Source organism: Demequina soli, assembly GCF_000971195.1.
GTDB lineage: Bacteria > Actinomycetota > Actinomycetes > Actinomycetales > Demequinaceae > Demequina > Demequina soli.
The window spans coordinates 111,660-169,330 of the sequence record NZ_BBLZ01000001.1; the positions used below are offsets into that span (position 1 = coordinate 111,660).

The window sequence follows — 57,671 nt, forward strand, 5'->3', positions numbered from 1 at the left end:
AGACGAGGCCCCACCGGTGGCCGGGGCGGGTGGGTCGCCTCAGCGCGACCGACCCTGCCCCGGCGGACCGGCGTCCGACGGCGAACACGAGTGCGAGGATCAGCGCCGCGGCGCCGTTCTTCGCGGTCGTGTAGGCCGTGGCGTCGCCGAAGGCGGCGACGCCGAAGCCGTTGACGTAGACGGCCACCCCGCTGATCAGCGCGGTGACGCCTGCCAGCGCGAGGCCGCGGGTGCGGGTGGCGTTCATGTCGTCGGCTCGCTTCCTGAGTCACGGATGGCGAGCGCATCGCGCGCCTCCGCCTCGGAGATGCGCTCGAGCGCGAAGCCCGACTGCACCACCACCCAGTCGCCGACCGTGATGTCGTCGTCGGAGACCGTCATCTCGAGCACGAGCTGGCGCCGGCCGTGGTCTTCCACGACCGCACGACCGTCCTTGTGCACCTCGACGACCTTGGCGATGGTTCCTACGCACATGACTGGACTTCCTCTCTCAGCGCGATGAGCTCGGCGGTCGCGGTGGCCACCGCGGCGTCGAGCCCTTCCTGTATCTCCGGGGACATCGGACCGAAGCCGAAGCTCTTGGCCTCGACCCCGACGACCGTGACGTGCGCGGGCAGCGTGCCCAGCGTGCGGGCGAGCTCGACCGCGCCGGCAAGCCCGAAGGCGTGGCTGCCCCCGCGGCCGGCGGCGGTGAACGCGCTGGTGGGAAGCGGCTCGCCAGAGTCGCCCACCTCGCGGATGTGGAGCCGTCCCGGCGGGTTGCCGGACGCGACGGCGTCGATGATGAGGGCCGCGCCGTGGTCGGCCCACAGCTGGACCAGCGCGGTCGGGTCCTCGCGGGTGACGACGTCGACGGCGTCGAGGTCGAGGCGGGCGAGGCGCTCGGCGACCACCGAGCCGACCGCATCGTCCCCCCGGTCGGGGCTGCCCAGCCCGACCACCAGCACCCGGTTCGCGCTCATGATCGCTTCACCCTGAGGTCGAGGAAGTGGGTCGCGCACGAGATGCAGGGGTCGTAGTTGCGGATGGCCTCCTCGCAGCGGTGGGTGAGCATGTGGTCGTCGAGGTCGGTCCACTGCTCGGCCGCGCGGCGGAGGTCTTGTTCGATGCTGGCCTGGTTCTGGGAGGTCGGGGGCACGATCTGCGCGTCCTCGATGATGCCGTCCGCGTCGATGCGGTAGCGGTGCCAGATGAGGCCTCGCGGGGCCTCGGAGGCGCCGATGCCCTCGCCCGGTCGCGCGTCCACCTGGACGGAGGGCGCGTGGCCGTCCTGCCAGTGGTCGATGATGCGCAGCGCCTCCTCGAAGGCGTAGGCGAGCTCGACCGTGCGCACGATGATCGACTTGAAGGGGTTGCGGCATTCCTCTGTGAGGCCGGCGCGGAACGCGGCGTCCTGCGTCGACGGGCTCAGCTGGTCGAAGTTGAGGGTGTAGCGCGCGAGGGGGCCGACGAGGTAGGGGTGGCCGTCGAAGCGCGCGTGGAGAGCATTGCTGTGCTCGACGTGGAACTCTTCAACATGTTGAGCGATCTCGGAGACAGGGAACCGGACCCCGCTGGTCGCGACCACCTCCGTGCCGCGCTCGAGCGGGTAGCGGTCCGGGTGGCGCAGCGCGACGTAGGTGTAGTCCTGCTCGAAGTCGGGGAAGTCGAAGCCGGCCACGAGCGCGACGGCCTCCAGCGCATCGTCCCTTCCTCGGGCCAGCGCGGGCCGGAGCCTGGCCACCTCCGCGACCGTGGGCATGCGGTAGAAGCCGCCGACCTTCACGTTGACCGGGTGGATGGCGCGGCCGCCGACCGCGGTCATGAGGTCGTTGCCGGCCTTCTTGAGCCGCAGCGCCGTCTGGACCACCTCGGGGTGGTCCTTGGCCATCTCGAGGACGCTGTCGTAGCCGAGGAAGTCGGGCGCGTGGAGCATGAAGATGTGAAGCGAGTGGGACTCGATCCACTCGCCGCAGTAGAGCAGCCGCCGCATGTCCTGGATGGCGTCGGTGGTGGTCGCGCCGCAGATGGTCTCCATCGCCTCGGTGGACGCCGACTGGTACGCGACCGGGCAGATGCCGCAGATACGTGCGGTGATGTCGGGCGGCTCGGTGAACCTGCGGCCGCGGAGGAAGCCCTCGTAGAAGCGGGGCGGCTCGAAGATGTTGAGGTGGACGGTCTCGACCTTCCCGTCCTTGAAAGCGATGTGCATGCCGCCCTCGCCCTCGACGCGCGCGAGCATGCCGACCTGCATCACCTGGCCGCCGTCCTTGAGCTGGTGGGTCATCGCGCGCCTCCCGCCTCGACCCGGTCGGAGGCCGCCGCGAACTCGGGCGCCCCGGCGTTGAAGGTGCGGTAGACGCGGACGATGTCGGCGTTGGACATGCCCAGCTCGGCGAGCTGGCGCGTCATGGCCTCGGTGTTGGCGGAGTCCTGCGGGCCGAAGCAGCCGTAGCAGCCGCGCCCGTACGAGGGGCAGAGGGCGCCGCATCCGGCCTGGGTCACCGGGCCCAGACACGGGGTGCCGGTCGCGACCGGGACGCAGACGTTGCCCTTGAGCTTGCACTCGACGCAGACCGAGTAGGTGGGGATGCGGGGCCTGCGGCCGTTGAGGAAGGCGGCGAGGACCTCGACCAGCTGGACCTTGTCGACGGGGCAGCCGCGCAGCTCGTAGTCGACGTCGACGTGGCTGGCGATGGGGGTGCTCGTATCGAGGGTCTTGAGGTACTCGGGGTGGGCGTAGACGATCGAGCGGAACTCGTCGACGTCGGCCCAGTTGCGCAGCGCCTGGATCCCGCCGGCGGTCGCGCAGGCGCCGATGGTGACGAGCGTCGAGGACTGGGCGCGGATCTCGTGGATGCGCGCGACGTCGTCGGGGGTGGTGATCGAGCCCTCCACGAGGGAGAGGTCGTAGGGGCCGGCGACGATTGCGCGCGTGGCCTCGGGGAAGTAGGCGATGTGGATGGATTCTGCGATCTGAAGGAGCTCGTCCTCGCAGTTGAGGAGGCTCAGCTGGCAGCCGTCGCACGACGCGAACTTCCACACCGCGAGCTTGGGGCGGGCGTCCAGGGACGATGCCGCGGGCGCCTCGTGCGTGTGGGCGTGGGTGTGCTCGTGGTCGGTCATCTCAGAGCTCCCGCACGTTCATGAGCGGCTCGAGGCGTGCGTAGTCCAGCACCGGACCGTCGACGCAGACGAAGGTCTCGCGCAGCTGGCAGTGCCCGCACAGGCCCACGCCGCACTTCATCGAGCGCTCCATGGAGAGGCGGATCTTGTCCTTCGGGACGCCGCGGGCGTTGAGCGCGTTGGCGGCGGAGCGCATCATCACCTCGGGCCCGCACGCGAAGGCGAAGGCGTGGCGGGGGTCGAAGCCGGCGCGGCTCACGAGCTCGGTGACGAACCCGACCCGGCCCTTGTAGCCGTAGGGCGCGTTGTCGACGGTCATCTGCACGTTGACGTCGTTGAGGTCGGCCCAGCGGTGCATCTCGTTGCCGTAAAGGATGTCGTCGGGGGTGCGCGAGCCGTAGAGCAGGAGGACCTTGCCGTAGGCGCCGCGGTCGGCGAGCACGTCGAGGATCGCCGGGCGGAGCGGGGCCAGGCCGATGCCGCCGGTGACGAAGACGACGTCGTGGCCGCGCGCATCGTCCACCGCCCAGGACGTGCCGAAGGGGCCGCGGACGCCGATCTCGGTGCCGGGCGTGGCCTCGACGAGGGCGCGGGTGACGGCGCCGACGTTGCGGATCGTGTGCTCGAGCGGCGCGGGGTGGGCCGGGTCGCCGGAGATGCTGATGGGGACCTCGCCGACGCCGAACGCGTGGAGCATCGTGAACTGGCCGGCACTGAAGTCGAGGGGCGGCTGGCCGTCGGCGGGGTCGAGCAGGAGCGTGAAGGTGTCGCGGGTGTCCTGGCGCACGCGGGTGACCACGTAGCGGCGCGGGACCATGGGGTCGTTGTCGAGGACCTCGACGGAGGCCGCATTCGAGCCCGGCGCGACCTGCGCGGCGGAGCCGGGGGGCTCGGGAATGCGGATGTCGTCCATGACATGCCTCCTCTAGCGACGCTAGGCCGCTGAGAGGATGGCGCGAGGGACCTTGGTCCGGGTGAGCGCGCGAGCATGTGGATTGCCGAACCTCGCGCTTGACGGCGCATAGCCTGGCGCCATGGATCCGAGCATTTGGCCGGTCGCCGCGCTATCTGACAGGCCCGGCACCCTCAATGAGCTGAAGCGCCTGGGCAACGCGATCCGCGACGCCGACGCGGCCGCGATCTCATCGCTTCACTACGACGAGCTCTGGTCCTGGTACAACGACCTCGTCGCAGCGGTGCTCGAGGAACTGGAGCTCCTTGACCTCTCGAGCGTTTGCGGCGCGCCTGTGCTTCTGACTGGGCGCGCAAAAGTCCGCGAGACCGTCCGGGAGAAGCTGACTCGGCGGCCAAGCGACAAACTGCCGTCGATACAGGACCTTGCGGGGATCCGCATCGAAGGGGACATGACGCTCGGCGCACAAGACTTGCTCGCCGCGGCGCTCGTCGACCACTTCGGAAAGTCGGCAGCCAAGGTCAAAGACCTTCGCGTCGAGGACCACTCGGGTTATCGCGCCGTTCACGTCTGGGTCCGCCTTGACCGCCCGAAGGGCGCGTGGTTCGAGATTCAGATCCGCACGGAGCTCCAAGGCGAGTGGGCCAATACGTACGAGGCGCTGGCGGATCTCGCGGGCCGCTCCATCCGGTACGGGGAGCTCCCTCCTGACGCCGACCAACGCCAAGCGGTCGAGCTCCTGCAGGACCTCTCGCGGAACTCCATCGCGCGTGCGGAGTCGATCGAGGATCTTCTCGCTCGCTGCAACGCTGGAACGATGCCCGATACGCAGCTCGCTCCGGCGCTTGCCGCCATGGGCATCACGGGTGCGGAACGTGCCGCGCAAGCGATTCTGGGCGATTCGGATGTGGCTGCGGTGACGTTGACACTCCTCCGAGACACGCATGCCCAGGTGCTCGACATGCTGCGATCGGCCCAACGCGAGATACGATCGCAATCACGCGAAGGGAGGTGACCATCATGGCCGGCTACGTGATCTCGTACCACCGCAAGAGCGGGATCAGCGAGGTGCACTCGTTCGAGGGACCTGACGGGCACCGGGCGGCACTTGCCGAGCGGCTTCGCCTCGAGAAGACGAATGAGGACCCCGACCTCGAGGTGGTGAGCCTCGTGGGCTCGTCGCTCGAGGCGATCAAGCGCACGCACTCGCGCTACTTCGCGCGCAATTGATCGCGAGGTAGCCGAGACGGCCGGGAAGCGAGATGACGCCCGCGTCGCTTCCTCGCTGGCGCCCGTGGCATCCGAGACAAGTCCGCGCGAGCACGGCGACGCTCTTGTCGCAGCACGGCGCAACGTCAAGCGGCTCGAAGCAGAGCTCGCTCTGGCGCGGACCGAGCTCGCTCGACTTGAACGCGAGCAGCGAGGACCCGTCCGGTCGTCGAGACTTGAGACGCCAGAGACGGCGCTCGGCTCAGTGAACGCGGATTCTTCGCCGGCCGCCAAGTTGGCGCTCTTTCGACAACGGTTCGCCGGACGTGAGGACGTCTATGCGCTCCGCTGGACGAGTCGACGTACCGGCAAGTCTGGATGGAGCCCTGCCGTTCGCGGCGGTTTCTACACCGATCAGATGACCGATGCAGATCTCCTACCGCTCACTGACGCCGTGATCGGTCACCATCTCAGCGGGGACCCGGAGCGCGACGACGAGTTCCATGTCGGCCTCTACCCCATGATGCGTGGCGACCGCTGCCGGCTGCTGGTGTGCGACTTCGACGACGGTCCGTGGCGGCTGGAGGCCGCCGCCTACGCGCGAGCGTGTCGAGACTCGGGCTTCGACGCACTCGCGGAGATCTCGCGGTCGGGCGACGGCGCGCACGTCTGGCTGTTCTTCGACGAACCCGTCCCCGCCTCGGCTGCACGCGCACTCGGCGCGACGCTCCTTCGCAAGGCGATGGCCACGCGCGCATCCATCTCGCTCACAAGTTACGACCGATTCTTCCCGTCGCAAGACACCTTGCCCGAGCGCTCTACGGGCCGCATGCGCCTTGGGAATCTCATCGCGCTCCCGCTCCAGGGAGACTGCCGTCGACGCGGCACGTCGGTGTTCGCGGACCCCGACTCGTGGGAGCCGTTGCCGGACCAGTTCGCCGCGCTCGCAGCGGTGCGCCGGATTCCTACGTCGGCTCTCGAGGAGGCGCCCCCCACTGCGCCGAGGCTGCGTTCGGGCCCACTTGATGACCTCCGGTCACGTCCGCGGAGGACTGACATCCGCTCCGTCGCGCGCGAAATCGACGGGCGGGCGATCACGATTCGGCGCGACGCTACCGTGCACGTTCCCGTGGTTGGAGTCCCCGCAATCGTGATCGCGGAGCTCAAGCACGCGGCGTCGGTGGCCAACCCCGAGTTCTACCGCAGACAGGCCCAGCGCTTCTCGACGTTCGGCGTCCCGCGCCTCGTAACTTGTTTCGAGCACGACGAAAACGAGCTCAGACTGCCCCGCGGACTGTTCGACCAGACACGCGACGTCCTCGCCGAAGCAGGCTTCAACCTCGAGGTTGCTGAGAACCCGGTCAGCAGCCCACGCATCCAGATCGACTTCTCAGGCGCACTCCGCGATGACCAGCGAGCCGCTGTCGATGCCGTGCTCGCGCACGATCTCGGGGTACTCGTCGCCCCACCCGGCGCTGGGAAGACCGTCATGGCGTGCGCGCTGATCGCGGAACGATCAGTGGCGACCGCGATCCTTGTGAACCGCGCGGAGCTGCTTCAGCAATGGCGGGCACGCCTTACCCAGTTCCTGTCCATCGAGGACAAGCAGATCGGACAGCTCGGCGGCGGCCGGCGAAAGCGCCGCGGCATGATCGACCTCATCATGATGCAATCCATCGCGCACCGGTCCGGCGATCCGCGCATCCTTGAGGAGTACGGCCAGGTCATTGTTGACGAATGCCACGCGATCGCCGCGCCCGCGGTGGAAGCTGCGATCAGATCGGTCAACGTCATCCATTGGACTGGACTCACTGCGACTCCGTACCGAGCGGACCAGATGGACGGCCTCATCACGATGCAGGTGGGCCCCATTCGCCACACGATCGCGGCTGCGCCGACTTCGGCACGACTACTCGTCGTCCACGAGACCGCGTTCAGCACCGAGGAGTCCGGCGCAGACGGGCCTTCTATCCAAGCCATCTACTCGGAGCTCTCGGTCGACACGGCGCGCAACGCGCTGATCATTGGGGAGGTCACGCGCGCAGCTAAGAACGGCGGCCGCTGCCTCGTGCTCACGAACAGGCTCGACCACCTCGAGACCCTCACGTCGGCGTTGGCGGCAGCGTTGAGCGTGCCGGTGATAGGTCTGCATGGCCGCCTGAAGCCGGCCGATCGTCGTGCACTTCGCGCGCGGATCTCAGAACTTGGTGCTGGCGACGAACCGTTCGTCCTGGTCGCGATGGACAAGATTGCTGGCGAAGGTATCGATCTACCCTCGCTCGACACGCTCTTCCTCGCGGTTCCTGTGTCGTTCAAGGGACGCATCATCCAACAGGTGGGCCGCGTCACACGCTCGGCAGACACGGCCGCCACCGTCCACGATTTCAGGGACTCCTCAGTGCCGCTACTTGAGCGCATGCATGGCAGGCGCCGTCGCGTCCTCGCGAAGGAGGGTTTCGCGGTCGACCGTTCCGCATAGTTGGCTTAGATGCGTCTACGCCGGGCACCGGTCGGCCCACGGGGGAGCGCGTCAACACACCTCGCGGGGGTGCCCGTGCTCGAATCCCTCGAACACCTACGTTGGGTCTGGATCGAGGTCGTGGAGCGGGCGCCGACGCCGCAAGCGTGGAGCAGCTCCTTGCGTCGTCGTGTCATGCCGCCACCTGACCAGTCCACGCGGCCCGGCGGAAGAGCCGCCCCCGCAGTCGTGGAACTGACCCAGGGGCGACGTGGGTCGGGGACAACGGCCTCGCCAGTCGTCAATCTGGACGGCAACGGGTCGTCAATCTGTAGGCCCGATCATCACGGGCCAGGCGTCTCCGCGAACGCGATTCCCGCGGGTCGAACTGATCGCCATGAACGGCCGCTCCAGGCGCACGCCCCTGACAGCGGGGTGCGCCGCGCCTCAGATCGCGTAGCCGAGCTCGTCGGCGACCTCGGAGAGCAGCCGGACGGCGGAGGGGTCGTCGGCGCGATGGATGAGGGTCGCCCGCCGGCCCACCTTCGCGCCGCCGGCGGCGAACAGCACCACGTCGACGCCGGTGCGCGCGGACGGGACGAGCAGCCCCTCCATCGCGGGATCGGCGGTGAGGACGGCACCAGCCAGCCGGCGACAGGCCGCGCGAGGTCCGCCGACCATCCCCGCGTCGAAGCCGTTGCGGACGAGGAACCTGCCGCGCGAGGTGAGATCGAGGAGCCTCAGCGGCTGCGGAGTGAAGGACACGATGACGGGGTCGCCGCTGCGGACGTCGATGCGCCGGGTCGCGTGCCAGGCCTCGGCGGCGGCTCCGACGATGTCGCTCGCCGCGTAGAGCACGGCGCGTCCCGGCTGGTCGCGTGGCGGCGGCAGCTGCGGGTCCCAGCGCATCGTGCGCAACGGCCCGTACGAGCGAGGCTCCCACCACGGGCGCACGTGGTCGCCCGAGGTGCGGACGATGCGCCACAACGGCCCGTCCCACCTCGTGAAGTCGGTCGGGCGGAACGTGGGTTCCGGTGCCGGCCGTCCATTCACCACAGACGCAGGCCCTCGACCAACTCGACCACGGGTGCCGGGTCGCGGCCGGCGGTCAGCCATCGCAGGGGCGTGTCGCCGTCGAGGTCCTCGTCGGGGGTCACCATGAACGCCTCGACGGTGCGCAGGTCGATGTCGTCGAGGCGGGTCGCTACCTGACCCCACCCCGCGAGCTGCCCCGCCTGGGTGAACTGCCAGGCAGGAAGGCGGAGGCGGCCGCGAGTGTCGCGCATCGCGAGGAGCTCGCCGCGCTCGTGGCGCCGCGTGATGGTCGACACGGACACCCCGACGCGCGCGGCGGCCTCCTGCGCGGACAAGGCGCCGGCGAGCGCGGCGCTCGCGGCCAGGGCATCGGCGAGCGTCGCCTGCGTCGCGATCGCGGGGGCGTTGTGGGCGGCGCGGACCCGCTCCTGCGCGTCCGCGGGCAGCCCGGAGCCCGCGAGCATGGCGTCGAGGTCGGAGTCCGAGATCGCCGAGTAGACCACGCCGCGCCGCACGGCCGCGTCGACCGAGGCCTGGATCTCCTCGACGGTGATCGCGCCGGCGTCGACCTCGTCGGCGAGCGGGACCGGCAGCTCGATGAAGTGGGTCACGGCTTCACGCTACGTCCGCACGCATCGTGACGCAATGCTTTGCGCAACGATGCACAAGGGGCGTCATGGGCCGGGCGGATCGACCAGCAGCGGGCGTGTCAGCGGCGGGAGCAGCCGCGGGTCCCCCACGGAGATGCGGGTTATGAACTCGAGCACGTCGGCGTGCCTGCCGGCGCGGATGGTCGCGAGGACGCGCGGGTCCCTGGCGGCCAGCGTCTGCACGCGGGCAAGCCTCGCCGGATCGGTGATGCCGAGGCGCGACCACGCGGGATCCTCGGCTGCCCAGTAGCCGCTGTCGCCCGCCGGCACGAGCGGGCGGGGACGGAAATCGAGGTCGATGTACTCGCCGATCACGATGCGGCGGCCGAGGTGATCGAGCCTCTCCACGACCTCCCAGCCGTCCGGCCAGTCGCGTGCGATGAGATCCGTCACGAGATGGGGCGGCGTCGCGCCGGCCCAGACCTGGAGGAAGCCGTCGCGCGGGCGGTTCACCCAGAAGCCCGCGGCATCGAGCGCCAGCGCGACGGGCCGGACGGCCGCCTCGGAGTCTCGTGGATGCTTGACGCCGAGCAGCAGGCCGTGCGCGAGACCCACGAGCTGCACGACATGGAGCCGGGAGTCCGCTCCCCTCTCGCAACGGACCAGGTCGCCCACCACCAGGGGCGTCATCATGAGGAAGTTCTCGAGGCGGTAGATGCCGCCGCGGTCGTCGGTCTCGAGCGGCGTCGCCCATGGCCACTCCCCCGCGAGCCCCACATCGGGCTTGTACGCGAGATGGATCGTGACCTTGTCGCCGCTTGTCATGTGCGCCTCCTCGAACCCTCGCACCGTAACCACGGCCGGCGGCGCCGCGGCCGTTGTCCACAGGCTCAATTTGATCGACACAAGGCGGCCGTTCCCGGGCTGCGGCGACGGCATGGGACACGCGCTTGCGCTGGGCCAAATGCCCGCGATGCAGGCACCATGGGCGAGGGGGCTCGGCCAAGGGCGGTCGGGACGTGCGGATCGTGCGGCGGGAGGCGACGCATCGTGCATACCGAAGGCGACCGTACGCGCGCCGGCACGCCCCACGAATGGCCCGCCGCATGAGCCCCGCGGAGGCCCGTGCCACCCGGAGCGCGCTCGAGCGCATGCAGCGCACGGTGTACCTGGCCACGGGCATCGCGGCGGCGCTGGTGGCGGCGCTCCCCCGCGGCGCGAACGGCTTCCTCGCGCAGGTCGACCAGCTGCAGCCGCCGTTCTGGGCGTTCACCGTGCTGGTCGGGATCGCGATCCCCGTGGCCTACGCGCCGCTCGCCTTCCTGGTGAGCATGAGGACGATGCGCGTGCTGGTGACGGCGTCCGCGGCGGGGTTCGTGCTGGCACAGGTGCTGTTCGTGCCGGCGATGACGGTGAGCACGCTCAACGATGCCGCGGCGCCGTGGCTGCAGGGCTTCGGCGCGCTGCACGCGACGCTGCTGGCGGTCGCGTGGAACCGGCCGGCCGTGTGGCTGTTCCCGGTCGCACAGCTGCCGCTGGTCGCGACGGTCGAGTACTACGCGAGCGGCGGCATCCTCGAGCAGTCGCTGCTCGACGGCGTGGGCGCGCTCGTGACGTGCCTCATCCTCACCGGCGCGGGTGCCGGCGTGGTGACGGCCGCCGCGCGGCAGGACGTCGAGGCGGCACGCGCCCGCGAGGAGGCGGCGCTCGAGGCGTCGCTGCGCACGGGTGAGCGCGAGCAGGCGCGCATCAACGCGCTCGTCCACGACGAGATCATCTCCGTCCTCCTCGCCGCCGTCCGCACCCCCGCCTCCCCCGCCGTCGCCGAGCGGGCCGAGCGCGCGCTGGGATCGGTCGCCGCGATCCGCGGGTCCGGCCTGCGCTCCCCCACGGCGGCCTACCCGCCTGAGCAGCTGGTGGCGGCGTTGCGCGCCACCGCGAGCGAGATCGACGAGGACGTCCTGGTGACCTCCCGCGTGACGGCGGAGGGCGACATCCCCGCCTCCGTGGTGGCCGCGATGGCGGAGGCGACCGGCGAGGCGTTGCGCAACAGCGTCATCCACGGGGGCGAGCCCGGCGAGACGGTCGCGCGCGTGGTCGCGGTGTCCGTCGCCGACGACGAGGTCCGGGTGTCGGTGCGCGACGACGGCCGCGGGTTCGTGCCGCGCAACGTCTCGTCGCGGCGGCTCGGGCTGCAGGTGAGCATCCACGGGCGCATGGCGGCGCTGCGCGGCGGCGGCTCGCGCGTGGTGTCCGCGCCCGGACAGGGCACCACGGTGGACCTGTGGTGGCGGCCGGAGGCGGTCGCATGAGCGCGCCGGCCCCGGCCGCGCGGCCGGGCGCGACCGACATCAGCCGACTGCTTGGGCTGCACACGCAGGGTGCGCGGCTGATCCTGGGCGTCTACATCGCGTCGAACCTCATGTTCGTGGCGAGCACCGCGGACCTGCTCGACCAGGTGTGGGCGTCCTACCTCGCGGTCGCGCTCGTCACGGCGGGCGGCATCCTGGTGACCCGCCCGCATCCCGACCCGTTCCCGATCCGGCAGACCTGGGTGACGCTCGCGATCGTCGTGGCGTCGACCGCGCTGGTCTGCTACGCGCTGCCTGATGCGGGGAGCCTGGGGCGATCCACCTGGTACCTGGGCGCGAACACGTGGCTGCTGTGGTTCCTCATCCTGCGGCGCCGCGCCGGGTACGCGTGGGCGGGCGGCCTCGCGATGCTCCTGGAGACGATGCTGTGGGCGGCGACGTCGGGACGCGGGGTCCTGTACGGGATCACCTTGGCGAGCGCGCAGGTGCTGCTGCTGCTCATCGCGACGCTGTTCGGCGGAGCGCTGCGGCGGTCGACGGCGCGGATCAACGGGCTCGCGCAGCGCTCGGTGGACGCGGCCGCGGCCGCGAGCGCGTCCGAGGCGGCGCGGGCGGTGCAGGACCAGCGCGCCGACGAGCTCGCGTCGGTGGTGGTGCCGGCGCTGTCGCTGATCGCGTCCGGTGCTGTGTTGACCGACGCCCAGCGGGACGACCTGGTGCGCGTCGAGGCGCAGCTGCGCGACTCGGTGCGCGGGCGGGGGCTGGCGCTGCCGCCGATCGTGGCCGCGGCGACGCGGGCCCGGTCGCGCGGGGTCGCGGTGACCCTGCTGGACGACCGCGGCGCTCCCCTGCCGGAGACGCAGGCCGACGCGATCGTCGACGCCGTCTCGGGGGCGTTGGATGCCGCCTTGGAGGGGACTGTGACGGTGCGGCTGCTGCCGCCGCGGCGCGACGAGGTCCTCACCATCGTGTCGCAGGACGCGACCGACATCCGGCGGGTGGCACTGCCCCGGGGTGTCGATCGGTAGGTGAGGCGCGCATCGTCCCCGGGTCAGGAGGACGATGCGGCGGTCGCCATGCGGCCGAGCGCGGCAGCCTCCTCGGTGATGTCGATGCCGACCGGGCACCAGGCGATGCAGCGGCCGCACCCGACGCAGCCGAGCATCCCGAACTGGTCCTCCCAGCTGGACAGCTTGTGGGTGAGCCATTGGCGGTAGCGGGCCTTGACGTCGCCGCGGAGGGGGCCGCCGTGGATGAAGCTGAAGTTCTCGGAGAAGCAGGAGTCCCAGACGCGGCGACGCTCGGCATTGTCGCCGGCGAGGTCGCTGGTGTCCTGGATGGTGGTGCAGAAGCAGGTCGGGCACACGAGGGTGCAGTTCGTGCAGGCGAGGCACCTGCTCGCCACGTCGTCCCAGCGAGGTGACTCGGCGGAGGCCTGGAGGACGTCGTGGATGGTGGCGGTGTTGATGCTTCTTGTCTGGCGCGCGGCCGCTGCGTCGGCGACCGCTATCGCCTCTTCCTGTGCGTCCGTGCCCGCCTTGGTGGTCGCGATGGCGTCCGCCACTTCCCTGCCCCGGTCGGTGCCTACCTCGAGGACGAAGTGGTGGTCGGGCGTCATGACCTCGGTGAGGAGGAGGTCGTAGGCGGGCTGTTGTGTTTGAGGGTTCGTGGCGGCGGGTCGCGGGCCGGTGCCCATGGAGGCGCAGAAGCAGGTGGCGGCTGGCTCGCCGCAGGCGACGGCGACGGTGAAAGTGCCGTCGCGACGGGCGACGTAGTGGGCGTCGTGGAAGGGCCGGTCGGCGAGGACGGCGTCGTGGATCTGGACGGCGCGGAGGTCGCAGCTGCGCACTCCGAGGAGTGCGATCGGTTGCTGATCTGGGGTGTCGCGCTCGACGGTGAAGTGACCCTCCTCGCGTCGGCCGCGCCAGACGACCTCCTCGGCCGGGAAGAACACCGGCTTGGTGGACTGGGCGGGGTCGGCGAAGCCGAAGTAGGCGTCGTCGGCGCGCTTTCGGAGTCTGTAGGCGCCCGGTTCCTGGCTGTCGCCGACGCCCTGCGGCAGGTCGGAGGCCGCGTGGAGGTCGCCGGTGACGATCGCGTCGCCCCGGACGGTCGGCCCGACGACGCGGTAGCCGCGGCGGCGCAACTCTGAGATGAGTGCGTCGAGGCCCCGGGGCTCGAGGATTCGGATGTCGTCCATGACACGCCTCCTCTTGCGACGGTAGGCGCGCTGCCACGGATCTTTAGGGACCTTGGTCCGGGGGCTCCGACGTGTGGGAGATCACAGCCGCGAACACAGGTTCGCCCAATGTCTAATTACGCACTCGTGAGACAATAACCGGGTTCTGGAGCGGCACGGCGGGCATGTCCGAGGGATCCGATACGGTCGCACCTGCGCGCAGCGCATCACCATCCGTACTCGACGTATCGCGCGATGGGCCCCACAGGCCCCTTCGCACTGGGGGCACCACATGTTCTACCGGCTCACGCCGATCCTGCCGAGCCCGTTGGGGCAGTCTCGCGTGGAGGCGCACCGATGACTGCCTTGTTCGTCACTGCGCTGGCCTTCATCGCGCTGGTCACCTTCTTCTGGTTACGGCGCCAACGCAAGGCGTTCGGGCGCCGCATCGCTGCGCTCGAGGACCTGGTCGCGACCGCGAGCGAGGGCGATCCGGTCGACCAGCGGCGCGTGGTCGCCCAGGCAGCCAAGGAAGGCGACCCCGTCGTCGCCGGGCTGTGGCACGAGTTCGATGAGACCCTCGCGACCGCACCCGACGGTTCGGCTCTGTACAACACCGTAGACGCCGACTACTTCTTCAACGAGACGACCCTCGCGCCGAGCCTCGTCAACAACCGTCTCCTCGCGGCGGTGCCCGCGTTACTGACCGCCATCGGCGTGCTCGGCACCTTCGTGGGCCTCTGGCTCGGCCTGAGAGGTCTCAACTCTCACGCGGCGCTCGGACCGGACGCCGATACCGACCAGCTCCTCGCCGGCATCGAGACGATGATCGGCGGTGCCAGCATCGCGTTCACGACCTCGGTCTTCGGAGTCGGCCTCAGCATCCTGATCAACTGGGTCGAGAAGCGGACCGAGCGGCGCGTCGTTGCCAAGATCACCGCGATTCAGCAGCTGATCGACCATCTGTACCAGCGACTCACTCCCGAGCAGTCGCTCCTCTCGATCCGGCACTCGTCTGACGAGTCGAGCCAGGCACTTCAGGAGCTGCACGAGCGCATCGGCGACCGACTGCAGGAGACCGTTCAGTCCGTGTCGCAGGACCTCCAGGGCGCGCTCTCGACGGCGATCACCACGGCCATGACGCCCGCAATGGAGAAGCTGGTGGCCACCACCACCGAGCAGTCGACCGAGGTATTCGGGCAGCTGGTGGACAGGTTCGCCTCGTCCTTCACCGATATCGGCACCAAACAGGCGATGGCGCTCGACAAGTCATCGGCCCGGCTCACCGAGGCGATCGGAGTTGTCGCGGCACGTTTCGAGGCGATGGTCGAGGAGTCGCGTCGCGCGTCCGCCGACCTGCGTGAGCAGCACACGAACCTGCTCGCAGAGCTCGCCATCCTGCGTGATGGACTCGAGGCTTCGTCTTCCCACCTGTCAGAGTCCGCCAGCGCTCTGGGCGCCGCCGCGCCGCAGATTCAGCAAGCATCGTCCTCGCTCGATGGCGCTCTCACGCTGGCCACATCGAGCCTCGAGAGGCTCCAATCCAGCGTCGACGCGCAGGCGACGCTTGTCAACGCGCTTCAGGAGCGCGCGACGACCGTATCCGACCACCTCGGGACCGCCGCCACCACGCTGGCCGACGGAGTCGGGACGATGCGCGGGCAGCTCACCGAGTTCGGCGCCACCCAGCAGGCGTTCCAGTCCGGCCTACGCGCCGATGCGGAGTCCGTGGCCGAGGCCTTGCGCGCACACGTGGAGTCACTTGAGTCGCAGGTCTCGAAGTGGCTCACGAACTACTCGGCTGACATCGAGGAGCAGATCGAGCACCGTATGGGCGTGTGGAACACGCAGAGCCAGGACTACGCGAACCAGATGCTGCACGTGGCGCAGGCTCTCGCCGCCGTCGTCGACGAGCTCGAGACCAAGACCGGCGCGGCAGACGTCGTCGGTGAGGCCGACGCCCTCGTGCGAGGCGCCGAGGCAACTCGGGCGGATGGTCAGGCGTGAGATTCACCCGGCGCCGGCGGCGCCACTCGGTCGAGGACGAGAACTCGTACTGGGTGTCGTTCACCGACATCATGTCCAGCCTCTTGATCCTGTTCATCCTCGCCGCAGTCGCGCTCATGGTGCAGCTCATGTCGAAGCAGGACGCACTCGGCACCGCATTGGCCGCGGTCGACACGCAGATCCAGGCCCAACAGGCCCAACAAGCCGCCATGGACGAGCAGCAGTCCCAATTCGATGCGCAGATCGGCACCATCAGCGAGGCGGAGCACGTGCGCGCCGAGATCCTTGAGGAGATGCAGTCTCGGCTGCAGGCCGCTGGCATCCAGGTGGTGCTCAACGAGGACTCGTCCGTGCTGAGCATCCCGAGCTCGGCGCTGGGGTTCGACTCCGGCAACTATGACATCGCGCCGGCATACCGGGACCGCGCCGCCACGATCGGCGTCATCCTCAGCGATGTTCTCCGCCAGGGCGACCGGACGGATTACCTCGACACGGTGTTCATCGAAGGGCACACCGATTCGGTGCCGTTCGAGGGCCCACTGGGGATGAACAACTGGGGACTGTCGACTTTCCGCGCGATCTCGCTCTGGCAGCTCTGGGACGACACATTGCCGAAGGGTAAGCAGCTCGACACCCTCAACAACGCCGCTGGTGCGCCGCTGTTTTCAGTTTCGGGCTATGCCGACACGCGCCCCGTCGCAGGCACGCCTCAGGGCGCATCCGAGCACGCGCCGAACCGACGGATCGACATCCGCATCACGATCGTGCGGCCAAGCAGCGACGAGTTGCAAGGCATCAGCGACGAGTTCGCCTCGGACTCATCGTCATGACGTTCCGGCTGCCGCCGATCGGCCTTCCTATCCCGGCTGCATGGGAAGCAGACTCGGACCTGCGGTGGGAACGGCTCACGACCAAAGCCCGAACAATGCGTGGCCAGGCGACGGCTGCGGGTCTGTCGAATCTTGTCGACGCATTGCGACCGCTCCTGCGGAGCGGCGAGACGAATGCGGTGATCCCGCTGCTCGCGAACACGGGCTACGCACGGGCACTGTCGTGGCTGTGGGCCGAGGTCGACGGCGACTGCCGGGACACGATCTCCGTTCCCTTGATCGAGGCGATCCGGTCAGCGCATCGCCGACTGTCGACGCTCCTGGTCGAACAGCTCGCGAGCGTGTTCTTCTTGCGCTTCGACGAGCTCGACGACCTCCCCCGTGAGCAGGGTGGCTCGTCGATCCTCGAGGCACTCGGCGCGCTGCTCACCGACGGCGCGCGCCTGGGCTTCGCGAGCACGGTCGCAGGAGAGTCTGTGCCGCTCACCCATCGAGACGGTCCGCTCGCAGGTGCGCAGACGATTCGCCGTGACGCGGGCAACCCGGAAGCGGCGATCCTCGCGATGGGTCTGGCGCCTTACGAGGGTGGGCGGTACATGGAGCTGGTCCGTCAGCACGTGTTCCTCGAGGAGCTGCGCGCGTTGGCGATCGGCGCCACGAGCGACGTACTGGAGCAGGTAGCCCAGCCCGAGACCTACGAGAAACCGCACTTGCGCGGACGGATGCTCGGTCACGCCGCGCTTGAGATCCTCATCGATCGCGCCGAGCACCGATACCCAGGCGAGGCGTGGCGCGACACGGTGCTCAAGGTCGCCGGCGACCCTCGCCTCACCTACAAGGACTCGTACGCGACGTGGTGGAAGCCGCTCGGTCGCGATCGCGAGGACCGCGTCGCCTCCTGGCTCGCTCGCGCCGACCTCCAGGTGTTCCTCGACGTCCTCGCGAAATACTCAACAGAGGCCGGTACCGAGGGCATGTCCCGCATGCTGCCGCCGCGCAAGCGCATGCTCGAGGGGCTCATCGACCTCGGCATCGTCCGCCGTAGCCGGCTCTTCATCGGCGACGATGTCCGCCGTTTCGCCTGGCAGGCGAGCCTCGCTGCCTCTGCGAACCTCACCGGTAGCCAGTATTCGCAGCGCGCGCTCCTCTACCTCGACTGCGGTGACTTCCACATCATCGAGGGATCGCACAATACCCAGCTGTGGACCTACCTGGACCTGCCATCCGCTCGCGTGGTCGATCCGAGCAGGCGGAGCTTCTTCTACGAGGAGCTCACAAGCGAACTCGCCACCGGCTTCGAACAACGGTGGATCGCAAGCATGGGGACGGCGCAGGGCGCCGGACACGTGGGCACCCGCCACGCCGGCCTGTGGCAGTCGAAGTTCCTCGAGTTCCTCGCCCAGCACGGGATCGCAGTCGACCCAGAGGCGATCCTCAGCCGCGCCGATTACCAACAGCTTCGCCAACGGCATGGCCTCCCCTGGGTCAACCCGAACGGTCGTCCCGTTCCGCTCGAGAAGGGGTCAGCCAGTGGGGCTTCGTGACATCATCCGATCGGTCCTTCAGCACGACGAGACGGTCGAGCCTGGCTCTGGTTTCCAAGTCACGGTCGACAGCGACGGCGTCAACGCGATCGCGGGCCCGGACGAGTACCAGGCGATCGTCGCCGGAACCGGTGCGCCGCTCGCGACCGCGCAGCTGATCCTCCTGCGCATGCTCGCCGAGCAGGGCCTCGCGGACGAGATCCCTCGCGGCTTCCAGATCGGATCCCGCTCGGCGACCGCGCTCGACGGCGAAGCCGCTGAGCTCCTCGCTCTCCCGCCACGCTACGCGGGTCGCTTCACCACGGCGATCACCTCGCACACCGCGAACACGCGGTTCGCCGTCCGAGTCTCCGGGGAGGTCGACGGCGTCGAGACGCCAGTGCGGCTCAAGGGCCCGGTCATGCGAATCGCCGGGGCCGAGTTCCTCGCCACGCCCGCGCAGGCCGCCGCGCTCGATGCCGTCGCCCGGCACTCGGAGCTCGAGCCTGCCGCCCGCACCGAGGCCGTGAACACTTCCCTAGTCGCCTCCCTGCAGCGCGCCGCGACCGAAGGCATGGACATCGATCTCGCGCACTTCACGACCGGCGGCTGGACCACAGCCGTGCCAGAGGCGGTCGGCATCACCGCCACCCGAACCGACGAGGGTGGACTCATCCTGTCCCCCGCTGTCGCGGGCCTGGACGCTGCCGCCGCCGAGTCACGCTGGCATCAGGTGCGCGGCCGCTCGAGTGGTGTGCTGCGCATCGGAAAGGGCCTCATCGTTCTCGAGGAGAGGTCGATGGCGGCGGTTGAGGAGGTCCTGACGAACCGGGCCGTCGCGCCCGAGGACGTCGAGGCGTTCCTCAAGACTCCGAGCGCGTTCCTCGACGCGGCACTCGTCGACCTCGACATCGGGTTCTCGGTGCGCGTCGAGGGCATCGGCCGCATCGAGCACGTCGACTTCGGCGAGGGGTCCTCGAGCAACCTCGACTGGTTTGCATCCGACACGTTGCCCAAGCTCGCCGACGTGCTTGTCCACCTGCTCAGGACGCCCGACGATGTCGCACGGTTCGAGCGGCAGTACGAGGCCGCGAAGGTCCAGGGCGCCGACTGCCTCCGCTTCGACGCCGAGCTCATCGACATTGCCGATCCGGGCGCAGTGAAGACGGCGCTCGAGAGCGCCACCGACCGCATCGAGAACGGGCGGTCGGACGTTGCGCCCGTCGCGAAGCGCGCCGCCGCATCCGAGCCGACGGAGAAGGTCGGCTTCCTGCTGCACGAGGCGGACCGCGTCGAGACCGCGCTCGCCGACCGCGCCCGCGAGGCCGCGCTCCCCCATACTCCCGACTACTCGGGGCTGCTGCGCCAGCCGTTCCCCCATCAGCGCGAGGGCATCGAGTGGATGCTGCGGCTCATGACGGCGGCACGCGGCGAGGACCATGACCAGATGTACCGCCTGCAGGGTGCGCTGCTCGCCGACGACATGGGCCTGGGCAAGACGTTCATGACGCTGGTGGCGATCGCCGAGCTCGCGCGCGCGGTCGAGGACGACGGCAGGCCGGCGAAGCCGGTGCTTGTGGTCGCGCCACTCAGCCTGATCGAGAACTGGGAGGACGAGGTCGCGAAGACCTTCGCATCGTCGCCCTTCAGCGAGATCGTGGCGCTCCAGTCCGGACGAGACCTGCGCAGGTTCCGCCGTTCCGGATCCGGCCGCGAGACCGCGCAGGCAGTCGCGGCGATCGACGACAGCGGTCGGGTCAAAGACGGTGAGCTGCGGATCTCGCTCAAGGTGGGGCCGCAAGCCGGCGCCGAGCGTCTCGACAAGCCGGGTCGCCTCGTCCTCGCGACCTACGAGACGCTGCGCGACTACCAGTTCTCGCTGAGCCAGATCGATTGGGGCGTCGTGGTCTTCGACGAGGCCCAGGCACTCAAGAACCCCGACTCGATGCGCACCCGCGCGGCGAAGGCGATCAAGGCGGACTTCAAGCTCCTCGCGACCGGCACGCCGGTGGAGAACTCCCTCGGAGAGTTCTGGTGCCTTGTCGACACCGCCCAGCCCGGGCTTCTCGGCGACTGGACCGACTTCCGCGAGCGGTACATCGTCCCCGCGCAGGACGCAGAGCCGACGGAGTCAGATGCGCTGCGGGCGAGGCTCGGCCGCGAGCTGCGCGAGGCCGTCGGCGCATTCATGCTGCGGCGGGAGAAGGAGGATCACCTCGACGGGCTCCCACCCAAGTACCTGCACACCGCGCTCGCGGCGCCGGCAGGCGCGCTCATCGTCAAGGATCCCGCGCTCGCCCGGTCGATGCCGGCTGCCCAACGTGCGGCGTACGAGGGGCACCTCCAGCGACTGCACTCAGCGTCAGGCGAAGGGAGTGAAGCCGCGCTTGCAGTGCTCATGGCATTGCGCCTCGCGTCGCTGCACCCTGAGCTCGGCGTCCGCGGCGCGCGGCCGTCGATCCCCGTCGACGCCGACGTCGCACGGCGACAACTGGGCGACTCCGCGAAGCTCACCGTGACAATGGACGTGCTGCGCGACATCCAGGCGCGAGGCGAGAAGGCCATCGTCTTCGCGATGTCCAAGGACCTGCAGATGCTGCTCGCGCTGTGGCTGCAGTTCGAGCTCGGGGTCATGCCGCACGTCATCAACGGCGACACCGCCGCGACCTCGGGCGGGCGCTCCCAGTCGCGCAAGGAGCTCATCGCCGACTTCGAGAACGCGGACGGGTTCAACGTCATCGTCATGTCGCCCATCGCCGCTGGCGTGGGGCTCACGGTGGTGGGCGCGAACCACGTGATCCACCTCGAGCGGCACTGGAACCCCGCCAAGGAGGCGCAGGCCACCGACCGCGTCTATCGCATTGGTCAGACCCGTGACGTGCACGTACATCTGCCGGCCGCGACGCACCCGGACTTTGACTCTTTCGACGTGCTGCTCGACCGGCTGCTCGCAAGCAAGCTGCTCGTGCGGGACGCGGTCATGGCGCCCGGTGTGGTGTCGGAGGCGGAGATGTTCGCGGCGTTCGGTGGCCGTTAGCTGCTCGTCGAACCAGAAGGGAGGACGGCGATCGCACGCCGTCCTCCCTGCACCAATCAGTCGACCGCAGGACTCTCAGGAGTGTTCCCCGCTGCCTCGAGCAGCCCGAGCAACGTCCCAAGGTCCATCCCACTCGTTCGCATGAACTCACGAAGCTTGGGTCCGTAGACCGTCTGGATCTGCTCGGCAAGTGCGAACTGGCCGACGCGCTGCGCGGCACGGAAGTCTCGCTGAAGGGCAAGGAGCTCGCCGAGAGCGTCGGCACCCAGCGCATCCGCGGCATCGCCCGGCGATGCATGTCCGCTCGGTTCGTCGTCCACCCGTGCCGAGCGTGCGATCAACAGCTCCAGTACCGCGGTGACGTCATGGTCGCCGCGCATCGACGACCAGTTGAGCAGCTCCCGAAGGCCCGTGCCCGAGGGGCAACCCATGGCCGCCGCGACGTCGCTGAGGTCGTCACCCGCATGCGGTTCGAGACCTACCAGGCCGCGCAGGCGCGTGAGCGGCTCGACATCGCGCCCGGCCACCGCGCGGAGCTCCAGAGCCCCTGAGTCGTGGAAGACGACGAAGAAGTCGTCTCCGAGTCGGAGGTCGGTCGCGGCGAGCTCGCGACGCACAGTTCCAAGCGACGGCTGTAGGCCGGTCCACCGGACGGCGACCATGCCCGCGACGCCGTCAAAGTCACGTGACTCGCCGTAGCCGAGTCCGAGCGCGGACGCAATACCCGGGAGCAGCGCCGTACCACTGCCCCGCACATGGTCATCGTTCACCACCGAGCGGAACAACCACGCCTCGCCCACGCGGTAGACGCGCTTGGTGCGTTCGGGTGACTTCAGGCTGTCGGGGCCCACCGTGCCGGCGCGACGGACCATGCCACCCTCGTTGACGTACGGCGGCGCGCTCGCGTATGCGACGACCGAGTTGGGAGCGACGGAGTACTTCGCGCAGATGGAGGCCACGAGCTCATCGAGCTCGAGCACGCCGTCGTGCTCGTCGAGCACACGTCCAATGAGGCCACGAATGTTGTCGTAGGCCTCGAGGTCCCACTCGACCAGCGCCCACTCGTCGCGATCGACGCGCATGAATCGCTGATCGGACCCCAGGCCGTTCTTCAGTGACCGCAGCGATCGATCCTGGCCCGTCTTCTCGAGGATCACCTCCGATGTCAGCGGAGCACCCTCTACAGAGAGCACGGCCGCGGACCTGTCCACGATGCTGCGCACGCCGAACACCAGATGCTCCGCGATGACCTCGGCGCCGCAGCGGACGAACCAGTCGAAGATCTCCCCCTCGGCACGGTCAGAGCCGAACGAGGCCGGCATCGCGGGACGGAGGTCGGCGAGCCGCACCACGCCATGCGCATCGGCGAGATCCTTCGCCAGCGAACGCATCCGAGCCTCGGCCTGTGCGAGGCTCGGCGACGCGCACCACCCTTCCTCGATCTCGTAGCGATCGTCGAGGCGGTCCAGCACACGCCACACCGGCATCCCGATACCCGGGACCAGGTCGTCGAGCGCCGGATACTCCCGGAGAAGATCCGCGAGCGGAAGGAGGTCACCGATCGCCTTCACGATGCCTTCGTTCACCTCGCTCAGGAGCGCGTCATCGCGGATCTCGCGCTCGAGACGTGCCCGAGCCTTCGCAGAGACCTGACGAATGCGCTCGCGCGTGACACCGAAGTCTTCGCCCAGCGAGTCGAGGGTGCGCGGCGAGTCCGCAAACAGGCGCTCGATGAGAGCTGCCCTCGCCATGTCGGACTCCCCGGAGACGAGATCGCCCAATCGCTCCGCGGGCGATGGCACCGCGTCGAGGAGAGACAGCAGGTCGATGGTGCGCAGCGCATGGAGGCGCCCGAATGCCGCCGCGACCCCTTCTGGAAGGTCGAAGAAGTTGTCGCGCGCGAGAACCTTGCCGTCGTTCCGACCCATCGCCGCCTGGAACTCGACGACGGTGCGGATGTCCGCGACCACATCGTCGATCGCTGCCGGCATGACATCGGGGAACTCGACCTCCTGGTGCGCTTGGTCGGGCGCCACCACCGCCACTGCCTCGCCCTCTCCCGAGAGCGCCGTCAGCACGGCCCGCTCGATCAGGAGCTCGAGCGCACGGTCGACTGTCCGGACGGCACCGCCGAGGAGGTTCGCCATCTCGGAGGAGTCCACGTTCTCGAGCGCTCCCGGGTCCTCCTCGAATGGGTAGGGGAGCGTGGCGATTCCTGCGGCTTCTCGGAGCGCGACCGCGAAGTCCTCTCCGGTCAGCGAGGGGAAGAGCTCCTCGAGAGTCCAGAGCTGCAGAAAGTCGCCGATCACGGCGACAAGTTCGAGGTGGCGGGCGCTGCCAGCGGCCGCAGGCTCATTGGTGATGCCGTTCCACGCCGCATCGTCCGCCGGGCTCCGCCAGACGCGAAGCGGGATCGCGTCCACCCACGGGAAGATGTCAATCCACGTGGGAGTGAAGTCGACGCCCCAGGAGGTCGCCTGCGTCTCTATCGTCATCGCGACCGCTTAGCCGACGACGAGCGCCGGGTCTGCCACCGTCGCGCGGTACCAAACTGTGTCCGGGCCCTTGACCGCCTGGCCCACGATGAACGCGGTCAGCGTCTTCATGTCCTGCACGCGCGACGTCGTGCTGGTCGAGCCCTCGCTTCGCGCGGGCACGACGCCGGTCTGGAACCAGGAGTCCCGCACATCGGGGAACACCGGCACCGCGAAGTGCGGCGCCATCTCGGCGAATGCCTCCTGGATCGCCGCCGGCTTCCATCCGAGCTGCCGCAGCTCGAACCATGCGCCCGCGATAGCGCGCAGCACGACGTTGGAGCCGATCAGCGAGCGCGAACGCACCTGCGCGGGCGTCAGCGAACCGGACACCACATCCCTCAGCTCAGGGAACGCCGCCGTGATCGCGTCAGTGAAGGCGGTGAACTCGATCGCGATGTTCTTGTGATCGAGCTCGTCCTCGAGACGCGGGGGGATCTTGCGCTTGCCGTTGGTGAGCGCGTGCAGCATCTCCGAGACATGCTTGGCGCCGATCAGGTACTTCGACGCACCCGACACACGATCCTGCTCGAGATCCACGCGCCCCTCGAGAAGCTCGTTGGAGATGAGTACCGCGTTGAGCGCACGCACCAGAACCTTGCGGTCATCGAAGCGGCTCTTGACCGAACCGGTGATGCCCTTGGCATTGTCGTTGATGTCAAGGAAGATACGTCGAGCAGTCTCGGGGTTCTCGACGAGCACGATCTGGATCGAGACGCGCTCGCCTGCAAGTGCGTCGCGTCGGTCAACCTTCTTCTGGAGCTCCTTCTCCGCGTTCGCGATCACGGGGCGCTCACCGAGCTCCTTGGCCCGGCCCACGAGCGTGCGCGCCTCGGAGATATCTGCGGTGAGCTGCTCCCACGCGAGGTGGAAGCCCAGCGTGCGGTGCTGCCCGTCGACGATCGCGATCTCGGACTTGGCGTCCTTCGGCACGGCAAGGGTGCCGAACTGCGTCGTACCCGTGTCGAGGTCCTTGCGGGAGTCGAACTCGAAGATGTGGGGCGCGCGCAGGAGCAGCGGCGGGGAGACCCAGTCCGCCTGCTCGACCACGTAGGTGCCGAACTGCTTGGCGTGGGTAGGGACGATCCGGCGCTGCGTCGCGGAGGAGTCGAGCGGCTTCTCCGGGTCGGGCTTCGGCAGGAAGGTCACGAGCTCGCGGACCGAGAGGTCCAGCGAGAAGACAGTACGGCCGCCCTGACGGTACTTGGCCGCGAAGAAGTACTCGTTCGGGTCGTAGCCCGTCGGAATGTGTGCGTTGTTCAGCATCGAATAGCCCCTCAGTGTCGTGCAGTGTGGTCAGAGCTAATCGGAGGGGTCTGACATTGTCAAAGAAGGAGGAGGTTAATCACAGTCTGAGCGAAAAGAATGCCCGCGATGCGACCCGGGCCAGCCGAGGGACCTACATTTGCATCGACACAACGACGTAGCATCTGTGACACCGTCCGCCACGCCGAGGGAGCCCCATGTCCGGCTACGCCGTCATCGATCTCGAGACCACCGGTTTCGCGTACAAGTCGCTCGACCGCATCTGCGAGATCGCCGTGGTGCTCCTCGACGCCGAGGGCCGCCGCGAGGACGCCTACACCACCCTGGTCAACCCGCTCCGCGACCTCGGCGCCCAGCACATCCACGGCATCGACGCCACCGACACCCGCGTCGCGCCCACGTTCGACCGCATCGTCGGCGACCTCACCGAGCTCCTCGGCGGCCGCACCGTGGTGGCGCACAACGCACCCTTCGACGTGCGCTTCCTCGCGGCGGAGTACGCGCGGGCGGGCGTCCCGATCGCGCTGACGCCGGACGATGCGGTGTGCACCATGAAGCTGGCGCGCGAGGTCGGGGTGCCGGCGAAGTTGGGCGACGCATGCCAGTACTACGGCATCCCGCTCGACGGCGCACACGCTGCCCTCGTCGACGCCGAGGCGACCGCGGTGCTCCTCAACCGCTACCGCGAACACCCGACCGTCGACCGCCGCTGGCACCAGCTCGCCACCGCGGGTGAGCGCCTCGCGTGGCCCACGGCCGCACCGCTTGCCACGTCCGTGGTCCGCCGCGGCGCGACCCGCCCCGGCAGCGGCCTCCTTGAGTCCGTGGTCGCAACGTTCGACGGCGCCAGCCACCACGCCGGCGAGGCCGCGTACCTCGACCTCCTCGAGCGCGTGCTGCTCGACCGCAAGATCACTGCAAGCGAGAAGGCTTCGCTCGACTCCGAGGCCGCGCGGCACGACCTCTCCGGAGCGGACCGCGAGCGCCTCCATCGCACGTACATGCTCGGAATCGTCGACGTCGCCTGCGACGACGACGTCCTCACCGCCGACGAGCGTGCGCACATCGTTCAGATGGCGAACCTGCTCGGGCTCGCCGACCTCGAGGTCGAGGCGCTGCTCGCGCATGCGACCTCCAAGGTGTCGACCGTCGCCGCGTCGCTCGACCTTGCGCCGGGCGCGCTCGTCGTGTTCACCGGGCACTCCGCGGCCGACAAGTCGCACCTGACGGCCACCGCGGAGGCCCGCGGTCTGGTCATCTGGCCGGGTGTGAAGAAGGGCGTCGCCGCGGTGATCGCGAAGGATCCAGGATCGAACTCAGGCAAGGCCAAGAAGGCCCGCGACCTCGGCATCCCGGTGGTCGGCGCCGACGTGCTCGCCTGACGCCCCGCACCAAGAAGGGCCTGGCAGGCGCGCCTCGACACCGAGTGTCGCACCCCCGTGGCAGGATCCTCGGCAGGCCCGGATCGCGACGCCGCGACCGGCCGCACATCGACTGAGGGGACACTGCGATGACCGAACTGCCTGCCGCGCTGCGCGGATCCCTGGAGAAGGGCGCGCCCTCCCAGGACGGCATGGACTACATCCCTGCGCGCTGGGCCGAGTGGCTTATCGGGCTCCCGGTCTCGGCGGGCCTCCTCGAAGGAGAGCGCGCGAAGATCGACCGCGCCCAGCTCTGCACCTTCGTCCACGAGAGCGTGGACACCCACCCCGTCGACGCCCTCGTCGCCGTCTACCAGTGGGGCTACGGCACCGGCGGCCGCGGCCCCAGCCGCGCACGCAAGATCCTCACCGGCGGTGTGCACGATGTGGCACGCACCCGCGCCTATGACCCGACGGTCGCGGAGCGTCTGGCGGATTCCGTCACGCTTGCCCGCAGCGGCAAACCGTACGGAGCCTACGCCCAGCTCGCGCGCGGCGCCGGCCGGATCTCCGGCTTCGGCCCCGCGTTCTTCACGAAGTGGCTCTACGCGGTCTCGGCGCAGGGCGACCCGCGCTCCTCCACCGCGCTCCCGATCCTCGACTCGCTCGTCCAGGACTGGATCAAGCGCGAGGCCGGCATCACGCTCCGCACGGGGAACGCCAAGGACTATGCCGCGTACGTCGACCTCCTCGACGAGTGGGCGGACACAACGGACGCCACCGTCCGCATCGACGTCGAGCTCGCGATCTTCGCCCTCGAGCGCGCGCACCGCGCCGCCGCCTGACACCCGAACCTCACGAACCCTCGCGGCGCTACCGTGGAAGCCGCCGCTCACCGCACCGACGCAGGAGACCGCACCTCATGACCACCACCGAACCGGCACCCGTCACGTCCTCGATCGAGGAGCTGCTCGACCGCATCACCTTCGGATCGGCCTCCGAGGCCGAGAAGGGCGCCAAGTTCGAGCGCCTCACCAAGGCCTTCCTCAAGAACGACGTCGAGTGGGTGGCGCAGTTCGAGGACGTGTGGCTGTGGAACGAGTGGCCCGAGCACAAGGGCCGCGACACCGGGATCGACCTGGTCGCCAAGCGTCGCGACAACGGCGAGTATGTCGCGATCCAGTGCAAGTTCTACGACCCCCAGACCACGCTCCAGAAGAGCCACATCGACTCGTTCCTCTCGGACTCCGGCAAGGAGCCGTTCGCCTCGCGCCTGGTGGTCTCGACGGTCCTCAAGTGGGGCCCCAACGCCGAGGACGCGATCAAGGGACAGGCGAAGCCGGTCAACCGCATCGGCCTGACGGACCTGCTCGAGTCCTCGATCGACTGGGCGGTGTTCGACCCGGCCACCCCCGAGGCGATGACGCTCAAGGCGCGCAAGGAGCTCCGCCCGCACCAGCGCACCGCGCTCGACAAGGTCCGCGCGGGCTTCGAGCAGCATGACCGCGGCAAGCTCATCATGGCGTGCGGCACCGGTAAGACCTTCACCTCGCTCAAGATCGTCGAGGACCGCGTCAAGCCCGGCGGCGCCGTGCTGTTCCTGGTCCCCTCGATCGCTCTGCTGTCCCAGACCCTCAGGGAGTGGTCGCTCGAGGCCGAGGCGACCCTCCGTACGTTCGCGGTCTGCTCGGACATCAAGGTGGGCAAGAACGAGGACGCCGACATCTCCGTGGTCGACCTCGCGATCCCCGCGACCACCAACGCCCCGCACCTGGCACAGCGCCTCAAGGAGAAGAAGGACGATGCGATCACCGTCGTCTTCGCGACGTACCAGTCGATCGACGTGGTGCATCAGGCGCAGGCGCTCGGGGCCCCCGACTTCGACCTGGTGATCTGCGACGAGGCGCACCGCACCACCGGCGCGACGCTCGCGGGCTCCGAGGAGAGCGCCTTCGTGCGCGTTCACGACGAGGCCTACCTCAAGGCGGGCAAGCGCCTGTACATGACGGCAACGCCGCGGATCTACGACGACAACACCAAGGCGAAGGCCGGCGACACCAATGTGATCCTCGCCTCGATGGACGACGAGGGCACGTTCGGCCCCGAGTTCCACCGCCTCGGCTTCGGCGAGGCGGTCGCCGCCGGCATGCTCACCGACTACCGGGTGCTCATCCTCGCGGTCGATGAGGGTGCGGTCGCGCGCGGCTTCCAGGGGACGATGGCCGCGGACGGCGAGCTCGATCTCGACGACGTCGCGCGGATCGTCGGCTGTTGGAACGGCCTGTCCAAGCACGGCCGCGCCGAGCATGACTTCGGCTTCGACCCCTCCCCCATGAAGCGCGCGGTCGCGTTCAGCCGCTCCATCAAGGACTCGAAGCTCTTCGCGGCCAAGTTCGAGGCCGTCATCGGCGACTACGTCCGCAACCAGGGCCTCAACGAGGATGGCGACAGCGTGCTGGACGCCGAGGTGCGCCACGTCGACGGCGCGATGAACATCCTCGAGCGCAACGGGCACCTCGACTGGCTCAAGACGGACCCGGGCACCGACGCGTGCCGCATCCTCACCAACGCCAAGTGCCTGTCCGAGGGCGTCGACGTGCCCGCCCTCGACGCGGTGATGTTCCTCAACCCGCGCAAGTCCGTGGTGGACGTGGTCCAGTCCGTCGGGCGCGTGATGCGCCTCGCGCCGGGCAAGAAGTACGGCTACATCATCCTTCCCATCGGCATCCCTGCGGGCATCAGCCCCGAGGAGGCGCTCAAGGACAACGAGAAGTACCGCGTGGTGTGGGAGGTGCTGCAGGCGCTGCGCGCCCACGACGAACGCTTCGACGCGATGGTCAACAGCATCGACCTCAACAAGACCCGTTCCGACATGGTCAACGTCATCGGCGTGGGCACCGGTGGCAGCGGAGGGTCGAAGGACGATGCGGGGGCCGAGACCCAACTTTCGTTCGACTTCGCGGCGTTGGACGACTGGCGCGACGCGATCTACGCCAAGCTCGTCAACAAGGTTGGCTCGCGCCGGTACTGGGAGGACTGGGCCAAGGACGTCGCCAAGATCGCCGAGCGTCACCGCACCCGGCTGCTGGCGATCCTCGACTCGGGCCACGCCGCCGATGAGTTCGAGTCCTTCCACACCGCGCTGAAGGCGAACCTCAACGAGGGCATCTCCCGGGGCGACGCGATCGACATGCTCTCGCAGCACATGATCACCAAGCCCGTGTTCGACGCGCTGTTCGGCGAGCACTCCTTCGCGGAGAAGAACCCCGTCTCGCAGGTCATGCAGACGATGCTCGAGACCCTCGAGGGTGCGAACCTCGAGTCCGAGACCGAGGCACTCGACAAGTTCTACGAGTCGGTGAAGCTCCGCGCCGCCGGCATCGACAACGCCCAGGGCAAGCAGCGCATCATCACCGAGCTGTACGAGCGGTTCTTCAAGCTCGCCTTCCCACGCGCCGCGGACGCGCTCGGCATCGTCTACACCCCCACCGAGATCGTCGACTTCATCCTGCGGTCGGTCGACCATCTCTCGCGCGAGCACTTCGGCAGGGGCTTGTCAGACGAGGGCGTCCACGTCCTCGACCCGTTCACCGGCACCGGCACGTTCATCACGCGCCTGCTCGCGAGCGAGCTCATCTCGCCGCACGATCTCGCCCGCAAGTACGCGTCAGAGATGCACGCCAACGAGATCATGCTGCTCGCCTACTACATCGCCGCGATCAACATCGAGACGACGTATCAGCAGCGGCTGCTCGACGTCGGCCAGGAGGCGAACTACGAGACCTTCAATGGAATCGTCTTGACCGACACCTTCCAGATGACCGAGAACGGCGACATCGACGACCTCGTCGTGTTCACCTCGAATAACGCCCGCGTCGAGGCGCAGCGCGCGCTCGATATCCGCGTGATCGTCGGCAACCCGCCCTATTCCGTGGGCCAGTCGTCTGGCAACGACAACAACGCCAACCTCAAATACCCGTCGCTCGACGCTCAGATCGAGAAGACGTTCGCCGCGCGGTCAACCGCCAAGCTGAAGAACAGCCTCTACGACTCCTACATTCGAGCCATCCGTTGGGCCGCCACCCGCATCGGCGACGCCGGCGTCATCGGCTTCGTCACCAACGGCGGCTTCGTCGACGCCAACACGGCCGACGGACTGCGCAAGACCCTCGCCGACGAGTTCACCGATATCTACGTGTACAACCTCCGCGGCAACCAGCGCACCGCTGGCGAGCAGTCGCGCAAGGAGGGCGGCAAGGTCTTCGGCTCCGGCTCCCGCAACACCGTTGCAGTCACCTTCCTCGTCAAGAACCCCGACGTCGCTCGCGACCGGGCAGTCGTGCATTACCGAGACATCGGCGACTACCTCAGCCGCGAGCAGAAGCTCGAGATCGTGGACCACGCCGAGCTCGCCACTCTCGAGTGGGCGGAGATCACCCCGAACGATGCCGGCGACTGGACAAACCAGCGATCCGGAAACTTCGAAAAGTGGCAGTCCATCTGCGACGGCAGCGACGCGATGTTCAGCATCTACTCCGGAGGCTTGAAGACAAACCGCGACGCGTGGGTCTACAACTTTGCCTCCACCAAAGTACGAGACAACGTAGCCCGAATGATCGATTTCTACAACGCCCAAACCGATGCGTTCGCCACACACATCGCGGCGTCCCCCGAGCGTGATGCCAAGACCGCGGTGGATGAATTCATCGATACTGACCCGAAGAAGTTCAGTTGGGACCGCGCTGATAGGACAAGGCTCCCGCGGGGCACCCACTACGTGGCAAACCCGGGCGCATTGCGAGTGAGCACCTATCGACCGTTCTGTCGGCAAGCCGTATGGTTCGACCGCGAACTGAACAACACCGTCTACAAGATGCCGACGCTCTACCCGACGTCGGAGGTGAATAATCACGGAATCGCGGTCCAGGCCCCGGGAGGCTCTGCCCCGTTCGCAGTCCTCGCGGTACGCGGCCTATCGGACAATGTCCTTGTGGGTGCAGGCAATCCCACCCAAGTACTCGCGCGCTACACGTTCGAGGCGACCGTCGGTGCGACCCTCGACTTGGGCGGCGAAGTCACAAGCGGCTACCGACGTCATGACAATGTCACCGATGCGACGCTGAAGAAGTACCGCGGCTGGTACGGTGGGCAAGTCTTAAAGGACGACGTATTCGCTTTCACCTACGGATTCCTGCACTCGCGCGAATATCGCGATCAGTTTGCGGCCGATCTCAAGCGATCGCTCCCACGCATTCCTCGGATCAGTACCGAAGACTTCCCGCGGTTCGTCGACGCGGGCACGAGGCTCCTCGAACTGCACATCAACTACGAGGACGCTGACCCGTACCCGCTCGTGATCGACGGCATCCCCGAGGGACTCGACGAGGACGCGATGTACGACGCCCTCCGCGTCATCAAGATGGCCTACGGGAAGTCGGGTAGAGACAAGGACCTCACGACCATCCGCTACTCGGGCAGCATCACCGTCCGCGGCATTCCCGAAGAGGCCCACCGCTACGTGCTCGGCTCCCGGTCGGCGCTCGACTGGATCATCGACCGCTACCAGGTGAAGACCGACAAGGCCTCAGGCATCGTCAACGACCCCAACGACTGGTCGCGCGAGGTGAACAACCCCCGCTACATCCTCGACCTCCTCGCCAAGGTCACGACTGTTTCGGTCGAGACCATGAGGATCGTCGATGCCCTGCCGCCGCTGCGGATCGTGGAGGACTGATCGCGTGACCGCCGCAAACCCAAGCGCCCCGCCAGCCGCGCCCAAGGCGGTCGGCGGGGCCTCGGGCGCCGTCGCATCGTCCGCCCACGCGGGCTGCGCGCGCTTCCGCGGCACCGATCCGTTGATCACCGGCCGCAGCCGACGCCAGCTCGCGAGCGACCTCGGCCACGCCGACTCCTCCGGCGCGATCCCCGAGGCGCGCTGGATCCGCGCGATGACCTTCGAGCGGCTGCTGCGCCGCGAGGACTTCGCCTCGCGCATCGCCGTCACCACCGCGGGCGGGCTTGACCTCGCGCGACCCGACGAGGTCGTCACGGTCCACGCGCGCGCCAACGTCCGCACCACTGCGCGGCTTCTTGCCGACGCCCACGTTCGGGCCACCGGCGACGGCGTCGTGACCATCGTCTTCGGGCTCGCGGTGCCGTTCGTCGGGTTCGATGTCGCGTCGGCGACCGCCGCGAAGCCGGATTTCGCCGTCGTGATCCCCAAGGCGGACTGCAAGGGCTCGTGGCTGGTGGTCGGCGACGCCAAGGACTACGAGCGGCTCCGTTCCCGCATCGACGACGCCCGCCTGCTCAAGGGATTCCTCCAGGTCGCGGTCGGCGCGGAGTGCATGACCGCCTGGTCGCAGTTACCTGCGGGCATGGAGGTCCACACGCACGGCGTTCTCGCGGTGCCCCGCAACTCGTTCCTTCTGCCGCGCATCGTGGTCGAGAACCTTCACGACCACCGGCAGGAGGTGCTCGCCCGCATCGAGCAGCGGCGCGACGATGCCGAGAAGATCGCCGTCGAGCCCGACGAGACGCTCGCTGGATTCGTCGCGCACCTCGAGGCGACCTTCGACCCGGCGACCTGCGCCACCTGCTCGCTGTTCTCGTACTGCCGCGAACGGCTCCGCGCGTCGAACGTGACCGCGGACCTCCTCGTCGAGATCGGCGTGCCGCGGGCGAGTCGACCGGCCGTCGCCGAATGGCTCGCGGACGAGACCGACGGCACGGCGTTGCCGGCCACCGTGACCTCCTCGGTGACCGCGACCACCACCGGCGCCGCGGTGGCCACGGGCCGTCGCCGGACCGATGTCCTCGGCGACGCCGGCACCATTGAGGTGGTGATCGCCAAGTCCGAGGCCGCCGCGCTCGGTGTGCATGGCTTCGGGATGCGCCGCACCTCGTCCGCCGGACAGGGCGAGTGGGCGTGGCGCACGTTCGCCGATGCCCAGACGCTCACCACGCGACTCGCGGTCATGGAGGCGCTCGGCGCGCAGATCGACGCCGCCGTCGCCGACCAGGCCGCCGCCTCGCCCGAGGCTCCGCAGCCGATCCACGTCGTCACGCCCGACTCGGTCACCGCGGACATGCTGGTATCCATCGCCGACAGCCTCGCGGGCGTCGAGATCTCCCGGCTGCGTTGGAAGCACGACGTCGAGGCCGGTCGCGAGCCTCTCACGTTCGACGGTGCGCCCGCGGAGATGCCGATGGCGCTGAGCGCCCACGCCCGCACCGCGGTGAGCTTCCTGCTCGAAGCGGACCGGGCCCGCGCATCGTCCTCCCGCGCCGCGCTGGTCAACGCGCGCGACGTCCTCGCCGGACTGGTCACCGCCGGTGGCGCGCCGATCCTATCGGGCCGTCTCGACTACCTGCTCGCGTGGGCGAACGCCGACGGGAGCGTCGACCACCGCGCGGTCGCGGACTCGATCGAAAGCCGCCTCGAGACACCCGGCGCGCGGCTGTCGAACCGCCGGAGCGACGACCTCCACCGGCTGCTCCCCCGCACCGAGCGCTCCGGCGACGGCGCAGGTCCCTATCGCGACGCTGTGCTGGACGAGCTCCGGTACAAGGCAGACACCCTCGACGCGACCATCGTTCGCGTTCAGGCCTTCCCGCGGTCCGCGCTCGCGGTCGCCTCGCGCGAGGTCGAAGCGCGCGCCCAGGCCGTGTGGCGGCGCAGGCTCGCGTTCCACGCGAACGACCTGGTCCGGTTCGGCAGGACTGCTCGCTTCTGGCGGGTCCGCCTGGTGAAGACGCACGAGAAGGACGGGGCCTGGCAGCAGCGTGTCGACGCGCTCGTCCATCCCGGGCTGGCGCACGACCGCGCCGTCGCGCCGGGCACCCGCGAGCTGTCGCTCGCACGCGTCGTATCGGTTTCTCCCCTGGTGCTCGACGTCGGATCGCGGCGCTTCGTGTCCGGGACCCGGGTGGTGGCGCTGCACCTCAACGGTGCTCCGCTGGTAGAAGAGCACGGCGTCGCCGCTGACGTGAGGAAGGACGCGCTCCACCTCGCGGGGATGGCAGTCGGTGAGCTCGACCGCTTCGAGGTCGACGACGACGCCTCCGCCACCCATCTGGCGTGGCACCCGTTAGTGACCCTCAACCTCGCCGTGGGCGACCGCATCGTCCTCGCGGACCATTCGTGGCTCTCCGCGGCCAGCGGTGACGCCCTGGCCATCGAGCTGCCGCCGGTGGACGATGCACTAGCGCCGAAGTCCTCCTGCCTGACCGAGTCGTATGGCGAGGATCCCGGCAACCACCAGTGGTGCTGCAAGCCTCACGAGGTCTACGAGGCCGAGCAGGCGGACTCGATCGCGAAGCGTCGCGCGAAGGGCGAGCTCAATCCCGAGGTGTGGCCGCCGGTGACCGATGGCGACGCCTTCGACGCCCTCGGCACGAACGAGGACGGCGCCGACGCACCCGTCGATGACGCCGAGCCCATGCCCGACGGCCTCACGATCGACGACCTGGAGTAGAGATGACGTCCCCCTTCTCCCCTCCCCTCGTCGAGGCGGGGCCCGCGGTGCACCACGCCGAGGCCGCGCAGCGCAATGCCGCCGTGGCGGACGAGGCAGCAACCGAGCTCGACGCGATGCTCACCGGAGCCTCGGACAACAAGCGCCTGCTGCTCAAGGCCGCCGCGGGCGCCGGGAAGTCGTATGTGCTGCGGCGCCTGGTGGTCGAGGCCGCGTCCCACGCCCATGTCTCCCGCGTGGCCGTGGCCGCATTCACCAATAAGCAGGTGCTCCCCCTCGCCGAGCAGCTAGGCGAGGCGCTCGGCAAGGACAAGGTCTGCCTGTTCGTGTCGAAGGGGAAGTTCGATGACGTCCCCGTCGAGGTTCACGCCGTCGCGACCGTGGTGAGCAAGTACGCCGATATCCCCGGGAGCGCGCGCGTGGTTGTCGCCACGTGCTCGAAGCTGGGCATTCAGTACGGAGCCAAGTGGCTCGAGAAGGCGCTCGGCAAGGGCGCCAATGGCAAGACGATCTTCGACGTACTCTTCGTCGACGAGGCCTGGCAGATCCCTCACCACCTGTTCGACGAGCCCTCGAGACTCGCCCCGCTGTGGGTCGGCGTCGGCGACGTGGGTCAGCTCCCTCCGCTCGAGGTGGGCGAGAACCCGTGGCGCGGTGACGACGGCTTCAACCCCTACCGTGCGTGGCCCACCGACTACGACGACGATGCGAAGACCTGGACGCGCGAGCTCCCCGCAGTCTGGCGCCCGGCTGCGGGGCACCTCGAGCTCTGGCGTGCCTTCTACCCCGAGTGGGGCTCGCTCGACTGCGTCGCGGCACCGGGCGACCGTCGCCTGGACCTCGGCTCGATCGCGGCGCCGTTCGACACCCTGTGGGCGCAGGTGGGCACCGGCGTGCCGACCCTGCTCGAGATCGACGGACTCCCCGAGCCCGAGTCCCCCGACGTCGACCTTCCGCTGATGGAGTTCATCGAGGCTGCGCTGGACGCGTTCTTCGCTGGCGGCGCGTCCCTCCAGGCGGCTTTGTACGACGCAACGGGCGCGCCCACCGGCGCATCGTCCCGTGTGGCGCCGGGCGGCGACCACTCGGACCCGATGGCGACCATCCTCGCGACGCGCAACCAGGCGGTGGACGATGCGGCGGACGCCGTCGACCGTCTGCGCGAGCGGCACGGCCTCACCGAGCGCGACCTGGTGAGCTCGACCGTCGACTCCTACCAGGGGCAGACCAACGGCATCACGGTCGCGCTGCACCCGCTCAACGGCGCGTCCGAGCTCGACGAGTTCAACTCTGCCTTCGGGCGGCTCGCGGTGACGTGCACGCGCGCGACCCACGGGCTGCTCGTGGTCGCCCGTCCGGGACTCGACGAGCTGCTCGATGACGCTCCGGCGCGCCCAGGCACACCGTTCGGGGAGCCCGGCAACCGCCAGCTCCCCCGACAGACGCACCAGAGGATCCTCGCAACCTTTGCCCGCGGGCGGATCGCAGTCGCCGGCGAAGAGGAGTAACGGAGGTGGAGACATGGACAGCGCCCAACTGACGCGCGAGGACCGGTTCCGCATGCTGCTCGCGGAGTGGCATGACCGCGCCGGCGCCCCCGACTGGAACGACGACCTGCTGCGCCTAACCGACGAATGGCGTGCGGTCGCGTGGACCAGCGGCGGCAAAACTCTTCTCGCCGCGCTCGGCCTCCAGTATCAGGAGGTCGCGCTGTGCCGGGCGCTGGCGTGGCTGCTCGACCCCTCAGGCGGACACCACATGGGGCGCGAACTGATCGATGCCTTCTTCGAGGACCTGGGATTGCCCGTCGAGCGCAATGCACCCGTGTCCATCCGCGTGGAGGAGTCGCGTTCTGGCACACGCGCCGACATCGTGCTGCGAGTTGGCGGCCAAACCGTCATCATCGAGGCGAAGGTCTTCGCGGGAGAGCAGCCAGAACAGGCCGACCGGTTGTCTCGTCACTGGGCGGATGACACGCCCGTTCTGGTCTTCCTCACCCGGACAGGCCACCTGCCCTCCACGGCGAAGCAGAGCGCGGACTTGTGGGTCGCCCGGGCCTGGCGCGACCTCGCCCGGCTCGCGCGCGACGTGGCGGACCGCGAGGGGCTCAACCTGTCGGCTGGCGCGCGCGAATACATCGAGACGATCGGAGCACTGTGATGACTGGCGACCCTGTCAACTTCTACGTGCGGAACCGGAAGCAGATCTCCGAGTGGGCCGGTCTCCGGGTGCAGACAGAAAAGCTGATGCGAGACGCCGTATCGAAGGAGTCGCCTGACACAGCCCTCAAGCTCATGACGGGCGAGTCAGGCGACGCCGACGTCGACTTCTACGTGCGGAACCGATCCCTCATCGAGGAGTGGGATGCGCTCCAGGGACCAGCGGGGCTTGCTCTGCATCACGCCTTGCTCGAGGCTGCGACCGGCGTTGGCGCTCGAGCCCACGAGGGGAAACGTGGTTGGACGACCGTCTCCTTGCCCGAGGCAGAGCTCGGCACCCTCGTCGCGGAGCGCCACGAACCGCTTGTGGAACTTGTCTGGACGAAGAGCGACCTCCTTTCGACAAGGAGGGGCTACGCGTTCCCGCGCATGACGCTCGCCTTCAATCCGAATACCTGGACCAAGGATGAGCGCCTCGGCGCCCGAGCCGCGACACGCAAGGTCGCGCACTCGCTGGGCATGAGGCGCATAGGAGACGCCTGGTGGGCCCACTGGGGAGTGCTCCCGGAGATCAACGAGACCCAATCGCTCGGCGACTACGCAGCCGCGTGCATCGACATGCTGAACGAAGGATCCGCGCGCCTCTACCCTGCCGTCCGCGACTGGTTCAGCGAGCTGCCCTCGTAGCCAGCAATCGGCTTAGCGCAGCCGAGCCGCCTTGCAGATGGTCTTGACGTCGCACGTGCGGCACTTGGCGACCTCGGGCCGCGGGTCGTAGTCCCCCTCCCGGAGCCTGCCGACGGTGGCGATGACCTGGCTCTCCGCGACGCCTATCGCAGGCATGCCGACGTCGACCGTGTGGCGGCGCGCCGTGCCCAGATCGTGGATGTACGCCGCCGAGACATCGAGGCCCTCCCTGCGCCCGGCATCGGCGTAGACCTGGAGCTGGAGCGGCTCGATGCCGCCGCCGACCGAGGTCTTGTAGTCGACGATCGCGAGCGAGCCGGCATCGTCGTAGATGACGTCGGCTCGGCCCGCAACCACCACTCCGTCGAGGTAGAGCTCGAATGGACGTTCCGTAGCCCACGTCTTGGCGAGATCATCGGAGTGCTCGGTGACGTATCGGTGGACCAAGCGCCGCGCAGCCTCCCGCATCTCCTTGTGCGCAGGCTTGTTGGCATAGGGAAGATAGAATTCGCTGTCGATCAGCTGGTCGACCTCCACGAGCGTGGGGACCGTGCCCGTGGCCATGGTCGCCTCCGCGACCACGCGCATCGTGTGATGCACCGCGTTCCCGTAGCCAAGCTCCTGCTGGATGGGCGGCATGAACCCGAGCTCGTTCTTGAGGAGGTAGCCACGCGGGCAGGACTCGTATGCGGCCAGCTCGCTGAAGGTGAGCGCAAGCTCCCCTTCCGACTTGGGCGGCTTCGCGACCACGGTGGTCGGGGTGCCCGGACTCGCGAGCAGGCCCTCCGCCTCCTCGAAATACGGTGACGGGCCCTTGCGGTGGCCGTTCTTCTGGCGCGAGTGCGCCGAGAGCAGGAGCGCATCGCGCGATCGCGTGACGGCGACGTAGAACAGGCGGCGCTCGTCGGCATCAACGCCCTCGTACCTCGCGGCGTCGAAGCGCCCCTCGAGCACGCTGGGCCACTCCTGCGCGGCGCCCATGCGACTCGACGGGAAGCGCCCCTTCACGAGGGACGGAAGGAACACCACCGGCCACTCGAGGCCCTTCGAGCCGTGAATGGTGCCAAGGGAGACTCCGTCGACGGAGGCATCCATGCCCTCGAAGGCGTCGTAGCTGCCGCTCGCATAGTTCGCGAGAAGGATCGCGAAGTTCTTGTAGAACCATTCGCCACCGCTCTGGCCGCCGACCTGCTCGCCGGGGTTCTTGGGGTCGCGGCGCGCGCGCCAGCTCACGCCCTCGTAGTCGGCCAGCACTTGGGTGAACCGCGCAACGGTGCCGATGCGGTTACGGGTGTAGGCGTCGGTCAGGTCCCAGTCGCGAACGCCCAGCAGCGCGATGAGCGCGTAGTAGTCACGGACCAGGCTCTCGTTGAACTCGCTCGCGAGCGCCCGGCCCTGCCATGTGGTCAGGTGATCGGTGAGGACGGCGCGCGTCGGTGCCGCGAGGTCGAACGACTCGGCCAGCGCGTCGACGACGTCCTCGAGGGAGACATCCTCGCGCTGGCCCCACTTGCCGACCTTCCACTCGATGCTCGCCAACCACGCGTAGGCCTTGCCGAGCGCTGCGGCCTCGGGCTGCGCGAACAGGCCTGTGCGGCCTCCCGGCTGTACCGGGATCCTGTGATTCTCAAGCGCCGCGAGCAGCGCGGGGTAGGCGGCCTTGCCACGCACCAGGATCGCGATGTCGCGGTACGGCAGGCCCTGTGCGTAGAACGTGGCGATCTGCTGGGCGATCGCATCGGCCTCGTCGGACTCGGTCCCAGTGTCACGTGCGATCGCGACGGACGGGCCGTCGGCCTCGCGCGCGGCGGACATCTCCTTGTCGAAGCGTCCCGGGATCGAGTGAGCGAAGCGGTTCGCGAGATCGACCACTCCGGGGCGTGAACGTCGGTTCTGGAGCAGCTCGAAGCGCTCGACCCCCGGGTAGCGAGCCTGGAACGTGAGGATGTTCTCGACCGCGGAGCCGCGCCACTGGTAGATGGCCTGGTCGTCGTCACCGACGACCACGACGTCCGCCGACCCGTGCGGCTTCGCGAGCAGGCTGATGAGCCTCTCCTGCGCGGGGTTGACGTCCTGATATTCGTCGACGATGAGGTGGCGCAGGTCGGCGGCAACGGCCTCGTGGATCTTGGGGTCCTCGAGCGCGCGGACCGCGTGGACGATCTGGGTCCCGAACGACATCACCTGATAGCGGTCGAGCATGTCGTAGTACTCGCGGGCGGTCTCGGTGAAGGCATCGGCCGGCAGCTCGTCGAGGCCGACGAGCTCGTTCTCGAGGACGTCGATGCCGCGGGCAAACGTCTCGATGTTGGCGAAGAGTCCCTTGTCAGGGTTGAGCGCCTTGATGCCGAGCCCGTACGCCTCGCGGTACAGCAGGTTGGTGAGCTGGTTCTGGTCGAGCGGCGTGAAAGTCTCGAATCGCGGCACGTACTGCTGCAGCATTCGGAAGCAGTAGGCGTGGATGGTGCCGACGAACAGGCGGCCGAGCTCGTCGCTCGCCTCCGGACCCTTCAGCGCCGTCACTCGCTCGCGGATGCGCTCCTTGAGCTCGCTCGCTGCCTTCTCGGTGAAGGTGAACGCGACGATGGCCTCGGGCCTCTCACCGTCGACGAGGAGCGCAGCGACGCGCTGCGAGACGACCTCCGTCTTGCCGGAGCCGGCCGCCGCGACGATCTGGATGTGCGAGCCGCGGTGCTCGACCGCGGCCTTGGCGTCGCCCTCGAGGACAGGGATCGCGACGGGCTTGAGCGGCGCTGGGCGGCTCGTGCGCGGCGGCGCGTCAGGCCGGGTCGTCGGGACGGCGGGCGCTGGCCGCGGCACGATGGGTGGTGCAGGCGGTTGCGTCGGCGCGGGGGCGACGAAGGGCTTCGGCGCGCGCGGCTTGGCGCTCTCCGGTTGCGGCACCCACGTGAACTTCATCTGCTGCCCCTCAGCCTTGCTTCTTGTGAATCCATTGTCGGCACCACGAACTGGGTCCTCGGCTCGCAAGAACCGGGACCCCACCGCTCTGCCGCCACCTGGTCAGTGGCCGAGCGCGTGGACCCGATGACGTCCGCTGAACCAGTAGCCGGTCTCGCGGGACTTGCGGAAGGTGCCCATCCAGCCGATCGACCTCACGTAGACATCGACCTTCCAACTCGCGGAGTCGAGGCCCGGCAGCGCATCACCGAGGGCCGCGAGGTCGGCGTACCAGCCGCTCGCGGACAGGCACTCGAGGATCGCTGTCCGGTCCGCCGAACTCCGCACCGTCAGCGTCGCCGACCCGCTGGGCGACTGCGCCAGATGGCCGGCCAGGTGCAGACCGTCGCCCGCGTCGGGCTGATAGATGTCGAACACGTGCTCCTCAGGCCAGCGCCGGTCGAAGGCGTCGCGCCACGCCCGCGTCTCCGTGTCGAGGACCGGCTCACCGCGCCAGTCCCACGAGCCTGGTGGCTGGTGCGTCAGGGCATTGGACGCGAACTGCGCGACCGCGTTGTCGAGCAGGCCATCGGCGTCCCAGAGCGCCGCAACAAGCGCGAGGGTCGGATCGTCGACCGGCATTCCCAGGTCGCGCCACCGGCGCAGGCCCAGCCCGATGTCGGCCCAGCCGAGCCGGTAGCCAAGCAGGTACGGGAGCGGAAACCAGTATCCGAGAACGTCGGCGTGAGCGCGTTCAGGCACCGGCGATGCGGGAGCGACCGCAGCAGCCCCTGGGGATGCCAAGGCCCGGAACAATCCCGGCACGCCCCACGCCCACTCCCACTGCTCGCCAAGCATGCGGTGGGCGGACAACCCGCCACCGACGAGATTGCCGTGGGAACCCGCCGACACCTCCCGGGCTTGCACGCGCACCAGCGCGTGGGTGGTGGCCGCCATAGGCTACTTCCCGCCCTTGACTCGGGCCTTGAGGACCGCGTTGATCACCTCGACCGCCGTTGGCGCGAAGTCCTTCCAGACCTTCTCGACCTGATCGAGCGCGACCTTGCCCGAGTAGACGGCCTCGCACAGGCGAAGCCAGCCCTCGCCTGTGGCCGTCGTGAGCGCAGAGGCCACCGTCGCGTTGATGACCGTGCCGACCGCAGGGATGAGCTTGATGAGGCTTCGCGCGAGCGCGCGTCCGACGACCTGCACCGCGAGCTGCGCAATCGCCTGCGCGCTCATCATCACCTTGAGATCGAGCTGGTAGACGGCCGCGATCCGGCCCATCATCCCGAGCTGGATCGGGGCGAGAGCGACGGCATCCGCGACCGGGATCGGGGTCGCCGCCGCCGCCGCAGACGCGGTGCCGGCGGCGACGATCGCCTTGCGGGCGAGTGCCCGCTTGAGCGGGAGCGACAGCCGCTGCGCGACGACGAGCGCCTCCTGCGCCTCGTCTGGCGCGAGCGCAAGCGTCATGTCGAGAAGTTCGCCAAGGCCATGCGCGGGACCGCCGTGCTTGCCCTGGTCCACCGCTGCGGTGAGTGCGATGCCCGCGATGGGAAGCTCGATCGCTTCGCCCTGGTGGTCGAATGGACTCGCGATCCACTCGGCGAACGCCTCGACCTGTGCCGACGGCTTCCACTTTCCGCCCGGAAAGTCCCGCGCGCGGATGGTCTTCGTCAGCACCACGATCACCGGAAGCCCACCCGCGGCGAACGCAGTGATCTGGTCGATGTCCGGTTGCGTGAGGCGGTCGGCGCTCGACGTGACGCAGTACCAGACCGCGGAGATGTGCTTCTCGCGCGGGCCGTCCTCGATCACCTGGAGGTTCTCGCGCACCAGGTCACCCGGCACCTTGCCGATCTCGAAGCCTTCGAAGTCCCAGATGCCGAGCGAGGCGTCGGCGTTCGTGTAGTACTGAACGCCGCGGGTGACCGGCAGCCCCACGCCGGTGGGGGCGAGGCCTTCTCCGAACACTGCGTTGACGAGCGAGGACTTGCCGACTCCCGTACCGCCGACGATCGCGAGGTTGAAGCGGCCGATGCGGGCGCGTTCCTCACGCAGCGCAGTGTGGAGCGCCTCCGGATCGATCTGGGCGACCTCGTCGTCCTCACGCGCGCCCGCGGCGCTCTCCTGGTTGTCAGTCATGATTCCCCCAACGTCGGTCGTGATGCTTGAGGTTAGCGACGACCACCGACAAGCGGTCGGTCAACGCACCGGCTACCCGACGGACAACCGGCCAGCGCCGCGGGTCTACGTACGCAGATGACCAGCGAGGGCGCTCGTGACCGCGAGCGGAAGGCTCGCCCCAGATTCCTGGTAGACGTCGAGCAGGTCCATCGCTCCGTCGGAGGTGTGCACCTGTCCGTAGAGATCGAACACCGCGGCCGGCTCGAGGTCCCGCATCAGCACCCACGCGTGCGCGGGAGCCTTCTGGTAGAGCGCGTCGTGCGCGGCATCGTGCCCCCAGCGTTCGCGGAGTCCGACGATCGACGGCCAGCCGAGGACCGGCGTGAGCCACGTTCCACCATGAACGACGGAGGGGTCCTCGGGTCGCTCGCCGCGCACCGTCCACGAGTGCCGCGAGTTGACCATCGTTGACAGCACGTGGGCGATTGCGCGGTGCCCGATGGTCTCGCGGGTCGTGCGTGGGAAGCGCCCGGGCCCACCGATGCCGTGTGCGGCCTCGACCGCTTTGAGGACGGCATGAGGGTTCGGGTCCTCGAGCAGATCCGCTGGCGCCACCAGGAAGTCATCGTGCCCAACGATCCTGATCCCAGCCACGCGCGAGCAGACGATCCGCAGCGCGCTCGTGTCAGGCCACGACACCACCTCGATGAAGGAGCCAAGCTCGTCCTGGACGAGCTCCCGGATCCGCAGGCGGGGGTGCCGCCGGCACAGCTCCGACGCGACCCACCACAGTTGCGCGTCGACGAATCGGTCGGCCGCCCGGAACACCTTGGTGCCGCTCATCGCCCCACCCCCGCGAGGTAGGCGCGGAACGCGCGGTTCGGGTCGGCTGCGGGCAGCGCCGCCACGACCTCGGCGAGCGCCCGCCCCGGCTCGACGCCGAGGTGCCGCGCGGCGTAAAGCGCCGCCACCGTGGGCGTCCGGGATTGCGCGGCGACGCAGTGGAGGTACACCCGCTTGCCCTCGGCGCGCAGCGCGGCCACCGCATCGGCCGCCTCCTCGAGCACGAACGCGAGGTGTACGTTCGCCCCGGGCGTCGCGTCATCGATGAGCCACACCTCCGCGACGTCCGCGCGGCCGATGCGCGCCGGCACCTCGCGTGCGCCGAGCTGGCACAGCGACACGACCGCGTCGATGTCCTCGGGCAGATCGGCGAGGCGGTCGACGCCCCCCAGCAGCACGCCAGCGTCGTGCGGGTGGACCGCGAGCGCGTCGCGCCCGGTCCAGGATGAGTAGTCGACCTTGTCGCCCGAGAGCCAGCCGCGGGAGTCAGCCTCCCCTCCCCTGACTGCGAGCACCGCAAGGCGCGTCAGGTCGCCAGCGCGCAGGCCGGGGTACCCGTGGAGCAGCCGCTGCCAGCCGACCGGGATCGCCGATGCCCCGACAAGGGCGCCCGCGAGCGCGCCGGCGATCGCGGCGACGGTGTCCGTGTCGTTGTGGATGCGGACTGCGGCCTCGATGGTGCGGCGGAATGCGACTGGCGTGTGCGTCGCGGGGTCGCCGAGCACGATGCCGGCCGCGCGGATCGCGGCGTACGCGGCCTGGACGGCGTGGATCACCCAGCCGTTGTGCGCGAAGGAGTCGGGGTCGGCGCCGTCGGCCTCGGCGAGCAGCCCGATCCACCGCTCGCGGCGGGCCTCGGGGAGCGCGGCGAGCGCATCGTCCAGGCTCACGCGCCCGTCGCGGACGGCGAGGTGGATGAGGATGCTCCAGAGGGCGGCGCCGTCGCGGGCGTCGTCCTCGAAGTGGGTCAGCGCGGCGATGGCATCGGCGGCGGCCGCGACCTTCGCGACGCCGTCCGGCTCCGTCATGAAGGCGAGCCCAACGGGCGCGGTGCGCATGACGGATCCGTTGCCGCCGCTGCGCCCGTTCGCCTCGTGGACCCGGCGGGCGGCGTCACGGGCGGCCGCCGCATCGTCCCCCCGCATGCCGCGGAAGACCTGGGAGGTCTGGACGCCGACGTCCTTGGCGACGCGCGCCCAGGCGCGCCAGTCGCGGGCGATGCCGTCCTGCGCCTCGGTGCTCGCGAGGTCGAGCCCGGCAGCGGCGGCGCGGAGGATGGGGACGGCCATGGAGGTGTCGTCGGTCCACTCCCCCGGCGCCCAGGTGTGGTAGCCGGTCATGTCGGCGGCGGTGCCGGCGAGGGTGAGGTGCGGCCGGGCGGGGCCGAACTCGTACGGCGCGCCGATCGCGTCGCCGACGGCCGAGCCCAGGATGGCGCCGGCTGCGCGGTGGGCGATGGAGCTGGTGGTGGTCGTCATGGTGTCCCCCTCGTCTCCCGGGCTGCCCCGAGATCTCGACTTGGCGCAATTCTGCGTCAATTGACAAGTTAGCGCAAGGGTGCGACATTCAATCCTGTGACGACGTACCGCGACTCCTCCGGCAAGGCGCTGACCGACTACCCGCGGCCCTCCGTGGCCGTCGACACCGCGGTGCTGACCGTGGCCGGCGGGGCACTGTCGGTGCTGCTGGTGGACGATGCGCGGGATGGCGCTGCAGCACCCAAGACTCGCCGCCTCCCGGGAACGTTCCTGCATGAGGGCGAGGTACTGGCAGATGCGGTGCGCCGGTCGCTCGCCGACAAGGCCGGGGTCGCGGGTTTGGAGCCGGTGCAGCTGCACGTGTTCGACGGGCCCGACCGCGACGACCGCGGATGGGTGCTGTCCGTGGCGCACCTGGTGGCGGTGCCCGCTCCCCTGCTCGGCGACGCGGCGCTTGTGCCCATCGCTGATGTCGGACCGCTCGGGTTCGATCACGCGGCAATCCTGGCGCTGGCGGTGGCGCGGCTGCGAGCCGACTACGCCGAGCACCCCGATCCGTGGGGGCTGCTAGGCGAGGGCCCGTTCACGCTGCTGGACCTCGAGCGGCTGCACCGGGCCGTGGACCCCGGGAGGCCCGGGCGGAAGGACACGTTCCGGAGGCTGATGGAGCCGCAGCTGGTCGACACGGGAGACCTTGAGCACGGAACCGTTGGGAAGCCTGCCAGGCTGTTCACCAGATCTCGGGGGGACTGATGACGCACACAACGCCGGAGCCGGTGACTCAACTGGAGCTGATCGCGCTCCAGCGGCTGTATCTGGACGCGCGATACCGGGGCGACACGCGTGCCAGTTCGACCATCAAGGCGCTCTTCGAGAGCCGGGCCAAGGAGTACGTCGTCGGGCGGCCGCTCGCGGACGTCATGGGCGCGATCGACGAGGACGGCGAGGAATACGACATGTTCCTCGCATCCTCCGACGACTTGCCGCCCGCTCCTCCGCCCGAATGCCTGGCGCCTCGGCTGCCTCGCGAGGAGCGCAACCGCTGGCTTCGCGCCTATCACCAGGACGGCGCGGACTGGTCGGATGCGGACATCCTCGTGGCCATGGGCTCGGGCATGAACTGACGTGCGAGCGGCGCGACTGCGTGCCGGCGGCGCCCCAGCATGCCTGTGACAAGGTGGACCCATGTCCGAGACCCCGACATCGCTCGTACCGATCTGGCCCCAGTTCGTCGTGCCGGTGCTCCGCGCGATGAGTTCGGGCGAGACCTTGGCACGCCGCACCATCGTCAGTCGAGCGATCGAGTCGCTCGACCTACCCGAGGCGGCCCTCGATGAGACTCTCGGGAGCGGCGGCTCGAGAGCAATCAACCGCACCCAGTGGGCGATGACGCACCTGGGAAAGGCCTCGCTGATCGAACGCGTCGCGCGCGGCGAGTGGAGGATCACCGACGCGGGCCGCACCTGGCTCGCCGCCAACCCCCAAGGCTTCAGCGACTTCCGCACCGCGGACCAGTTCTTCGCGCCCTTCTACCCCCCGAAGTCCACGCACGTGACTCCGACCACGCAACCCGTCGAGGCCGCCGAGTCGGCGGACCCGATCGAGCGCATCGAAGACGGGGTCGGGCTGGCGAACGCGGCCGTGCGCGACGAGCTGCTCGCACGCCTTCGCGGCTCCGATCCGTCGTTCTTCGAGCAAGCGGTCGTCGACGTGCTCCTGGCGATGGGCTACGGCGGCGCCGAGCAGCGGGGCAAGCGCATCGGCGGCACCGGCGATGGCGGCGTGGACGGTGTCATCGATCAGGATGCGCTCGGCCTCGACCAGATCTACGTCCAAGCCAAGCGGTACGCGGCGGGCAACACCGTGGGGCGCGAGGCCATCCAGGCGTTCATCGGCGCGCTTCACGGGGTCAACGCCAGCCGGGGCGTCTTCATCACCTCGAGCTCCTTCACCCAGCACGCGATCGAGTACGCACGCCAGATCAGCACGCGCGTGATCCTCATCAACGGCGAGAGACTCGCGGAGCTGATGATCCAGTACAGGGTCGGAGTCCAGGTCAAGGCGCGGTACGACGTGGTCGAGGTCGACGAGGACTTCTTCGAGTAGCGAGGAAGAGCAACGCAAGGAGTCAGCGTGTTCGTAGGGATCGACCTCGCGTGGGGAGACAAGGCACGTACCGGTCTCGCGGTCGTCGATGCGGAGGGACGCCTCACCGTATCAGGGGCGGTGCGCACCGACGACGAGATCTCGGAGTGGCTCTCGGCACATGCCCACGGCGCGCGCGTCGTGGCCGTCGACGCCCCCCTCATCGTGCCGAACCACACCGGCCAACGCATCGCCGAGAACCTCATCGGCCGCGCGTACGGCAGGTACGGCGCGTCTGCCCACACATCCAACCGTGGCAAGCCGCAGTTCGATCCCCCGCGCGCGGAGCGTCTGGCAGCACGCTTCGGGTGGACGATCGATCCGGCAGCCACGAGCACAGAGACGCAATGCATCGAGGTCTATCCGCATGCCGCGCTAGTGGGCCTGTTCGAGCTGCCGGCACGCATCCTCTACAAGAAGGGGCCCGACCGCGCGGCCGGCTTCGACCAGCTTGCAGCGCTCCTCGAGGGCATACCCGCGCTTGGCCTTCTCGACGGCGATCGCTGGCGCCAGATCCGAGCGACAATCTCGGCACCCCGTCCAGGCGACCTCGACCGTATCGAGGACGAGATCGACGCCATCATCTGCGCACACGTCGCCTGGCTATGGCAGTTCCACCGCGAGGAACTCCACGTATACGGCTCGGCGATCGACGGATATATCGTGGCGCCGCCAGCGCCTTCGCACCCGGCGCGCCTCGCAAAGACGACCAGCGAGGAGCGGCAGACCCGTGCGCCCGCGCTCACGATCCGTGGACTCGAAGGCCAGGCGCATGCCACGCTCGTGAGCCTCGCCGCGCGTAACGGACGCTCGCCCGCCGACCAGGCGCGGGCGCTGATCGAAGCGGAGCTCAACCGCATCGCTGACGCGGAGACCGTCGTCGATCGACGACCCGGCTGACGACAGGCGCCTCAGTTGAGGTTGTAGCCGAACTTGCGCGACAGCAGCGTCTGCTTGAAGTGCGACTCGGCCTCGTCCACCTGGTCCGGCGTCGCGTTCGATCCGAATACTCGCAGCAGGCTCCAGGTGAAGTGCTCTGCGTGGTCAGGGTCGACCCCGAGCGTCTCCTTGAGCGCGACGTTGCCGCCATGCCCCGTCTCGGCGTACTGGCGCCACCGTCCGAGGATCCGCTCGCCGCCGTCGGCCTTGCCCACGTAGAGCCTTCCCGTGCGGGCATCCGCGATGAGGTAGATGCCCTGGACCGCACCGAGTGCGGTCCGCCACGACGCATATCGCGAATCTGACATCACCTCGCGCAGCTCGGCGTAGGTCAGGGCGACGCGATCGAAGCCCGGGAATGCGACCGCCGCCGGGTCCGAGATCTCCACCACCGGGAACCGCGCAGCGAGCTCGCCGCGCTTCGACCAGTTGATCGCGTCCGCCGACCACTCGACGACCAGGCGCCCATCAAGCGCGTCGAGCAGGTCGGACTCATGCAGGTCGAAGTAGCGGTGCGTGTCGGTGCGCTCGGCGGCGACCTCGCCACGGTTCTCATACGCGCCGTACAAGCGGCATCGGCGCTTCCCGTCGGCGAGGAAGACCAACCACCGGCGCGGCGGGTTCCTAGGGAACTTGACGCCTCGTGCCGTCTGGCGCCGCGTGTACGCGAGCACGCTGTCGGGCGTCAGCGCGCTCGCGGAGCGAAGCCCGTCCTCCTTGAACGTATGCCGGATCACCAGCACATCGTCCAGGTCGGTGATTCCCGCCGCTGCCAGCAGGTTCCCCAAGTTCAGCGCGCCCTGCCAGGCGCCCCTCGCGTTCTCATCCCCAGTCATGGCGCCAGCGTAGGGGCCGCATCCGACACTCGACGGCACTCCGTGACATGGGCCACCGCACCCGATAGCGTGCAGGCACGGTAAGGGGGATCCGATGTCGCGCAGCCTGTTCCTTGTCCAGGACAACCAGCTGGTCGAGATGACTGCGCGCGCCTACGTCGACGAGTATGAGCTGCAAGCGCTGATCGAGACGCATCCGGACGTCATCCCGGGCGCCGAGATCAACCCCGAGGATCCGCGACGTTGGCTCGTGATCGCCCGCGAGCCGGGTCTCGCCACCGACGAGTCCGGACGCGACCGTTTCAGCATCGACCACCTCCTGGTCGACCAGGACGGGATCCCGACGATCGTCGAGGTCAAGCGCAGCTCTGACACCCGCATCCGGCGCGAGGTCGTGGGCCAGATGTTTGACTACGCCGCGAACGGGGTGAAGTACTGGCCCGTCAGCAAGCTGCGCGACTGGCTCGAAGCGAGAGAAGGCGGCGCTGAGGGCGCCGCGGAGCGCATCGTCCACCTGCTCGACGCCGGCGACGAGGATCGCGACATCGTCGTCGAGGGGTTCTGGGAGACCGTCGAGGCGAACCTCACAGGAGGCAAGCTGCGCCTGCTCTTCGTCGCCGACCACATCCCCGCCGAGCTACGACGCATCATCGAGTTCCTCAACGACCAGATGCAGCAGACGGAGGTTCTCGGCATCGCGATCGCGCGCCACAGGTCCGAGGGCCTCCAGCTGCTCGCACCGCAGGTATTCGGCCGCACCGAGACCGCCGCAAGTGCGAAGCGCGCCGGCGACGTGCTGTCGCTCGCCGAGTACGTCGCCAAGTCGAGTGTGGCTACCCGAACGGTCGGAGCGCGTCTCGACGAGGCCGCGCAGGCCTTCGGCTGGGAGATGCGCACCGGCACGAAGTCACGCATGTACGGCACACCGGAGACCGGCACACTGGTGACCTGGTACCCGACCTACGACTCGATCGAGCTGTCCGTGGGTTTCATGAGCGACCTCGGACTCGGAGACGAGGTTGCGACCCTGCTCGAATCGATCGGCGACTTCCGAGGCAAGGCGGCGTCTCGCCGCAATCCGAATATCGCGTGCGCCAGCCTGGTGCCGCGATGGGACGAGTTCCAGCAGGATTTCCTGCCCGCGTACGCCGCCGCACGGTCCCGCGCGGCTCGGCTCGCCTCCTCCGCAGGGTCCTGAGCTCACCCGCTTCTTACCTCCCCACCGACCCAACACCTGGAAGCGAGCCTTGACCGACATCACCCTCAACCGCTGGACGCGCTACGGTCACGACCGCGTCTACGCGGCCGGCCCCGACGGCGCCCGTCTGGGGTACCTCGACCTCAAGACAGGCGAGGTTACGCTGGAACCCGACGCCGACGCGTCGGTGGACGATGCGCTGCGCGACTGGAGCGAGAGCGGCGCGCCGGCGACGGCCCAGGCCACGCCGGACGAGGCAGCCGAGCCCGCGACGCTTGAGCCCGAGCCCGAGCCGCAGGAGGCCGAATCCCCTGCGCCCGAGTGGACCGACCTCGCGAGCACTCGCCCGGGCGAACTGGTACGCGCACAGGCCGCCGAGGCTTGGGAACGCGAGAAGCGGGCGGGCAAAGTACTCCCTCATCTCGCGCGCGCCCTGGACGTCCACACCGACGAGCGCGCGTGGAGGAAGGGCGCCGAGGGCGAGGAGAAGGTCGGAGCCGTCCTGGACCGTATGAAGAAGCGCGGGTGGCGGATCCTCCACTCCATCCCCGTCGGCGAGAACTCGGATATCGACCACCTCGCGATCGGTCCAGGCGGTGTGATCCTCGTGAACACGAAGCACCACCCGGGAGCCAAGGTCACGGTCACGAAGTATGGGGTGATGGTCAACGGGTCGAAGACCGACCACGCCCCGCAGGCCAGGGCGCAGGCGAAGAAGGCCTACGAGCTGCTCAACGCCGCGGGCGCCGAGGTCGAGCGCGTGGTGCCCTGGATTGCGGTCTACAACGGAAGCCTGCTGCAGCCCGAGATGAAGCTCGCGGGCAGGATCCCCGGAGTCGGCGTCGTGACGAACCACAACATCAACACCAACCTCAAGCGGCTCGACCCTGTGCTGTCGCTCGAGCGAGTGGAAGCGATCTACGAGATCGCGCGCCGGTCAACCACGTGGACATCGCGCTGAGTCTGCGCTGTCAGACGCCACCCCTAGAGTCCACACCATGACTACGCACGACACCGCCACCGACGCCGGCTCACGCCAGTATTACGACACTTTCGAGGACGCGCTGCGTGACTTCGCGATCCCGGTCGAGAATCACGCGCTCGTCCGCGAGACCGTCGCCGGACTCGAGTACGGGCGCATCTACGTCCCCACGAAGTCGCGGCCCTATATCGCACTCGAGGGGTCCGACGGCGCGCCGGTGGTCGCCTACGTGAACTCGGGGACCGTCGACATCCACCGGCCGGAGGGTGGCTACGACCGCGTCGAGCTGCCGACCAACCGGCTGGGCGCGGCCTCCGGAGGCGGCGCGAAGCGCCACCCGGCGGACCTGCAGCGCGACGCGTGTCCCGCCTGCTTCACCGAACTGCCCGCGTCGGGGCTCTGCGGCACCTGCGACTGACCGGCACGAGCACCACACGCTTCAAGGCACTATCCCGAATGAGAACGCTGATGGACTGGATCGATGCGCTGGTGGCGGCCGGAACGACCGGGCTGATCGTCGTGGTGCTGGTCGTGACCTTCTGGGCGTGCGCCATCGTGGCGTTCTTCTCCGTCGCGATCAACACCTCACGGATCCGGAAGGACGTCGCCGCGATGCGCGAGATCGCTGAGGCCGAGTTTCAGCTCAGCGCCGAAGACGCAGACGCGGCGCTCGCGACCAACGCCAACGACCCGGGACTGAACCCCAACGCACCTCGCTCGTTCTGATCTCGCGGGACCCGGAACACCCGTCACCAGCGCCAGCCCGTGCGCCGCTTCACCGAGCTGCCCGCGTCGGGACTCTGCGGCACGTGCGACTGACTGCGGCTGCGGCGGCTGTGCACGCGGGGTAGACGGTCCACCAGCCCCGATCTACCGTGGCGGAGTGAGCCTCAACATCAGTGATCCGCGCACGGTCGCGCTCGTCCGCGCGCTCGCCGCGCGCACCGGGGCGAACCAGACCAGCGCCATCGAGGAGGCGGTACGCATGCAGCTCGAGCGGCTCGACAGCGAGCAAGGCACCAGCCCGCGCTACGAGCGGCTCACACGCGCCGCGACCGTGCTCGAGGAGCTCGACGCAACCACCACGCCGGACGGCCGCGAAGGACTGCTGCGCGCCGAACGAGACCTGTACGACGAGGTCGGCCTCCCCCGGTGATCGCCGACACGTCCGCGGTTATCGCGGTCATCGGCGAGAAGCCCCTGTTGTTCGGGGGCGACGGCTTGCCCCGCGCCGACGTCCGCGCCGCCCTGGCCTGACGGCAAACCCGCCGGTCCACGCTCGCCTGAACCCCGCGCATCATCCCGTGACACTCTCTGCCGGAATACCCACCGCGGTACCCGCGTTGGCCTTCTTCGGCACCGCACGGGCTCCTCGCGCACAATGCGAGAAGACGCCCACGCCCCACTCCCACAAGGAAGGCCCGTCATGAAGGCACTGATCCACCACGCGTTCGGCAACCCGGCCGAGGTCCTCACCGTCGAGGACGTCCCCACCCCCGAGCCCGGCCCGGGCGAGGCGCGCGTCCGCCTCATCGTCTCCCCCATCCACAACCACGACCTCTGGACCGTGACCGGCAACTACGGCTTCAAGCCCGAGATGCCCGCGCGCTCGGGCACCGAGGCCGTCGGGATCGTCGAGGCCGTCGGCGAGGGCGTCGAGAACCTCCAGCCCGGTACGCGGGTCGCCACGGGCGGCACGTTCGGCGTGTGGGCGGAGCAGTTCGTCGCCAAGGCCGCCGCGCTCATCCCCGTGCCCGACGGCATCCCCGACGACGTCGCCGCCCAGCTGGTCGCCATGCCCTTCTCCGCCATCAGCCTGCTCGACTCGCTCGACCTCGCCGAGGGCGACTGGATGATCCAGAACGCCGCCAACGGCGCCGTCGGCCGCCTCGTCGCGCAGCTGGCCGCCGCCCGCGGCATCAACGTCGTCGGGCTGGTCCGCCGCACCGACGGCATCGGCGAGCTCGAGGCCCAGGGCATCGGGCGCATCGTCGCCACCGACACCGACGGCTGGCAGGAGCGCGTCCTCGAGATCACCGGCGGCGCGCCGCTCAAGGTCGGCGTCGAGTCCGTCGGCGGCCCGGCGGCCGGCGACGTGATGTCGCAGCTCGCCGAGAACGGCACGCTCGTGGTCTTCGGCGCGATGGCGTCGCCGACCCTGGAGATCGGCTCGGGCGATGTCATCTTCAAGCAGGCGACCGTGCGCGGATTCTGGGGCTCGAAGGTCAGCGCCGCGATGCCGGCCGAGGACCGTGGCCGGTTGATGCGTGAGCTGTTCGCGCGGCTGTCCGACGGGACGATCACGCTGCCGGTGGAGGCAACCTTCTCGTTCGGCGAGATCGCCGAGGCCGTGAAGGCGCACTTCACGCCTGGGCGCGCCGGGAAGGTCATGCTGCGGCCGTAGGCGCCAATTGACGATGCGGTGGTCGGGTTCCCGCCCGGCCGCCGCATCGTGCGCGCCGGCGATCCGACACCGTCAACTCCAGCCGCGCGGGTTGCTCTCCATCTCGGCGTTCCGGCGCTCGAGCTCGGCGGCGAGGGCCGCGGCGTCCTCCGGGTGAAGCGCGAGGACGTCGTACGCCTCCCCCGGGTCCGCCTCGAGGTCGAACAGCCACGGCCCCTGCTGCGTCACCGACACGTCCGACGTCCCGCTCGTCACGTCCACGTACGGCTGCTCCGGGTAGTACTTGTACCGACCGTCGCTGACCGCGAGCAGCTGCTCGCCCGCGTAGTAGTAGGTGAAGTCCCCGACCGTGTCGGACGTCCCCGCCAGGAGCGGCGCCATGCTCGTCCCGTCGAGCGCGCGGTCCGTGGGCGCGGCGATGTCGAGCCAGTCGAGCAGCGTGGGCAGGATGTCGGTGCCCATCGTCATCGCGTCGAGCGTGCGCCCGCCGGCGATCCCGTCGGGCCAGCTCACGAGGAACGGCACGAGCATCCCGCCCTCCTCGACCTCGCCCTTGCGGCCGCGCGCGCCGCCGGTGGAGCCCTGGTACCAGGGGCCGTTGTCGCTGGTGACGATGATGATGGTGTTGTCCAGCTGGCCCGTGGCGTCGAGCTCGTCGACGATGCGACCGATGCCGTCGTCGAGCCCCTCGACCACGTCGCCGTACGCGCCCGCGTCGGAGCGGCCGACGTTCTCCGCGGCGGGACTCAGAGGAGCGTGCGGGGAGTTGGGCGCGAGGTAGAGGAAGAACGGGTCGCCCGTCTGGGCGGCGGCGTCGATGACGTCGACGGCCTCGTCCGTGTAGAGCGCGTCGACGGTGCTCTGGTCGACGTCCTCGATCTCGACCTCGCCGTCGCGGTAGACCTTGAACGGGCTCATGTCGTTGGAGTACAGCGAGCCGAGGAAGCTGCCGAAGCCGAGGTCGTTGGGCAGGTGCCCGGCGGTGTCACCCAGGTGCCACTTGCCGATCATGGCGGTGTCGTAGCCGGCGGCGCCGAGGACCTCGGGCAGCGTGATCTCCTCCTGACCCAGCCCGGTCGCACCCTCGTTGAGGTCGGCGTACGGGCCGTCGGAGGGGAAGAGCACGTCGGGCACGCCGGCTCGGGGCGCGAGCCTTCCGGTGAGAAGCGCCGCCCTGGACGGTGTGCAGACCGCCGCGGGCGCGTGGAAGTTCGTGAGGATCACGCCGTCCTCGGCGAGCGCGTCGAGGTTCGGCGTCTCGATGGGCGTGTCGCCCATGAACCCCAGATCGCCGTAGCCGAGGTCGTCGTAGTAGACGAGCAGCACGTTGGGGGCGCCTTCTCCCACGGGGGTGCCGCTCACCGCGGCGAGGTACTCGTCCTTCGCGGCCTCGTGCTCGGCCAGCGCCGGGTCCGGGGTCGCGGAGAGTTCTGGCGTGGCGGCCTCGGGCGCGGGCCCGGCAGCGTTGACGTAGGCCAGTCCGCCGACCACCACGGCGCCGGGGATCGCGATGGCCAGCCCGGAGACGATGCGCCGGCGGGGCGCGCGCGCACTCTCGCCGGGCGGCGGTGGCGGCTGGGTCATCGGGCCCCTTCTGCGTCGGCGGCTCCCCTGTGACGCACAGTCTGGCCCGACCGCATCGTCCCGTCAAAGAGCCTCACCCCCCGCTCCGTCCTCTCGATCACGTTCCGCGACGATCTCCGCGCGGCGCGTCGAGACGAGCAGGTCGGCGGAGCCCAGCGCGCGAGGGGTGCGGAGATACGTCGGCCGGAAGACGATCGGCGCCCCGATCGCCCGCCGCATGGCCTCGGCCCGGTCGGACGCCCCGCCATCGACGCCGAACCATCCCGCGAGGACCTTCCCGTTGGCGCCCTGACGGAAGCTGGCGATCGTGTCGTTCGCCTCGCATACGGCGAATGCGACACCCGTCGCGCCGCGCAGCACCGAGGACGGACGCCTGAAGATCCGAGGGTCGGCGATCGCGACCCGTGCGAGGAATCGCCGCATCGCGGTGCGGTGCTCGACATCGAGGTGCTCGTCCGCGACCTCGTCGAGCAGCGCGAGGTGCTCGCCCACCCGGTCGCGGATGTCCTCCGCAATCCCGTCCCACACGAACTCCTCGTCCGGCAGCGGCTCCGCGTCGAGCGCCTCGAGCACGTCGGGTCCGCCGACGTGCACGGCGAGCCGTGCGCGCCGGCGCGTTTCTGCTTCTCGGGCGGCGGCCCCGCGGAGCCATGGATCGGCCTCCTCGTCCTCCCACATCGACAGCTCACGGCGTTCGGCGAGGACCGTGTGGATCTCGTCCGCGACCTCCTTGGAGGTGCTGGCGTCGGTCCCGTCGCGAGCGTGCATGAAGCGCACGAGTGCGGGCAGGACCACCGGCAGCGCGTCCAGGGCGCCGCAATCGGGGCGGGCGAACCCGGGCGCGGCCGCGCGCAACAGGTGCCCGACCACCCGGCCGTCCCACCGCATCGTCCCCCCGAGGGCGACCACCTCGGCGAAGGCGAGGACGAGGTCGAGCGCGCATGCCGCGCACCGGCCCGGGTTCCGGGGGCGATGATCCGACGCGAGGAACTCCTCACGCAGCGACTCGGACGCGTCGGAGAGCGTCCCGTAGACACGCTCGCCCGGGCCGGACACCCCCTCGTCCCAGCCCTCGGACAACCATCGCTCTGCGCTCATGCCTCGACGCTAGCCAGCCCGAGCGGACGGTGGACGTTCTCCACAGGCCGGATGCGCGCATCGTGCCCAGGGAGCGTGGGGGGTGATGTCCACAGCCCCGCGCGCCTCGACAGTTTTCCACATTTACCAGGGACGATGTGCGAGGTGAGTGTCAGACCCTCGTGATGGACTTGCTCCATGGACGTCACGACCGCAGCTCTCGACCGGGCAGCCGCACGCGTGCACGCTCTCGACGGGGCCGAGACCCGGGAGCTGCACGGCGAGGGGCTGCACGCCGCGATCGTCGCCGCGTGCGCGGTGCTGTCGGAGGCGCGTCGGCTGGCCGCCCCGATCGCGGCGGCCGTGGCGCGCGATGCGGGCGGGCAGGGCTCGCGAGGCGGCATCACGCGTGAGGCGGGGCACCGCAGCCCGGAGTACTTCATCGCCTCCCTGTTGGGCGGCACCATTGCGGAGGCGCGCACGCTCATCGGGGCCGGCCTCGCAATGGATCCCGACGACCCGGAGAAGCCCGAGGGGCCCGAGGGGCCCGGCGGCGGTGGGGACTCCGGCGGCGGCGAGGACAAGTCGAAGAACGATCCCCCGAAGCCTCCCCGCCCCAAGCCGCGCCCGCCGGTAGCCGGGTCGCTCGCGGAGGCGCTCGCCCACGGCACGATCGCGATCGACGCGGCCGCGCTCATCCGCGCGACACTCGCCGAGCTGTTCGACGCGGTCGACCGCGCGGAGCTCTGGGAGATCGAGAAGCGGCTCGTGGCGAAGGCCCCGCGGATGTCGCTCTACGACCTCCGCAAGGCCTGCTGGCGCGAGCGCGCCACCGCCGACCCCGCGGGATGGCGCGAGCGCGAGAAGCGGATCCGCGCGCGACGCTCCCTGACGATCGGCGAGGACGCCGAGGGCATGACGACGTTCACCGCGCGGCTCGATCCCCTGTCGGCGGCGCCCCTGCTCCGGTGGCTCGACGCTCAGGTCGCGGAGGCCCTCCGCTCCGCCCGCGACGCCGGCGTCCAGGAGGAGCGCACCGCCGCCCAGATCCGCGTCGACGCCCTGGCTACGCTCGCCTCCCACGGGCTGTCCTGCGACTCGCCCGGATCCGGCGCCAAGACCACCGTCCTGGTCACGATCGACCGTGCTGCGCTGGAGAGCGAGCTCGGGCTGGGCTCGTGCGACGGGATCGGCGTGCCCGTGACCGCGGCGACCGTGCGGCAGCTCGCCGTGGATGCCGAGATCCTGCCGGCCGTGTGCGGCGGCGAGTCCGAGGTCCTGGACTTCGGACGTGCACGTCGCCTCTTCACGCGGGCCCAGCAGCGCGCGCTGTCCGTGCGCGACGGGGGCTGCGCATGGTGCACGGCGCCGATCTCCTGGGTCGACACCCACCACATCGATCACTGGGTACGCCACGGCGGCTGCACCGACCTGTGCAACGGGGTGCTCCTGTGTCGCAGCTGCCACCTCCGCCT

47 protein-coding genes (2 of these 47 cut by a window edge) are annotated in these 57,671 nt (G+C 69.4%); 27 read left to right on the plus strand and 20 right to left on the minus strand.

Going from position 1 to position 57,671, the window contains the following annotated elements; translation table 11 throughout:
- The 6 genes in view from AOM04_RS00560 to AOM04_RS00585 are tightly spaced (at most 1 nt apart) and all read right to left on the minus strand, a layout consistent with a single transcriptional unit that may run on beyond the window.
- On the minus strand, window positions 1-247 hold the start of the coding sequence (locus AOM04_RS00560) for a DMT family transporter (RefSeq protein ID WP_062460746.1). 671 nt of this gene lie to the left of the window's left edge; 247 of the gene's 918 nt are visible here — the first part of the coding sequence; it begins with the start codon at window positions 245-247; its stop codon lies off the left edge, out of view.
- Window positions 244-474, minus strand: coding sequence for a HypC/HybG/HupF family hydrogenase formation chaperone (locus AOM04_RS00565; RefSeq protein ID WP_062460749.1), 231 nt, complete (start codon window positions 472-474; stop codon window positions 244-246). The genes AOM04_RS00560 and AOM04_RS00565 overlap by 4 nt, the downstream gene beginning before the upstream one ends.
- Window positions 465-962 (minus strand): hydrogenase maturation protease, encoded by a 498-nt coding sequence (locus tag AOM04_RS00570; protein ID WP_062460753.1) that lies wholly within the window; start codon window positions 960-962, stop codon window positions 465-467. Before AOM04_RS00570 ends, AOM04_RS00565 begins: the two co-directional genes overlap by 10 nt.
- Window positions 959-2,266, minus strand: a complete 1,308-nt coding sequence (locus tag AOM04_RS00575; RefSeq protein ID WP_062460757.1) for a Ni/Fe hydrogenase subunit alpha — start codon at window positions 2,264-2,266, stop codon at window positions 959-961. Before AOM04_RS00575 ends, AOM04_RS00570 begins: the two co-directional genes overlap by 4 nt.
- Entirely contained in the window at window positions 2,263-3,105 is an 843-nt protein-coding gene (locus AOM04_RS00580) for an NADH-quinone oxidoreductase subunit B family protein (protein WP_082104246.1), read from the minus strand. The genes AOM04_RS00575 and AOM04_RS00580 overlap by 4 nt, the downstream gene beginning before the upstream one ends.
- A 1-nt stretch (window position 3,106) precedes the next feature.
- Window positions 3,107-4,018: an FAD/NAD(P)-binding protein gene (locus AOM04_RS00585; RefSeq protein ID WP_082104247.1), complete on the minus strand. Its 912-nt coding sequence runs from the start codon at window positions 4,016-4,018 to the stop codon at window positions 3,107-3,109.
- 121 nt (window positions 4,019-4,139) lie between these two features.
- Here AOM04_RS00585 and AOM04_RS00590 point away from each other — a divergent pair, with 121 nt between their 5' ends.
- The 3 genes from AOM04_RS00590 (at window position 4,140) to AOM04_RS00600 (ending at window position 7,706) form a co-directional block, all read left to right on the plus strand.
- The gene (locus AOM04_RS00590) at window positions 4,140-5,033 is read left to right on the plus strand and encodes a RelA/SpoT-related domain-containing protein (protein WP_062460761.1); all 894 of its coding nucleotides are present in this window, start codon (window positions 4,140-4,142) and stop codon (window positions 5,031-5,033) included.
- A gap of 5 nt (window positions 5,034-5,038) precedes the next feature.
- Window positions 5,039-5,248, plus strand: a complete 210-nt coding sequence (locus AOM04_RS00595; RefSeq protein WP_156160545.1) for a hypothetical protein — start codon at window positions 5,039-5,041, stop codon at window positions 5,246-5,248.
- Between the two features lie 244 nt (window positions 5,249-5,492).
- Window positions 5,493-7,706 (plus strand): TOTE conflict system archaeo-eukaryotic primase domain-containing protein, encoded by a 2,214-nt coding sequence (locus AOM04_RS00600; protein WP_439645051.1) that lies wholly within the window; start codon window positions 5,493-5,495, stop codon window positions 7,704-7,706.
- A 426-nt stretch (window positions 7,707-8,132) separates the two neighbouring features.
- On the opposite strand, the gene AOM04_RS00605 is transcribed toward AOM04_RS00600, so the two are convergent.
- From AOM04_RS00605 to AOM04_RS00615, 3 genes are all read right to left on the minus strand, one after another.
- Window positions 8,133-8,672, minus strand: coding sequence for an RES family NAD+ phosphorylase (locus tag AOM04_RS00605; RefSeq protein ID WP_062460773.1), 540 nt, complete (start codon window positions 8,670-8,672; stop codon window positions 8,133-8,135).
- A gap of 62 nt (window positions 8,673-8,734) precedes the next feature.
- Window positions 8,735-9,331, minus strand: coding sequence for a hypothetical protein (locus AOM04_RS00610; RefSeq protein ID WP_062460776.1), 597 nt, complete (start codon window positions 9,329-9,331; stop codon window positions 8,735-8,737).
- A gap of 63 nt (window positions 9,332-9,394) precedes the next feature.
- A complete protein-coding gene (locus AOM04_RS00615; protein ID WP_062460780.1) occupies window positions 9,395-10,135 on the minus strand; it encodes a hypothetical protein in 741 nt (246 codons plus the stop codon).
- Between the two features lie 281 nt (window positions 10,136-10,416).
- Here AOM04_RS00615 and AOM04_RS00620 point away from each other — a divergent pair, with 281 nt between their 5' ends.
- On the plus strand, window positions 10,417-11,622 hold the full coding sequence (locus AOM04_RS00620) for an ATP-binding protein (RefSeq protein WP_156160546.1): 1,206 nt from the start codon (window positions 10,417-10,419) through the stop codon (window positions 11,620-11,622).
- Window positions 11,619-12,650: a DUF8320 family protein gene (locus tag AOM04_RS00625; protein WP_156160547.1), complete on the plus strand. Its 1,032-nt coding sequence runs from the start codon at window positions 11,619-11,621 to the stop codon at window positions 12,648-12,650. Before AOM04_RS00620 ends, AOM04_RS00625 begins: the two co-directional genes overlap by 4 nt.
- A gap of 23 nt (window positions 12,651-12,673) precedes the next feature.
- On the opposite strand, the gene AOM04_RS00630 is transcribed toward AOM04_RS00625, so the two are convergent.
- Window positions 12,674-13,822, minus strand: a complete 1,149-nt coding sequence (locus AOM04_RS00630) for a 4Fe-4S dicluster domain-containing protein (protein ID WP_062460789.1) — start codon at window positions 13,820-13,822, stop codon at window positions 12,674-12,676.
- A 336-nt stretch (window positions 13,823-14,158) separates the two neighbouring features.
- Between AOM04_RS00630 and zorA the strand changes: the two genes are divergently transcribed.
- Genes zorA through AOM04_RS00650 form a run of 4 tightly spaced genes read left to right on the plus strand, consistent with a single transcriptional unit; the run spans window position 14,159 to window position 21,198 of the window.
- The gene (zorA, locus tag AOM04_RS00635) at window positions 14,159-15,808 is read left to right on the plus strand and encodes an anti-phage ZorAB system protein ZorA (protein WP_062460792.1); all 1,650 of its coding nucleotides are present in this window, start codon (window positions 14,159-14,161) and stop codon (window positions 15,806-15,808) included.
- Window positions 15,805-16,638, plus strand: a complete 834-nt coding sequence (locus AOM04_RS00640; RefSeq protein WP_062460795.1) for an OmpA/MotB family protein — start codon at window positions 15,805-15,807, stop codon at window positions 16,636-16,638. The genes zorA and AOM04_RS00640 overlap by 4 nt, the downstream gene beginning before the upstream one ends.
- Window positions 16,635-18,182: an EH signature domain-containing protein gene (locus AOM04_RS00645; protein WP_082104248.1), complete on the plus strand. Its 1,548-nt coding sequence runs from the start codon at window positions 16,635-16,637 to the stop codon at window positions 18,180-18,182. Before AOM04_RS00640 ends, AOM04_RS00645 begins: the two co-directional genes overlap by 4 nt.
- The gene (locus AOM04_RS00650) at window positions 18,169-21,198 is read left to right on the plus strand and encodes a DEAD/DEAH box helicase (protein ID WP_062460801.1); all 3,030 of its coding nucleotides are present in this window, start codon (window positions 18,169-18,171) and stop codon (window positions 21,196-21,198) included. Before AOM04_RS00645 ends, AOM04_RS00650 begins: the two co-directional genes overlap by 14 nt.
- A gap of 56 nt (window positions 21,199-21,254) precedes the next feature.
- Here AOM04_RS00650 and AOM04_RS00655 read toward each other — a convergent pair whose 3' ends face one another.
- Window positions 21,255-23,693: a sigma factor-like helix-turn-helix DNA-binding protein gene (locus AOM04_RS00655; protein WP_062460804.1), complete on the minus strand. Its 2,439-nt coding sequence runs from the start codon at window positions 23,691-23,693 to the stop codon at window positions 21,255-21,257.
- Window positions 23,694-23,702: 9 nt separating this feature from the next.
- Window positions 23,703-24,998, minus strand: coding sequence for a DNA sulfur modification protein DndB (locus tag AOM04_RS00660; RefSeq protein ID WP_062460806.1), 1,296 nt, complete (start codon window positions 24,996-24,998; stop codon window positions 23,703-23,705).
- Between the two features lie 197 nt (window positions 24,999-25,195).
- Between AOM04_RS00660 and AOM04_RS00665 the strand changes: the two genes are divergently transcribed.
- From AOM04_RS00665 to AOM04_RS00695, 7 genes are all read left to right on the plus strand, one after another.
- The gene (locus AOM04_RS00665) at window positions 25,196-26,380 is read left to right on the plus strand and encodes an exonuclease domain-containing protein (protein ID WP_062460809.1); all 1,185 of its coding nucleotides are present in this window, start codon (window positions 25,196-25,198) and stop codon (window positions 26,378-26,380) included.
- A 128-nt stretch (window positions 26,381-26,508) separates the two neighbouring features.
- Entirely contained in the window at window positions 26,509-27,204 is a 696-nt protein-coding gene (locus tag AOM04_RS00670) for an 8-oxoguanine DNA glycosylase OGG fold protein (protein WP_062460812.1), read from the plus strand.
- A gap of 77 nt (window positions 27,205-27,281) precedes the next feature.
- Window positions 27,282-32,093, plus strand: a complete 4,812-nt coding sequence (locus AOM04_RS00675; RefSeq protein ID WP_062460815.1) for a DEAD/DEAH box helicase — start codon at window positions 27,282-27,284, stop codon at window positions 32,091-32,093.
- Between the two features lie 4 nt (window positions 32,094-32,097).
- The gene (locus AOM04_RS00680) at window positions 32,098-34,836 is read left to right on the plus strand and encodes a hypothetical protein (RefSeq protein WP_062460817.1); all 2,739 of its coding nucleotides are present in this window, start codon (window positions 32,098-32,100) and stop codon (window positions 34,834-34,836) included.
- Between the two features lie 2 nt (window positions 34,837-34,838).
- A complete protein-coding gene (locus AOM04_RS00685) occupies window positions 34,839-36,344 on the plus strand; it encodes an AAA family ATPase (protein WP_062460820.1) in 1,506 nt (501 codons plus the stop codon).
- A 13-nt stretch (window positions 36,345-36,357) separates the two neighbouring features.
- The gene (locus AOM04_RS00690; RefSeq protein WP_062460823.1) at window positions 36,358-36,996 is read left to right on the plus strand and encodes a PD-(D/E)XK nuclease family protein; all 639 of its coding nucleotides are present in this window, start codon (window positions 36,358-36,360) and stop codon (window positions 36,994-36,996) included.
- On the plus strand, window positions 36,996-37,682 hold the full coding sequence (locus tag AOM04_RS00695; RefSeq protein WP_156160549.1) for a hypothetical protein: 687 nt from the start codon (window positions 36,996-36,998) through the stop codon (window positions 37,680-37,682). Before AOM04_RS00690 ends, AOM04_RS00695 begins: the two co-directional genes overlap by 1 nt.
- Window positions 37,683-37,694: 12 nt before the next feature.
- Here the strand turns inward: AOM04_RS00695 and AOM04_RS00700 are convergent, their stop codons facing one another.
- The 5 genes from AOM04_RS00700 to AOM04_RS00720 form a co-directional block, all read right to left on the minus strand.
- A complete protein-coding gene (locus AOM04_RS00700; RefSeq protein WP_062460830.1) occupies window positions 37,695-40,601 on the minus strand; it encodes an ATP-dependent helicase in 2,907 nt (968 codons plus the stop codon).
- A 102-nt stretch (window positions 40,602-40,703) separates the two neighbouring features.
- Window positions 40,704-41,537, minus strand: a complete 834-nt coding sequence (locus AOM04_RS00705; RefSeq protein ID WP_062460833.1) for a hypothetical protein — start codon at window positions 41,535-41,537, stop codon at window positions 40,704-40,706.
- Window positions 41,538-41,540: 3 nt separating this feature from the next.
- On the minus strand, window positions 41,541-42,728 hold the full coding sequence (locus AOM04_RS00710; RefSeq protein WP_062460836.1) for a GTPase family protein: 1,188 nt from the start codon (window positions 42,726-42,728) through the stop codon (window positions 41,541-41,543).
- Between the two features lie 105 nt (window positions 42,729-42,833).
- Entirely contained in the window at window positions 42,834-43,553 is a 720-nt protein-coding gene (locus AOM04_RS00715) for a TY-Chap2 family putative peptide chaperone (protein WP_156160550.1), read from the minus strand.
- Window positions 43,550-45,031, minus strand: coding sequence for an ADP-ribosylglycohydrolase family protein (locus AOM04_RS00720; protein WP_062460842.1), 1,482 nt, complete (start codon window positions 45,029-45,031; stop codon window positions 43,550-43,552). Before AOM04_RS00720 ends, AOM04_RS00715 begins: the two co-directional genes overlap by 4 nt.
- 96 nt (window positions 45,032-45,127) lie before the next feature.
- On the opposite strand from AOM04_RS00720, the gene AOM04_RS00725 reads away from it, so the two are divergent.
- The 4 genes from AOM04_RS00725 (at window position 45,128) to AOM04_RS00740 (ending at window position 48,076) form a co-directional block, all read left to right on the plus strand.
- Window positions 45,128-45,784, plus strand: coding sequence for an NUDIX hydrolase (locus AOM04_RS00725; protein WP_062460845.1), 657 nt, complete (start codon window positions 45,128-45,130; stop codon window positions 45,782-45,784).
- Entirely contained in the window at window positions 45,784-46,155 is a 372-nt protein-coding gene (locus tag AOM04_RS00730) for a hypothetical protein (RefSeq protein WP_062460848.1), read from the plus strand. The genes AOM04_RS00725 and AOM04_RS00730 overlap by 1 nt, the downstream gene beginning before the upstream one ends.
- A gap of 61 nt (window positions 46,156-46,216) precedes the next feature.
- A complete protein-coding gene (locus AOM04_RS00735; protein ID WP_062460851.1) occupies window positions 46,217-47,137 on the plus strand; it encodes a restriction endonuclease in 921 nt (306 codons plus the stop codon).
- Between the two features lie 27 nt (window positions 47,138-47,164).
- Window positions 47,165-48,076: a DUF429 domain-containing protein gene (locus tag AOM04_RS00740; RefSeq protein WP_062460854.1), complete on the plus strand. Its 912-nt coding sequence runs from the start codon at window positions 47,165-47,167 to the stop codon at window positions 48,074-48,076.
- Between the two features lie 11 nt (window positions 48,077-48,087).
- Here the strand turns inward: AOM04_RS00740 and AOM04_RS00745 are convergent, their stop codons facing one another.
- Entirely contained in the window at window positions 48,088-48,951 is an 864-nt protein-coding gene (locus AOM04_RS00745) for a GIY-YIG nuclease family protein (RefSeq protein ID WP_156160551.1), read from the minus strand.
- 94 nt (window positions 48,952-49,045) lie between these two features.
- Here AOM04_RS00745 and AOM04_RS00750 point away from each other — a divergent pair, with 94 nt between their 5' ends.
- From AOM04_RS00750 to AOM04_RS00775, 6 genes are all read left to right on the plus strand, one after another.
- Window positions 49,046-50,149: a PDDEXK family nuclease gene (locus AOM04_RS00750; RefSeq protein WP_062460857.1), complete on the plus strand. Its 1,104-nt coding sequence runs from the start codon at window positions 49,046-49,048 to the stop codon at window positions 50,147-50,149.
- A gap of 49 nt (window positions 50,150-50,198) precedes the next feature.
- Complete coding sequence (locus tag AOM04_RS00755) at window positions 50,199-51,110, plus strand: nuclease-related domain-containing protein (protein ID WP_062460860.1); 912 nt, start codon at window positions 50,199-50,201, stop codon at window positions 51,108-51,110.
- Between the two features lie 37 nt (window positions 51,111-51,147).
- Complete coding sequence (locus AOM04_RS00760) at window positions 51,148-51,549, plus strand: hypothetical protein (RefSeq protein WP_062460862.1); 402 nt, start codon at window positions 51,148-51,150, stop codon at window positions 51,547-51,549.
- A gap of 50 nt (window positions 51,550-51,599) precedes the next feature.
- Window positions 51,600-51,857: a hypothetical protein gene (locus tag AOM04_RS00765; RefSeq protein ID WP_062460864.1), complete on the plus strand. Its 258-nt coding sequence runs from the start codon at window positions 51,600-51,602 to the stop codon at window positions 51,855-51,857.
- 157 nt (window positions 51,858-52,014) lie between these two features.
- A complete protein-coding gene (locus AOM04_RS00770; protein WP_062460867.1) occupies window positions 52,015-52,287 on the plus strand; it encodes a type II toxin-antitoxin system VapB family antitoxin in 273 nt (90 codons plus the stop codon).
- Window positions 52,288-52,557: 270 nt separating this feature from the next.
- Window positions 52,558-53,535, plus strand: coding sequence for a zinc-binding dehydrogenase (locus tag AOM04_RS00775; RefSeq protein WP_062460870.1), 978 nt, complete (start codon window positions 52,558-52,560; stop codon window positions 53,533-53,535).
- Between the two features lie 72 nt (window positions 53,536-53,607).
- Here the strand turns inward: AOM04_RS00775 and AOM04_RS00780 are convergent, their stop codons facing one another.
- Both AOM04_RS00780 and AOM04_RS00785 read right to left on the minus strand, forming a co-directional pair.
- Window positions 53,608-55,119 (minus strand): sulfatase family protein, encoded by a 1,512-nt coding sequence (locus tag AOM04_RS00780; protein WP_062460873.1) that lies wholly within the window; start codon window positions 55,117-55,119, stop codon window positions 53,608-53,610.
- Between the two features lie 63 nt (window positions 55,120-55,182).
- Window positions 55,183-56,217 carry a hypothetical protein gene (locus tag AOM04_RS00785; protein ID WP_062460877.1) on the minus strand — a complete coding sequence of 345 codons (1,035 nt, stop codon included), beginning with the start codon at window positions 56,215-56,217 and terminating at the stop codon, window positions 55,183-55,185.
- A 177-nt stretch (window positions 56,218-56,394) separates the two neighbouring features.
- Here AOM04_RS00785 and AOM04_RS00790 point away from each other — a divergent pair, with 177 nt between their 5' ends.
- A protein-coding gene (locus AOM04_RS00790; RefSeq protein WP_062460880.1) for an HNH endonuclease signature motif containing protein crosses the window boundary here: on the plus strand, window positions 56,395-57,671 show its 5' portion. It continues 193 nt past the right edge of the window; 1,277 of the gene's 1,470 nt are visible here — the first part of the coding sequence; its start codon is at window positions 56,395-56,397; its stop codon lies off the right edge, out of view.

Coding starts and splice junctions, on each gene's coding strand:
- AOM04_RS00565 (WP_062460749.1), bottom strand. CDS start 474: ATGTGCGTAGGAACCATCGCCAAGGTCGTCGAGGTGCACAAGGACGGT.
- AOM04_RS00570 (WP_062460753.1), bottom strand. CDS start 962: ATGAGCGCGAACCGGGTGCTGGTGGTCGGGCTGGGCAGCCCCGACCGG.
- AOM04_RS00575 (WP_062460757.1), bottom strand. CDS start 2,266: ATGACCCACCAGCTCAAGGACGGCGGCCAGGTGATGCAGGTCGGCATG.
- AOM04_RS00580 (WP_082104246.1), bottom strand. CDS start 3,105: ATGACCGACCACGAGCACACCCACGCCCACACGCACGAGGCGCCCGCG.
- AOM04_RS00585 (WP_082104247.1), bottom strand. CDS start 4,018: ATGGACGACATCCGCATTCCCGAGCCCCCCGGCTCCGCCGCGCAGGTC.
- AOM04_RS00590 (WP_062460761.1), top strand. CDS start 4,140: ATGGATCCGAGCATTTGGCCGGTCGCCGCGCTATCTGACAGGCCCGGC.
- AOM04_RS00595 (WP_156160545.1), top strand. CDS start 5,039: ATGGCCGGCTACGTGATCTCGTACCACCGCAAGAGCGGGATCAGCGAG.
- AOM04_RS00615 (WP_062460780.1), bottom strand. CDS start 10,135: ATGACAAGCGGCGACAAGGTCACGATCCATCTCGCGTACAAGCCCGAT.
- AOM04_RS00620 (WP_156160546.1), top strand. CDS start 10,417: ATGAGCCCCGCGGAGGCCCGTGCCACCCGGAGCGCGCTCGAGCGCATG.
- AOM04_RS00625 (WP_156160547.1), top strand. CDS start 11,619: ATGAGCGCGCCGGCCCCGGCCGCGCGGCCGGGCGCGACCGACATCAGC.
- AOM04_RS00630 (WP_062460789.1), bottom strand. CDS start 13,822: ATGGACGACATCCGAATCCTCGAGCCCCGGGGCCTCGACGCACTCATC.
- zorA (WP_062460792.1), top strand. CDS start 14,159: ATGACTGCCTTGTTCGTCACTGCGCTGGCCTTCATCGCGCTGGTCACC.
- AOM04_RS00645 (WP_082104248.1), top strand. CDS start 16,635: ATGACGTTCCGGCTGCCGCCGATCGGCCTTCCTATCCCGGCTGCATGG.
- AOM04_RS00655 (WP_062460804.1), bottom strand. CDS start 23,693: ATGACGATAGAGACGCAGGCGACCTCCTGGGGCGTCGACTTCACTCCC.
- AOM04_RS00660 (WP_062460806.1), bottom strand. CDS start 24,998: ATGCTGAACAACGCACACATTCCGACGGGCTACGACCCGAACGAGTAC.
- AOM04_RS00665 (WP_062460809.1), top strand. CDS start 25,196: ATGTCCGGCTACGCCGTCATCGATCTCGAGACCACCGGTTTCGCGTAC.
- AOM04_RS00670 (WP_062460812.1), top strand. CDS start 26,509: ATGACCGAACTGCCTGCCGCGCTGCGCGGATCCCTGGAGAAGGGCGCG.
- AOM04_RS00675 (WP_062460815.1), top strand. CDS start 27,282: ATGACCACCACCGAACCGGCACCCGTCACGTCCTCGATCGAGGAGCTG.
- AOM04_RS00685 (WP_062460820.1), top strand. CDS start 34,839: ATGACGTCCCCCTTCTCCCCTCCCCTCGTCGAGGCGGGGCCCGCGGTG.
- AOM04_RS00690 (WP_062460823.1), top strand. CDS start 36,358: ATGGACAGCGCCCAACTGACGCGCGAGGACCGGTTCCGCATGCTGCTC.
- AOM04_RS00695 (WP_156160549.1), top strand. CDS start 36,996: ATGACTGGCGACCCTGTCAACTTCTACGTGCGGAACCGGAAGCAGATC.
- AOM04_RS00700 (WP_062460830.1), bottom strand. CDS start 40,601: ATGAAGTTCACGTGGGTGCCGCAACCGGAGAGCGCCAAGCCGCGCGCG.
- AOM04_RS00705 (WP_062460833.1), bottom strand. CDS start 41,537: ATGGCGGCCACCACCCACGCGCTGGTGCGCGTGCAAGCCCGGGAGGTG.
- AOM04_RS00710 (WP_062460836.1), bottom strand. CDS start 42,728: ATGACTGACAACCAGGAGAGCGCCGCGGGCGCGCGTGAGGACGACGAG.
- AOM04_RS00715 (WP_156160550.1), bottom strand. CDS start 43,553: ATGAGCGGCACCAAGGTGTTCCGGGCGGCCGACCGATTCGTCGACGCG.
- AOM04_RS00720 (WP_062460842.1), bottom strand. CDS start 45,031: ATGACGACCACCACCAGCTCCATCGCCCACCGCGCAGCCGGCGCCATC.
- AOM04_RS00730 (WP_062460848.1), top strand. CDS start 45,784: ATGACGCACACAACGCCGGAGCCGGTGACTCAACTGGAGCTGATCGCG.
- AOM04_RS00735 (WP_062460851.1), top strand. CDS start 46,217: ATGTCCGAGACCCCGACATCGCTCGTACCGATCTGGCCCCAGTTCGTC.
- AOM04_RS00745 (WP_156160551.1), bottom strand. CDS start 48,951: ATGACTGGGGATGAGAACGCGAGGGGCGCCTGGCAGGGCGCGCTGAAC.
- AOM04_RS00750 (WP_062460857.1), top strand. CDS start 49,046: ATGTCGCGCAGCCTGTTCCTTGTCCAGGACAACCAGCTGGTCGAGATG.
- AOM04_RS00760 (WP_062460862.1), top strand. CDS start 51,148: ATGACTACGCACGACACCGCCACCGACGCCGGCTCACGCCAGTATTAC.
- AOM04_RS00765 (WP_062460864.1), top strand. CDS start 51,600: ATGGACTGGATCGATGCGCTGGTGGCGGCCGGAACGACCGGGCTGATC.
- AOM04_RS00775 (WP_062460870.1), top strand. CDS start 52,558: ATGAAGGCACTGATCCACCACGCGTTCGGCAACCCGGCCGAGGTCCTC.
- AOM04_RS00780 (WP_062460873.1), bottom strand. CDS start 55,119: ATGACCCAGCCGCCACCGCCGCCCGGCGAGAGTGCGCGCGCGCCCCGC.
- AOM04_RS00785 (WP_062460877.1), bottom strand. CDS start 56,217: ATGAGCGCAGAGCGATGGTTGTCCGAGGGCTGGGACGAGGGGGTGTCC.